Annotated in this window: 68 protein-coding genes, 1 pseudogene and 2 other annotated features (2 of these 71 cut by a window edge); of the genes and pseudogenes, 52 read left to right on the forward strand and 17 right to left on the reverse strand. The window is 35.7% G+C overall.

All coding sequences use genetic code 11. From position 1 onward, the window contains the following. From msrB to AC4BBX_RS11140, 6 genes are all read left to right on the forward strand, one after another. Positions 1-278, forward strand: the 3' portion of a protein-coding gene (gene msrB, locus AC4BBX_RS11115; protein ID WP_490453884.1) for a peptide-methionine (R)-S-oxide reductase MsrB. The gene continues 160 nt to the left of window position 1, outside the view; 278 of the gene's 438 nt are visible here — the last part of the coding sequence; its start codon lies off the left edge, out of view; the stop codon is at positions 276-278. A gap of 101 nt (positions 279-379) precedes the next feature. Beyond that, positions 380-985 carry a Holliday junction branch migration protein RuvA gene (gene ruvA, locus AC4BBX_RS11120; RefSeq protein ID WP_490453885.1) on the forward strand — a complete coding sequence of 202 codons (606 nt, stop codon included), beginning with the start codon at positions 380-382 and terminating at the stop codon, positions 983-985. 10 nt (positions 986-995) lie between these two features. After that, positions 996-1,997: a Holliday junction branch migration DNA helicase RuvB gene (gene ruvB / locus AC4BBX_RS11125; protein WP_490453886.1), complete on the forward strand. Its 1,002-nt coding sequence runs from the start codon at positions 996-998 to the stop codon at positions 1,995-1,997. A 15-nt stretch (positions 1,998-2,012) separates the two neighbouring features. Further along, entirely contained in the window at positions 2,013-2,591 is a 579-nt protein-coding gene (locus tag AC4BBX_RS11130; RefSeq protein WP_490453887.1) for a TetR/AcrR family transcriptional regulator, read from the forward strand. After that, on the forward strand, positions 2,588-3,040 hold the full coding sequence (locus tag AC4BBX_RS11135) for a low molecular weight protein-tyrosine-phosphatase (protein ID WP_490453888.1): 453 nt from the start codon (positions 2,588-2,590) through the stop codon (positions 3,038-3,040). The genes AC4BBX_RS11130 and AC4BBX_RS11135 overlap by 4 nt, the downstream gene beginning before the upstream one ends. Before the next feature lie 29 nt (positions 3,041-3,069). Further along, entirely contained in the window at positions 3,070-3,423 is a 354-nt protein-coding gene (locus AC4BBX_RS11140; protein WP_490453889.1) for a hypothetical protein, read from the forward strand. Between the two features lie 41 nt (positions 3,424-3,464). Here the strand turns inward: AC4BBX_RS11140 and AC4BBX_RS11145 are convergent, their stop codons facing one another. After that, positions 3,465-4,778: a metallophosphoesterase gene (locus tag AC4BBX_RS11145; protein WP_490453890.1), complete on the reverse strand. Its 1,314-nt coding sequence runs from the start codon at positions 4,776-4,778 to the stop codon at positions 3,465-3,467. 492 nt (positions 4,779-5,270) lie between these two features. Here AC4BBX_RS11145 and nox point away from each other — a divergent pair, with 492 nt between their 5' ends. Beyond that, complete coding sequence (nox, locus tag AC4BBX_RS11150; RefSeq protein ID WP_490453891.1) at positions 5,271-6,605, forward strand: H2O-forming NADH oxidase; 1,335 nt, start codon at positions 5,271-5,273, stop codon at positions 6,603-6,605. 59 nt (positions 6,606-6,664) lie between these two features. On the opposite strand, the gene AC4BBX_RS11155 is transcribed toward nox, so the two are convergent. Continuing rightward, positions 6,665-7,063, reverse strand: a complete 399-nt coding sequence (locus AC4BBX_RS11155; protein WP_490453892.1) for a DUF1801 domain-containing protein — start codon at positions 7,061-7,063, stop codon at positions 6,665-6,667. Positions 7,064-7,707: 644 nt separating this feature from the next. Between AC4BBX_RS11155 and AC4BBX_RS11160 the strand changes: the two genes are divergently transcribed. The 11 genes from AC4BBX_RS11160 (at position 7,708) to AC4BBX_RS11210 (ending at position 15,379) form a co-directional block, all read left to right on the forward strand. After that, on the forward strand, positions 7,708-8,529 hold the full coding sequence (locus AC4BBX_RS11160) for a MetQ/NlpA family ABC transporter substrate-binding protein (protein WP_490453893.1): 822 nt from the start codon (positions 7,708-7,710) through the stop codon (positions 8,527-8,529). Positions 8,530-8,543: 14 nt separating this feature from the next. Then, the gene (locus tag AC4BBX_RS11165; RefSeq protein WP_490453894.1) at positions 8,544-9,530 is read left to right on the forward strand and encodes a thiamine pyrophosphate-dependent dehydrogenase E1 component subunit alpha; all 987 of its coding nucleotides are present in this window, start codon (positions 8,544-8,546) and stop codon (positions 9,528-9,530) included. Then, positions 9,523-10,524: an alpha-ketoacid dehydrogenase subunit beta gene (locus tag AC4BBX_RS11170; protein WP_490453895.1), complete on the forward strand. Its 1,002-nt coding sequence runs from the start codon at positions 9,523-9,525 to the stop codon at positions 10,522-10,524. Before AC4BBX_RS11165 ends, AC4BBX_RS11170 begins: the two co-directional genes overlap by 8 nt. After that, positions 10,521-11,309 carry a carbon-nitrogen family hydrolase gene (locus AC4BBX_RS11175; protein WP_490453896.1) on the forward strand — a complete coding sequence of 263 codons (789 nt, stop codon included), beginning with the start codon at positions 10,521-10,523 and terminating at the stop codon, positions 11,307-11,309. The genes AC4BBX_RS11170 and AC4BBX_RS11175 overlap by 4 nt, the downstream gene beginning before the upstream one ends. An 11-nt stretch (positions 11,310-11,320) precedes the next feature. Further along, positions 11,321-12,490, forward strand: coding sequence for a pyridoxal phosphate-dependent aminotransferase (locus tag AC4BBX_RS11180; protein WP_490453897.1), 1,170 nt, complete (start codon positions 11,321-11,323; stop codon positions 12,488-12,490). Positions 12,491-12,582: 92 nt separating this feature from the next. Then, positions 12,583-12,711, forward strand: a sequence feature (ribosomal protein L20 leader region). Positions 12,712-12,751: 40 nt separating this feature from the next. Then, positions 12,752-13,273, forward strand: a complete 522-nt coding sequence (gene infC, locus AC4BBX_RS11185; RefSeq protein ID WP_490453898.1) for a translation initiation factor IF-3 — start codon at positions 12,752-12,754, stop codon at positions 13,271-13,273. Positions 13,274-13,339: 66 nt separating this feature from the next. Further along, a complete protein-coding gene (gene rpmI, locus AC4BBX_RS11190) occupies positions 13,340-13,540 on the forward strand; it encodes a 50S ribosomal protein L35 (protein WP_490453899.1) in 201 nt (66 codons plus the stop codon). 67 nt (positions 13,541-13,607) lie between these two features. Beyond that, entirely contained in the window at positions 13,608-13,967 is a 360-nt protein-coding gene (gene rplT / locus AC4BBX_RS11195) for a 50S ribosomal protein L20 (protein ID WP_490453900.1), read from the forward strand. Positions 13,968-14,059: 92 nt separating this feature from the next. Next, a complete protein-coding gene (locus tag AC4BBX_RS11200; protein WP_490453901.1) occupies positions 14,060-14,443 on the forward strand; it encodes a DJ-1/PfpI family protein in 384 nt (127 codons plus the stop codon). Between the two features lie 7 nt (positions 14,444-14,450). Then, a complete protein-coding gene (locus tag AC4BBX_RS11205) occupies positions 14,451-14,642 on the forward strand; it encodes a hypothetical protein (protein WP_490453902.1) in 192 nt (63 codons plus the stop codon). 95 nt (positions 14,643-14,737) lie between these two features. Beyond that, positions 14,738-15,379, forward strand: coding sequence for an SGNH/GDSL hydrolase family protein (locus AC4BBX_RS11210; protein ID WP_490453903.1), 642 nt, complete (start codon positions 14,738-14,740; stop codon positions 15,377-15,379). Positions 15,380-15,628: 249 nt separating this feature from the next. Here AC4BBX_RS11210 and AC4BBX_RS11215 read toward each other — a convergent pair whose 3' ends face one another. Genes AC4BBX_RS11215 through AC4BBX_RS11230 form a run of 4 tightly spaced genes read right to left on the reverse strand, consistent with a single transcriptional unit; the run spans position 15,629 to position 17,604 of the window. Then, the gene (locus AC4BBX_RS11215; protein WP_490453904.1) at positions 15,629-15,928 is read right to left on the reverse strand and encodes a DUF2316 family protein; all 300 of its coding nucleotides are present in this window, start codon (positions 15,926-15,928) and stop codon (positions 15,629-15,631) included. 7 nt (positions 15,929-15,935) lie between these two features. Beyond that, positions 15,936-16,373, reverse strand: a complete 438-nt coding sequence (gene aac(6'), locus AC4BBX_RS11220) for an aminoglycoside 6'-N-acetyltransferase (RefSeq protein WP_490453905.1) — start codon at positions 16,371-16,373, stop codon at positions 15,936-15,938. After that, complete coding sequence (locus tag AC4BBX_RS11225) at positions 16,370-16,834, reverse strand: threonine/serine exporter family protein (RefSeq protein WP_490453906.1); 465 nt, start codon at positions 16,832-16,834, stop codon at positions 16,370-16,372. The genes aac(6') and AC4BBX_RS11225 overlap by 4 nt, the downstream gene beginning before the upstream one ends. After that, positions 16,831-17,604 (reverse strand): threonine/serine exporter family protein, encoded by a 774-nt coding sequence (locus tag AC4BBX_RS11230; protein WP_490453907.1) that lies wholly within the window; start codon positions 17,602-17,604, stop codon positions 16,831-16,833. Before AC4BBX_RS11230 ends, AC4BBX_RS11225 begins: the two co-directional genes overlap by 4 nt. 112 nt (positions 17,605-17,716) lie before the next feature. Here AC4BBX_RS11230 and AC4BBX_RS11235 point away from each other — a divergent pair, with 112 nt between their 5' ends. Further along, entirely contained in the window at positions 17,717-18,580 is an 864-nt protein-coding gene (locus AC4BBX_RS11235) for a VOC family protein (RefSeq protein WP_490453908.1), read from the forward strand. Between the two features lie 44 nt (positions 18,581-18,624). Here AC4BBX_RS11235 and AC4BBX_RS11240 read toward each other — a convergent pair whose 3' ends face one another. Both AC4BBX_RS11240 and AC4BBX_RS11245 read right to left on the reverse strand, forming a co-directional pair. Further along, positions 18,625-18,789 (reverse strand): hypothetical protein, encoded by a 165-nt coding sequence (locus AC4BBX_RS11240; RefSeq protein ID WP_490453909.1) that lies wholly within the window; start codon positions 18,787-18,789, stop codon positions 18,625-18,627. A gap of 129 nt (positions 18,790-18,918) precedes the next feature. Continuing rightward, complete coding sequence (locus AC4BBX_RS11245; protein ID WP_490453910.1) at positions 18,919-19,347, reverse strand: acyl-CoA thioesterase; 429 nt, start codon at positions 19,345-19,347, stop codon at positions 18,919-18,921. Between the two features lie 908 nt (positions 19,348-20,255). Next, positions 20,256-20,471, forward strand: a binding site (T-box leader). A gap of 75 nt (positions 20,472-20,546) precedes the next feature. Between AC4BBX_RS11245 and hisS the strand changes: the two genes are divergently transcribed. From hisS to AC4BBX_RS11305, 12 genes are all read left to right on the forward strand, one after another. Beyond that, positions 20,547-21,839: a histidine--tRNA ligase gene (hisS, locus tag AC4BBX_RS11250; RefSeq protein ID WP_490453911.1), complete on the forward strand. Its 1,293-nt coding sequence runs from the start codon at positions 20,547-20,549 to the stop codon at positions 21,837-21,839. Between the two features lie 4 nt (positions 21,840-21,843). Then, on the forward strand, positions 21,844-23,616 hold the full coding sequence (gene aspS, locus AC4BBX_RS11255) for an aspartate--tRNA ligase (protein WP_490453912.1): 1,773 nt from the start codon (positions 21,844-21,846) through the stop codon (positions 23,614-23,616). A gap of 129 nt (positions 23,617-23,745) precedes the next feature. Then, the gene (locus AC4BBX_RS11260; protein WP_490453913.1) at positions 23,746-24,621 is read left to right on the forward strand and encodes a YitT family protein; all 876 of its coding nucleotides are present in this window, start codon (positions 23,746-23,748) and stop codon (positions 24,619-24,621) included. 79 nt (positions 24,622-24,700) lie between these two features. Further along, the gene (gene comGA, locus AC4BBX_RS11265; protein WP_490453914.1) at positions 24,701-25,603 is read left to right on the forward strand and encodes a competence type IV pilus ATPase ComGA; all 903 of its coding nucleotides are present in this window, start codon (positions 24,701-24,703) and stop codon (positions 25,601-25,603) included. A 10-nt stretch (positions 25,604-25,613) separates the two neighbouring features. Continuing rightward, the gene (gene comGB, locus AC4BBX_RS11270; RefSeq protein ID WP_490453915.1) at positions 25,614-26,612 is read left to right on the forward strand and encodes a competence type IV pilus assembly protein ComGB; all 999 of its coding nucleotides are present in this window, start codon (positions 25,614-25,616) and stop codon (positions 26,610-26,612) included. Then, positions 26,612-26,878 carry a competence type IV pilus major pilin ComGC gene (gene comGC, locus AC4BBX_RS11275; RefSeq protein WP_490453916.1) on the forward strand — a complete coding sequence of 89 codons (267 nt, stop codon included), beginning with the start codon at positions 26,612-26,614 and terminating at the stop codon, positions 26,876-26,878. The genes comGB and comGC overlap by 1 nt, the downstream gene beginning before the upstream one ends. Next, positions 26,868-27,335: a competence type IV pilus minor pilin ComGD gene (gene comGD, locus AC4BBX_RS11280; RefSeq protein WP_490453917.1), complete on the forward strand. Its 468-nt coding sequence runs from the start codon at positions 26,868-26,870 to the stop codon at positions 27,333-27,335. The genes comGC and comGD overlap by 11 nt, the downstream gene beginning before the upstream one ends. Then, on the forward strand, positions 27,292-27,630 hold the full coding sequence (locus AC4BBX_RS11285) for a hypothetical protein (protein ID WP_490453918.1): 339 nt from the start codon (positions 27,292-27,294) through the stop codon (positions 27,628-27,630). Before comGD ends, AC4BBX_RS11285 begins: the two co-directional genes overlap by 44 nt. Then, the gene (comGF, locus tag AC4BBX_RS11290) at positions 27,620-28,057 is read left to right on the forward strand and encodes a competence type IV pilus minor pilin ComGF (RefSeq protein WP_490453919.1); all 438 of its coding nucleotides are present in this window, start codon (positions 27,620-27,622) and stop codon (positions 28,055-28,057) included. Before AC4BBX_RS11285 ends, comGF begins: the two co-directional genes overlap by 11 nt. Then, a complete protein-coding gene (gene comGG, locus AC4BBX_RS11295; RefSeq protein ID WP_490453920.1) occupies positions 28,029-28,430 on the forward strand; it encodes a competence type IV pilus minor pilin ComGG in 402 nt (133 codons plus the stop codon). The genes comGF and comGG overlap by 29 nt, the downstream gene beginning before the upstream one ends. 204 nt (positions 28,431-28,634) lie before the next feature. Further along, the gene (locus tag AC4BBX_RS11300; RefSeq protein WP_490453921.1) at positions 28,635-29,648 is read left to right on the forward strand and encodes a class I SAM-dependent methyltransferase; all 1,014 of its coding nucleotides are present in this window, start codon (positions 28,635-28,637) and stop codon (positions 29,646-29,648) included. A gap of 53 nt (positions 29,649-29,701) precedes the next feature. Continuing rightward, the gene (locus tag AC4BBX_RS11305) at positions 29,702-30,886 is read left to right on the forward strand and encodes an acetate/propionate family kinase (RefSeq protein WP_490453922.1); all 1,185 of its coding nucleotides are present in this window, start codon (positions 29,702-29,704) and stop codon (positions 30,884-30,886) included. A 74-nt stretch (positions 30,887-30,960) separates the two neighbouring features. On the opposite strand, the gene AC4BBX_RS11310 is transcribed toward AC4BBX_RS11305, so the two are convergent. Next, the gene (locus tag AC4BBX_RS11310; RefSeq protein ID WP_490453923.1) at positions 30,961-31,872 is read right to left on the reverse strand and encodes an ArsR/SmtB family transcription factor; all 912 of its coding nucleotides are present in this window, start codon (positions 31,870-31,872) and stop codon (positions 30,961-30,963) included. Positions 31,873-32,101: 229 nt separating this feature from the next. Here AC4BBX_RS11310 and AC4BBX_RS11315 point away from each other — a divergent pair, with 229 nt between their 5' ends. Both AC4BBX_RS11315 and AC4BBX_RS11320 read left to right on the forward strand, forming a co-directional pair. Beyond that, positions 32,102-32,257 carry a hypothetical protein gene (locus AC4BBX_RS11315; protein WP_490453924.1) on the forward strand — a complete coding sequence of 52 codons (156 nt, stop codon included), beginning with the start codon at positions 32,102-32,104 and terminating at the stop codon, positions 32,255-32,257. A 230-nt stretch (positions 32,258-32,487) separates the two neighbouring features. After that, positions 32,488-34,281, forward strand: coding sequence for a glycoside hydrolase family 2 protein (locus AC4BBX_RS11320; RefSeq protein ID WP_490453925.1), 1,794 nt, complete (start codon positions 32,488-32,490; stop codon positions 34,279-34,281). A gap of 281 nt (positions 34,282-34,562) precedes the next feature. Here the strand turns inward: AC4BBX_RS11320 and AC4BBX_RS11325 are convergent, their stop codons facing one another. Then, a complete protein-coding gene (locus AC4BBX_RS11325) occupies positions 34,563-34,796 on the reverse strand; it encodes a hypothetical protein (protein ID WP_490453926.1) in 234 nt (77 codons plus the stop codon). 22 nt (positions 34,797-34,818) lie between these two features. Next, entirely contained in the window at positions 34,819-35,652 is an 834-nt protein-coding gene (locus AC4BBX_RS11330) for an NAD(P)H-hydrate dehydratase (protein WP_490453927.1), read from the reverse strand. 238 nt (positions 35,653-35,890) lie between these two features. On the opposite strand from AC4BBX_RS11330, the gene pepV reads away from it, so the two are divergent. Then, entirely contained in the window at positions 35,891-37,303 is a 1,413-nt protein-coding gene (gene pepV, locus AC4BBX_RS11335; protein ID WP_490453928.1) for a dipeptidase PepV, read from the forward strand. Between the two features lie 41 nt (positions 37,304-37,344). Here the strand turns inward: pepV and AC4BBX_RS11340 are convergent, their stop codons facing one another. Together AC4BBX_RS11340 and AC4BBX_RS11345 are read right to left on the reverse strand one after the other, a co-directional pair. Next, a complete protein-coding gene (locus tag AC4BBX_RS11340) occupies positions 37,345-37,722 on the reverse strand; it encodes a PH domain-containing protein (protein WP_490453929.1) in 378 nt (125 codons plus the stop codon). A 17-nt stretch (positions 37,723-37,739) separates the two neighbouring features. Beyond that, positions 37,740-38,078, reverse strand: coding sequence for a hypothetical protein (locus AC4BBX_RS11345; RefSeq protein WP_490453930.1), 339 nt, complete (start codon positions 38,076-38,078; stop codon positions 37,740-37,742). Positions 38,079-38,232: 154 nt separating this feature from the next. Between AC4BBX_RS11345 and pepA the strand changes: the two genes are divergently transcribed. The 13 genes and pseudogenes from pepA (at position 38,233) to ytpR (ending at position 48,420) form a co-directional block, all read left to right on the forward strand. Further along, complete coding sequence (gene pepA, locus AC4BBX_RS11350) at positions 38,233-39,309, forward strand: glutamyl aminopeptidase (protein WP_490453931.1); 1,077 nt, start codon at positions 38,233-38,235, stop codon at positions 39,307-39,309. Between the two features lie 15 nt (positions 39,310-39,324). After that, positions 39,325-39,636: a thioredoxin family protein gene (locus AC4BBX_RS11355; RefSeq protein ID WP_490453932.1), complete on the forward strand. Its 312-nt coding sequence runs from the start codon at positions 39,325-39,327 to the stop codon at positions 39,634-39,636. Positions 39,637-39,660: 24 nt separating this feature from the next. After that, entirely contained in the window at positions 39,661-40,116 is a 456-nt protein-coding gene (locus tag AC4BBX_RS11360; RefSeq protein WP_490453933.1) for a universal stress protein, read from the forward strand. Positions 40,117-40,270: 154 nt separating this feature from the next. Beyond that, complete coding sequence (locus tag AC4BBX_RS11365; RefSeq protein WP_490453934.1) at positions 40,271-40,504, forward strand: AbrB/MazE/SpoVT family DNA-binding domain-containing protein; 234 nt, start codon at positions 40,271-40,273, stop codon at positions 40,502-40,504. A gap of 1 nt (position 40,505) precedes the next feature. Then, on the forward strand, positions 40,506-40,835 hold the full coding sequence (locus AC4BBX_RS11370; RefSeq protein WP_490453935.1) for a type II toxin-antitoxin system PemK/MazF family toxin: 330 nt from the start codon (positions 40,506-40,508) through the stop codon (positions 40,833-40,835). A gap of 212 nt (positions 40,836-41,047) precedes the next feature. Further along, positions 41,048-41,482 (forward strand): cysteine peptidase family C39 domain-containing protein, encoded by a 435-nt coding sequence (locus AC4BBX_RS11375; RefSeq protein WP_490453936.1) that lies wholly within the window; start codon positions 41,048-41,050, stop codon positions 41,480-41,482. Positions 41,483-41,506: 24 nt separating this feature from the next. Further along, positions 41,507-41,734: pseudogene (locus AC4BBX_RS11380) on the forward strand (C39 family peptidase); the annotation flags it as partial. A 103-nt stretch (positions 41,735-41,837) separates the two neighbouring features. Further along, on the forward strand, positions 41,838-42,899 hold the full coding sequence (vanE, locus tag AC4BBX_RS11385; protein WP_490453937.1) for a D-alanine--D-serine ligase VanE: 1,062 nt from the start codon (positions 41,838-41,840) through the stop codon (positions 42,897-42,899). Continuing rightward, complete coding sequence (vanXY, locus tag AC4BBX_RS11390; protein WP_490453938.1) at positions 42,868-43,449, forward strand: D,D-carboxypeptidase/D,D-dipeptidase VanXY; 582 nt, start codon at positions 42,868-42,870, stop codon at positions 43,447-43,449. Before vanE ends, vanXY begins: the two co-directional genes overlap by 32 nt. Further along, positions 43,439-45,544, forward strand: a complete 2,106-nt coding sequence (vanT, locus tag AC4BBX_RS11395) for a membrane-bound serine racemase VanT (RefSeq protein WP_490453939.1) — start codon at positions 43,439-43,441, stop codon at positions 45,542-45,544. The genes vanXY and vanT overlap by 11 nt, the downstream gene beginning before the upstream one ends. A gap of 391 nt (positions 45,545-45,935) precedes the next feature. Then, positions 45,936-46,625: a VanR-ABDEGLN family response regulator transcription factor gene (vanR, locus tag AC4BBX_RS11400; protein ID WP_490453940.1), complete on the forward strand. Its 690-nt coding sequence runs from the start codon at positions 45,936-45,938 to the stop codon at positions 46,623-46,625. Then, positions 46,615-47,691: a vancomycin resistance histidine kinase VanS gene (vanS, locus tag AC4BBX_RS11405; protein ID WP_490453941.1), complete on the forward strand. Its 1,077-nt coding sequence runs from the start codon at positions 46,615-46,617 to the stop codon at positions 47,689-47,691. Before vanR ends, vanS begins: the two co-directional genes overlap by 11 nt. Positions 47,692-47,808: 117 nt before the next feature. Next, entirely contained in the window at positions 47,809-48,420 is a 612-nt protein-coding gene (ytpR, locus tag AC4BBX_RS11410; RefSeq protein WP_490453942.1) for a YtpR family tRNA-binding protein, read from the forward strand. A 49-nt stretch (positions 48,421-48,469) separates the two neighbouring features. Here the strand turns inward: ytpR and AC4BBX_RS11415 are convergent, their stop codons facing one another. Beyond that, on the reverse strand, positions 48,470-49,720 hold the full coding sequence (locus AC4BBX_RS11415; RefSeq protein WP_490453943.1) for a S1C family serine protease: 1,251 nt from the start codon (positions 49,718-49,720) through the stop codon (positions 48,470-48,472). 338 nt (positions 49,721-50,058) lie between these two features. Next, positions 50,059-51,087, reverse strand: a complete 1,029-nt coding sequence (locus tag AC4BBX_RS11420) for a DUF6933 domain-containing protein (RefSeq protein ID WP_490453944.1) — start codon at positions 51,085-51,087, stop codon at positions 50,059-50,061. 93 nt (positions 51,088-51,180) lie between these two features. Between AC4BBX_RS11420 and rlmH the strand changes: the two genes are divergently transcribed. Continuing rightward, complete coding sequence (rlmH, locus tag AC4BBX_RS11425; RefSeq protein WP_490453945.1) at positions 51,181-51,660, forward strand: 23S rRNA (pseudouridine(1915)-N(3))-methyltransferase RlmH; 480 nt, start codon at positions 51,181-51,183, stop codon at positions 51,658-51,660. 138 nt (positions 51,661-51,798) lie between these two features. On the opposite strand, the gene AC4BBX_RS11430 is transcribed toward rlmH, so the two are convergent. Beyond that, a complete protein-coding gene (locus tag AC4BBX_RS11430; RefSeq protein WP_490453946.1) occupies positions 51,799-52,545 on the reverse strand; it encodes a CPBP family intramembrane glutamic endopeptidase in 747 nt (248 codons plus the stop codon). A 284-nt stretch (positions 52,546-52,829) separates the two neighbouring features. On the opposite strand from AC4BBX_RS11430, the gene AC4BBX_RS11435 reads away from it, so the two are divergent. Next, positions 52,830-53,381, forward strand: a complete 552-nt coding sequence (locus tag AC4BBX_RS11435; RefSeq protein ID WP_490453947.1) for a hypothetical protein — start codon at positions 52,830-52,832, stop codon at positions 53,379-53,381. 55 nt (positions 53,382-53,436) lie between these two features. Here AC4BBX_RS11435 and AC4BBX_RS11440 read toward each other — a convergent pair whose 3' ends face one another. After that, positions 53,437-53,928, reverse strand: a complete 492-nt coding sequence (locus AC4BBX_RS11440) for a cupin domain-containing protein (RefSeq protein ID WP_490453948.1) — start codon at positions 53,926-53,928, stop codon at positions 53,437-53,439. A 182-nt stretch (positions 53,929-54,110) separates the two neighbouring features. Between AC4BBX_RS11440 and truA the strand changes: the two genes are divergently transcribed. The 3 genes from truA to AC4BBX_RS11455 form a co-directional block, all read left to right on the forward strand. Next, positions 54,111-54,851: a tRNA pseudouridine(38-40) synthase TruA gene (gene truA, locus AC4BBX_RS11445; protein ID WP_490453949.1), complete on the forward strand. Its 741-nt coding sequence runs from the start codon at positions 54,111-54,113 to the stop codon at positions 54,849-54,851. A gap of 22 nt (positions 54,852-54,873) precedes the next feature. Next, complete coding sequence (msrA, locus tag AC4BBX_RS11450; RefSeq protein WP_490453950.1) at positions 54,874-55,689, forward strand: peptide-methionine (S)-S-oxide reductase MsrA; 816 nt, start codon at positions 54,874-54,876, stop codon at positions 55,687-55,689. Positions 55,690-55,780: 91 nt separating this feature from the next. Further along, positions 55,781-56,015: the 5' end (the start) of a phosphotransferase gene (locus AC4BBX_RS11455; protein WP_490453951.1), read on the forward strand. 443 nt of this gene lie beyond the right edge of the window; 235 of the gene's 678 nt are visible here — the first part of the coding sequence; the start codon lies at positions 55,781-55,783; its stop codon lies off the right edge, out of view.

Raw genomic sequence — 56,015 nt, forward strand, 5'->3', positions numbered from 1 at the left:
CTTCTACCGATAAATATGATGCAGGATGCGGCTGGCCAGCATTTTCTCGTCCTTTACCTTCAACTGAAATTCAAGAGAATGTTGATAATACTTTAGGTATGACAAGAGTTGAAGTCCGAAGCAAAGAGGCAGATTCTCATTTAGGACATGTTTTTGAGGATGGGCCAATTGATCAAGGTGGTTTAAGATATTGTATTAATTCTGCATCTTTAAAATTTATTCCTTTAGAGGAAATGGATGAAAAAGGCTACAGTGAATACAAAAAATACGTCCAATAATGTTTGAAGATCAAGTGGCAAACAAGCTACTTGATTTTTTTTTCATATCCTTATCAATTTATGGTACAATAAAGGGAACATATGTGCAGAAAGGAAAGACTATGTACGAATATATTATTGGCGAAGTAACGGGAATTCATCCGGCTTATATCGTGATTGAGACGAATGGGATAGGCTATCAAATTGCTTCAGGAAATCCTTATCGATATAGCGGAAAAATGAATCAGGAAATAAAATTATTTATTCATCAAGTGATACGTGAAGATGCTCATACCTTGTATGGTTTTAATAGTTTAGAGGCAAAGCAATTATTTTTAAGATTAATTAGTGTGTCAGGTATTGGACCAAAGAGTGGCTTAGCTATCATGGCAAATGAAGATCACGAAGGCTTAATCGCGGCCATTGAAACTGGGGACATTACGTATTTAACGAAATTTCCTGGAGTGGGTAAAAAGACAGCTCAGCAACTTGTCTTAGATCTAAAAGGAAAACTAGGAGAGTTAGCTGGAGAATTGACTGGCGAGATGCCTATCGAACTATTCACAACGTCTGACAATCAAGCCTTGGAAGAAGCAATGGCAGCATTACAAGCATTAGGTTATAGTGAAAGAGAAATTAAGCGTGTGAACAAACTATTACTTCAAGAACCCGTCCAGTCAACCGATGATTATTTAAGAGCGGCATTGAAGTTAATGATGAAAAAGTAAGGAGTAAGAGATGACAGATCGAATGATTTCACCCGATGCAAATCAAGAGGAAGAATTTTTTGAAAAATCATTACGTCCACAATATTTTGCACAATATATTGGTCAAGATAAAGTAAAACAAGAATTGAGTATCTATATTCAAGCGGCAAAAAATCGTGAAGAATCTTTGGATCATGTCTTATTGTATGGTCCTCCCGGTTTAGGTAAGACGACAATGGCAATGGTTATTGCAAATGAGATGGCGGTTAATATCCGTACAACAAGCGGGCCAGCGATTGAAAAGCCAGGGGATTTAGTGGCTACCTTAAATGAATTAGAACCAGGAGATGTCTTATTTGTCGATGAAATTCATCGTTTACCAAGAGTCGCCGAAGAAATGCTCTATTCTGCAATGGAAGACTTTTATGTGGATATTATGGTTGGACAAGGAACAACCGCTCATCCTGTTCACTTTCCCTTACCTCCCTTCACCTTAATTGGGGCAACAACTCGAGCTGGCATGTTATCAGCACCATTACGAGATCGTTTTGGGATTATTTCTCATATGGAATATTACGAGGAAAATGATTTAAAAGAGATTGTTCAACGATCGGCTTCTATTTTTGACACAGAAATAGTTGAAGAGGGAGCGATTGAGATTGCTAGACGTTCAAGAGGGACTCCCAGAATTGCCAATCGTTTATTGAAACGTGTTCGAGATTTTGCACAAGTGCAAGCAGATGGGATTATTAATCAGCAAATTGCTGATAAAGCATTATCTTTGTTGCAAGTAGATAGTGCCGGACTTGATTTGATTGATCAAAAGCTGATTAAAACCATGATTGAATTGTATCGTGGAGGTCCAGTTGGCTTAAGCACACTTTCAATCAATATTGGTGAAGAGCGAGAAACAGTGGAAGATATGTATGAACCTTATCTTATCCAAAAAGGTTTTATCAAACGTACCCAAAGAGGTCGTGTCGCAACGCCTCTTTCTTATGAACATTTTGGTTATCCTTATCAAGAGAATTAAAAGTGAGGACTTTATATGGCAGAAAGTGTAAAAACCAAAACGATGATTGCTTCCGCATTGATTGAATTATGTGAAAAAAAAGACTACGCTAAAATCAGTATTCAAGAAATCACGACTCGTTGTGATATTAATCGTCAGACTTTTTATTATCATTTTTCTGATAAAAAAGCACTTTTACGCTGGGTGTATCACAACGATTCATTAAAATATTTGACTTCAAAGGATGTATCCTTGGATAATTGGGAAGAACAAGTCTTAAAAATGCTCAAACAAATGCAGCAAATTTCTTCTTTTTACGCCACTACACTACAAGGAGATCGTAGTATTTTGATGGATGAGTTTTTCCAAATAGTTCAGAACATGTTTCATCAACTTTTACTACAAGTAGATGAAGAGCAAGTTCTTTCTGAAAAAGATTTGCAGTTTTATACACGTTTTTTCTCTTTTGGATGCAGTGGCATCTTAGAGACTTGGATTAAAGAGGGTTTTCAAGAATCACCAATGGAAATAGCAATGGAATTATTTAGATTAGCACAAGATATCGAAGCATTTTCTTATCGTCTTTATCAAAAAAACGGAGAGGTGACAAAATGACAAAAGTTTTATTCGTTTGTTTAGGAAATATCTGTCGGTCACCAATGGCAGAAGGTTTGATGAAAAAGTATAGCGAGACTCATCAACTAGCATTAGAAATTGATTCAGCCGGTACTAGTAGTTGGGAAGCGGGGAATCCAGTTTATCCTGGAACACAAGCGATTCTACGAAGAGAAGGAATTGACTTTTCAACGATGTATTCTCGACAAATTAAAACCAATGATTTTTTCGAATTTGATTGGATTATCGGCCTTGATCATCAAAATGTGGCAGATTTATTAAGAATGGCGCCAATAGGGACCGCAGAAAAGGTTCATTTGTATATGGAAGTAGTTCCTGAAAAAGAATCCGATGAAGTTCCAGATCCTTGGTATACAGGAAATTTTGAACAAACCTATCAAATGTTATCAGAGGCGCTACCTTTTTGGCATGAACGATTTTTGAAGTGAAAATTCCTAAAGAAAAGGGGATGATTGGTATGAAAAAAAATTTAACACTTAGGCGAGTGGGACAATTTATTGTCATGACTTCAACTAAATTATTGGACAGTTTTTTTAGTGATGATGCCGATCAACGAATGGAGCAAGAGAACCTAAGAGAAATAGCGGCTACTTTGCAACAGGCAGCACAGGAAAAAAGTTTGGTGGTATTGAAGCTTGAGTCAGAAAAAGAAGTGATTTCTGGTTGGGTTGTTGGTAAAAAAGTAGGTAAAGATCAAGTAATCATCAAAGTTCAAAATAAACAAAATCAAGTACGTATTATCCAATTAGTGGATATTGAGCGTATCAGTATTCTTTCACCAGATGGAACAAATAAACGTATTACACGTTAAAAGACCTAAGTTGGCAAATAACTTAGGTCTTTTTAATATATTTATTGGTTGATAATTTTCCATACTCTTTCTTTTTCTAAGAGTAGTTCTGTGTCAGGAAGATTGGTATCTTGGATAATAGATTCAAGATAATCCAGTAAAAAAGGAACTTTTTGTTGGACTAACAATTGATAGCCTTCTGTTTCTTTCCACTTCGCCACTTCCTCGGTGGTTAAATAGTCCTCACCTGCAAAGAATTGGTAATTGATTTGTCCAACTAGTTTCGCAATGGGGATACGAATTTCTTCATAAACTTCATGCTGCAATAGGGTTTGATCGGCAAGTTGTTCACCATCGTGAATAAACAAATTTTTCATATATTCATCTAATTGCAATTCAGTGTTAGAGGAAGTATCTAAGGTTAGACGTTGATAAGCTATTTTATCAGAGTTCAAACGAAGCTCACCGATAACTTGGGGAGCAATCGCAAAGGAACCAGTGGTGATTTCAATAATAGAACTTTCTATCCCTTGTAGAATATCTTGAGCATGAATGTGCCCAGAAAATACCATAGGAACTTGATAGCTAGATAATAAAGATTCCAATTCACTTGCGTTATCCAAAACAAATCCTTTATAGACTAGCTCATTGTGTTTAAATAAATTATGATGCATGAATACTAAAGTAGTCTTTTTGTTATTTTGCGCTTTTTTAAGTTGTTTTTTAATCCATGAGAGACTATTTTTAGAGAGTTCCCCCCTAGTTTCAGGTGGCTGGTTAGATGTTTGGCTAGCATAGACATTCGTATCCAAAAAAAGAAATTGAAACTGTGGAGTAGCCTCGACAACATAACTTAGGGAGGAAGGGTCTTTTGCTTTTGCATCCTCATAACTAGGATAAAAAATATTTTGAAACTCTTTTGGACTAATTTGTGGTGTTTTTAATTGTTGTTCATCTTGGTATTCTCTGGCCCAACCATCATAGATATCGTGGTTCCCCGGAATAACAAAAGTCTTTATATCATACTCCTCTAATTCGGCAAAATAAGATGCTAGTTTTTCGGCACTTTTTTTCTCACCATTGAAGGTCAAATCTCCAGTAATAATCAAGGCATCAGGTTGGTCTTTTTTCGCTTGTTTTAGTAGAAGTTCCCAGCTTTCCTCTTGATAAAAAATATCCTTACCAGCAGATATCTTTTGCATATCTTGAATAGCTTGTCCCTGATCATGTAGTTCAGTAGTCAAAAAATGAGGATCTGAAAGAATCCAAAATGTGGGTTGTTCAGAAAATATTTCTCCATCTTTTTCTTGGATATTACCTAAAATAAATGGACTTAAAAATAAAAATATAAGAATGAAAAGATTTTTTTTCTTCATAGAAAGCTCCTTGTTTTTTTTGTTTGAATTTTGAGAATATTCTAAATTTTAATGATTAAATAGACGATATTGTGAGATTCTTATTATTTAGCTTACGCGTAAATGATTTTAAAGTAAATGTTATTTAATAGTAACTCTACGAAATAAAAACAGAATCATCATACTTTTTTCATATTTGTTGAGTATATTATATACATACCAACAAACACCCTAAGAACACTTTTTCATTTTTACTCCTTAGCCTGTCGATCCCCATCGGCAGGCTACTTTTTTTGTTATTCCACTTTTCTTCACAAGTGATTTTTTTCGCTTTTTTTGAAAACGATGAAATCCCGTTATTTCAACGTTTTTTATGGAAACTCTCATATTTTTGGCTTGTGCATAAAAAAGTGATAGTTTCTTAATTCACAATGTAGATATACTAATGAATGTATAAAGGATTTGTTCGTTTAGCGAGCTTTATTCTTATGTATTTACTAGGAGGAAATTTACATGACAAAAACAGTTATTATCGGATCTAACCATGCAGGAATCGCTGCAGGAAATGTACTGTTAGACAACTTTAAAGATCAAGAAGTAGTAATGATTGAGCGTAACAGTAATTTTAGTTACCTAAGCTGTGGAACAGCATTATGGGTAGGTCGCCAAATTGATGAAGTAGATGGTTTATTCTATACAAACCGCGAAGACTTCGAAGCAAAAGGTGCAAAAGTTTATCTAGAAACAGCTGTTGATCACATTGATTTTGAGAAAAAAGAAGTTCATTCAGTAACATCTGCTGGCGAAGAAATTGTGGAATCTTATGACAAACTTGTTTTAGCAACTGGTTCAATTCCAATTTCTCCAAATGTACCTGGACGTGACTTGAAAAACATTACTTTTATGAAAAAATTCCAAGAAGCACAATTTATTGATGGCTTATTAGCACAAGACGAATTCCAAAATGTGGCGATTATCGGTGCTGGATACATTGGTGTTGAAATGGCAGAAGCGGCAAAACGTCGTGGCAAAAATGTATTATTATTTGATGCTGCTGACCGTTCTTTACCTAACTACTATGACCGTCCATTTACTGATAACATGGATAAAAACTTAGCTGACAATGGAATCGAATTACACTTAGGTGAATTAGTTCAAGAATACAAAGGAACTGATAAAGTAGATACAGTGGTAACAGCTAAAGGTGAATACGCTGTTGATTTAGTTATCAACGCAATTGGTTTTTCACCAAACAATGAATTAGGTAAAGAAGATTTAGATTTATTTGTTAATGGTGCTTACCTAGTTGACCGTCATCAACAAACTAGTAACCCAGATGTATATGCAGTAGGTGACTGTGCAACAGTTTACTCAAATGCTTTACAAAACACAGCTTACATTGCTTTAGCAACAAACGCTGTACGTACTGGTATGGTTGCTGGTGAAAACATCGGAGGAAACAGCATTGAATCTCCAGGAGTTCAAGGATCAAATGGTATTTCAATCTTTGGTTACAACATGGTTTCAACTGGTTACTCTGTTGAAGCAGCAGCTCGTTTTGGCTTAGATGTTAAATACACTGATTTTGAAGATACTCAAAAACCTGTATTCATGAAAAACAACGACAAAGTTAAAATTCGTATCGTTTACGATGCAAATACTCGTCGTATTGTTGGTGCACAAATGGCTTCAACAACTTCAGAAATTTCAATGGCTATCCATATGTTCTCATTAGCAATTGAACGTGGAGTGACTGTAGATGAATTAGCCTTGTTAGACTTATTCTTCTTGCCACACTTTAACCAACCATATAACTACATTAATAAAGCTGCTTTAGCTGCTGAATAATAGTATTAAGAAAGCATCCGTCAGATTGGCGGATGCTTTTTTTGTGTGGTTTATAAATTTTAGTCTTCTTCGTTCCAAGCAATCGAGTCACGGACGATTGCTTCTAAAATGTCGAATTCTAGTTTTTTTACATTTTTTAGTCGGAGACAGATTTTGCCAATATTTGATTTGGCAAAATGTTCTTCGTAGCTTTTTAAAATTGGTTGGCCATTTTTTTCGCCACCAATATAAAATGAAATGTTGTTCTTTTGTGGCGCCAAACTGAGTAGACAAGTATAGATATCATCAGCCGGATTTTTTAAATCTCCGTAGCCAATAAAAGTAATCGTCCCACTAGCAATTAAACGTCTAGATAAATCAGGGAAAGTATCTTGCATCCATTGGTCTAATGTTTGGAAAAGTTCGCGATGGTTGCTTGAATCAATCAGTTCTTCAATTGTGTTTGCTTGGATATTCATTTTTTGTCCTCCAATTTGTATGTGTTAAAGGTAAGCATAGTATAGCATGGGAGGATGGAAATTGTTAATATCCAACCTACTTATTTTAGAAAAACGAAATGACATTTAGTTATTTGAAAGCTAAGCGAAAATAATAAAAAAACAGTATCAAAACGCAAACTAAAATTTCAAGTGATTCATTTTATCTATCGGTTACAAATTTTTGTGCTTGTTCTATTTCTTAGCTAGGAAGCTTATAATTTGTTTGATTAAATTGCTTCTGTAATCGAAAAAAACTATGAGGCGTCTCATTGACTTCTTGATTTTTGAAGGCTATGATGACTCCAATAAAAAATTTATGCAATAAAAAGAAGAGTACAATTAGTTTTTTCTTTTAAAGAGAGCCTCGGTTGGTGAAAAGGGGTAAGGGAAGATAGTTGGAAGATGGTCTTTTTCGCATTCAACTGTGAGTTCGAAGAATAAGCAGTTGACGGGAGTGCCCGTTATAGTGACGCGGTCTGATCTTGAGTTAAAGATTGTACTGGCAGAGTTTCTATGTTGTGAGACATAGAATAAATGAAGGTGGTTACACGAGTTCATTCGTCCTTCCAGATTAATTTCTGGGAGGTTTTTTTATACTTAAATTTAAAAAGGAGGAAGTATGAATGAAGAAAATTAAAAGGTTAAGTTCAATAGTAATTTTGGCTGCAGCCGTGGTTGGTTTAGCAGCCTGTGGCAATGACTCAGCGGAAGAAACGAAGTCAACACTTGTCAAACTAGGAGTTGTTGGTGACAGTAATGAAGTCTGGGAGCCAGTGATTGAGCATCTTAAAGAGGAGAACATTGAAATAGAGTTAGTAAAATTTACTGACTATACTCAACCAAATGAAGCTTTAGAAAATGGCGATATTCAGCTTAATGCTTTTCAAGGATATATTTTGATGGATGATTTCAATGCGTCGAATGATGGTCATCTAGTGGCTATCGGTGAAACAGTACTAAATCCGATTGGTTTATATTCGGATAAGTATGGTTCTGTGGAAGAGATTGCAGATGGAGTAGAAGTGGCAATTGCTAATGACCCTGTGAACGCTGCACGCGGACTGTTGCTCTTACAATCGGCAGGGTTAATCAAACTTGAATACGAAGAAGGAACAAATCCATCATCAGAGGATATCGTTGAAAACCCTAAGAATCTAAAAATCTTAGAAATGGAGGCAGCTCAGACAGCTCGTTCATTGCCAGATGTAGGTGCTAGTGTAATTAACGTATTTATGGCATTGGATGCAGGTTTTATTCCTAAAGATGATGCGATTTTTATTGAACCAGTCAATGAAGAGTCAAAGCCATATTATAATATCATTGTTGCAAGAGAAGATAATAAAGACAACGAAGTCTATAAAAAAATCGTAGATGCCTATCGCACTGATGAATCCAAAAAACTGATTGATGAATTATATAAAGGTTCTGTATTGCCTTTATGGTAAAACGAGGTGGGAAGATGTCGACAAATCTAACTAAAGAAGAAGCATTGAACTTATATTATGAGATGCGACGAATTCGTCGTTTTGAAGAAACAGTAAAAGAAAAAAGCGGAACAGACATTGTTGGCCCAACACATTTATATATTGGAGAAGAGGCAATTGCTGTTGGAGTATGTAGCAATCTGACAAAGGATGACTATGTGACTAGCACCCACCGTGGTCACGGTCATACTTTGGCTAAAGGTGCCAAACTGGATCGATCATTAGCTGAACTTTATGGGAAAAAAACAGGATACTGTAAAGGGAAAGGCGGATCGATGCATCTGGCAGATTTTAGTGTTGGGATGTTGGGAGCAAATGGCGTAGTCGGTGGTGGATTCAATATTGCCACTGGCGCCGCTTTGGCAATACAGCAAAGAGGAGGAAAAGAAGTCGCTGTTTGCTTTTTTGGAGATGGTTCTAGTAATCGAGGGACATTTCATGAGGCGGTAAATCTGGCAGCAAGTTGGAAATTACCAGTAGTCTTTGTTTGTGAGAATAATGGTTGGGCATCGACAACCAGATTTAGCGAAACGGGATCAATCCCGCAATTGTCTGAACGAGCGAAAGGTTATGGTATTCCAGGAATTACAATTGATGGCAACGATGTTGAAAAAGTCAAAAATGTTTCAGCTGAATTGATTCATCGTGCTCGCAATGGTGAAGGGCCAAGCATTTTGGAGTGTCTTTCGTATCGTATCGAAGGTCATTTTCTAGCTGATCCACAGTTGTATAGAACCAAAAAAGAGGTACAAGAGCAATATGAAAATAACAATCCCATCACCCGTTTCACAGAAAAAATTATTCGCCAACAGCTTGTTTCTGAAGCTGACTTGAGGGAAATAGATGACAAACTTGAGGCTGAATTGCAAGATGCAATCACCTTTGCAGAAAACAGTGTATTTCCAGAAGCAGAAGAAGCTTTGGAAGATTTATTTGTTGGGGAGGTAACATTGTATGAGTAATCGTATTATTACATTTTCAGAGGCAACTAGAGAAGCGATGATAGAAGAAATGAGAGCAGACAAGCGTGTTTTTGTTTTTGGAGAAGATATTGCCAAACAAGGAGGTATCTTCGGTCAGTTTACTGGACTAAAAGATGAGTTTGGTGAGCGTGTAAAAGATACCCCGATTTCTGAAACTGCTCTAGTTGGAGCAGGCGTCGGTGCAGCAATCGCCGGTTCTAAACCAATTATTGATCTTCATTTTGCGGATTTTATTGGTATTACGATGGATGAAATTTTGAATCAAATGGCAAAAGCACGTTATATGTTCGGTGGTCAGGCTTCTCTACCACTAGTATTGCGAGCGCCTGATGGTTCAATGAAGCATGGTGCTGCACAACATTCGCAATCGTTGGAATCTTGGTTTATGGGAATCCCGGGAATTCGTGTTGTGATTCCTTCCACTCCGGAAAACGGAAAAGGTTTGTTAAAAGCGGCCATTCAAGACCCCAATCCAGTGATTTACTTTGAAAATAAGGGGCTATTTCCTATCACAGGCCACGTTCCTAAAGGAGAAGTAATTACTCCTTTGGATAAGGCAGAAGTAGTTAGAGAAGGGACAGACGTTACTTTAGTATCGTATTCGTTAATGTTGTCCAAAGCGTTAAATGCAGCGGAGCATATTCAGAGAACTTATGGAATTAATGTAGAAGTGATTGATTTAAGAAGTATTGTACCAATCGATACAGAAACAATTTATCAGTCAGTGAAAAAGACCGGACGTTTGGTGATTGTCCATGAGGCTATTAAAATTGGCGGTGTTGGTGGTGAGATTGCAGCGCGGGTGGCAGAAAATGTTTGGGAGTATTTACAAGCACCAATTCTGCGTGTGGGGGCTAAATTTGTTCCAGTTCCATTCAGTCCGCCATTGGAAAACTACGTCTTTGCCGATGAACAGGAAATCATTGCAACGATTTTGAAAAGTGTAGAAAAACGAGAAAAGGTGATGAAATGACAAAACTATCAATCGTATTATTGCAGATAGATGTTTCATTCGGCAATCCAAAGAAGAACAGAGAGAATATTCGCCGGTGGTTTGAACGAGCTGAACTAAAGCCAAATGAACTCGTACTTTTACCAGAACTTTGGGATACGGGGTATGATTTGACTCGTCTCTCAGAAATTGCTGATAGGGACGGAGAAACGGCGCAATTATTTCTCTCGCAGCTGGCCAAAGAATATCAGGTATATATTTCAGGAGGATCAATTGCCAGACAAAGCGATGACAAATTTTTCAATACCACGTATATAGTTACACCATCCGGAGTAATTCTAGCTAGTTATGATAAAGTGCATTTGTTCCGTTTAATGCAGGAAGAAAAATTCTTGCACGCAGGTGATCAACTTGTGCAGACAACGATTTTGGGAGTTCCGTTGGCACCATTCATTTGTTATGATTTACGGTTTCCAGAATTTTTGCGAAAAAGTGCTAGCCAGAAAACAGAACTTTTCCTATTTTCAGCCCAATGGCCTACCGTTCGTATTGATCACTGGAAAAAACTCCTTCAAGCGAGAGCCATCGAAAATCAGTGTTTTGTAGCAGCGGTAAATCGTGTGGGTGAAGACCCTGACAACAAGTTTGGGGGCCATTCTATGATTGTTAATCCTCTAGGGAATATTCTTTTGGAACTAGAGGATTCAGAAGATTTTGGACGGATTGAGATTAATATGCAAGAAGTAAGTAATGTTAGAAAAGGGTTCCCAGTATTTGAAGATCGTCGAACAAACTTATATTTGTGAGGAGGAAAGGTATGATATCAAATGCTAAAATCTTGAAGCAGTTACCAACCCAGTTTTTTGCACAACTTGTTAAACAGGTCAATCAAAAAATCTTAGAAGGAAATGATGTGATTAATCTAGGGCAAGGGAATCCTGATCAAGCGACACCAGCAGGAATAGTTACGGCGATGCAACAAGCCGTAGCAAATCCTGAAAATCATAAATACTCTCAATTTAGAGGGAACCGATCGTTCAAACAAGCTGCTGCTGATTTTTACTGGAAACGGTATGGCGTAAAACTAGATCCCGAGAAAGAAGTTGCTGTGATGGGTGGGGCGAAAATCGGATTGGTCGAGCTGCCATTGGCTTTACTTGATCCAGGAGACACTATATTGTTACCTGATCCAGGCTATCCAGATTATCTATCTGGTGTGACCTTAGCTAAAGTACAGCAAGAATTAGTTCCTTTACTACCTGAAAATGGTTATTTACCTGATTACAATTCTTTAGAGGAAGAAATAGTAGAAAAGGCTAAGCTTCTGTTTTTGAATTATCCTAATAATCCAACCGGAGCACAAGCTACTAACGCATTTTTTGATGAAACAGTTACGTTTGCAAAAGAAAATGGAATTGCTGTAGTACATGATTTTGCTTATGGAGCGTTGGGGAATGAGACAGAAGCTCCAGTCAGCTTTTTACAAAGTCAAGGAGCAAAGGACGTGGGCATTGAACTGTATACCTTGTCTAAAACATTTAACATGGCAGGATGGCGGATTGCTTTTGCAGTAGGAAATCAAGCAATGATTGAAGCCATTAATCTGATACAAGACCACTTGTTTGTCGGGCTGTTTCCTGCTATACAAGAAGCAAGTGTTTATGCTTTGGAGAGTTATGAACAAGTAGATGAGTTAGTTGCCTTATACAATCAAAGACGACATGTTTTTGTTCATGCTGCTGCTAAGATTGGTTGGATTGCCTACCCTACAGAGGGGGCATTTTACGCTTGGATGCCAGTTGCAAAAGGATATGATAGCCTATCATTTGCGGAACTTTTATTGGAGAAAGCCTCAGTTGCAGTAGCACCGGGAAATGGCTTTGGAAAAGGCGGGGAGGGTTTCGTACGAATTGGTCTTCTGGTTGATGAGGAACGTTTAATTGAAGCTGTGAGAAGAATCGGAGAGTTAGGACTAATTTTTATGTAGATTGTAGATAAGAAATTAGGTAATATCGATAATCTTTTTAACCCTAAACTATTGACAACGACCTTCACAGATGATATGATATAAAAGTTGAGAAATGAAAGCAGAAGCACCCGCTTCTCGCCTAAGTGAGAAAATTACTGGGCAGAATAGGATTCCGACTAAACGATTTAGTGTGGAGTACGTGCGGGTTCTTGTAGAAGAACTCGTTTTTTTATTGTCATTTCGACAATTCTTTCTTTCTCTCAAATAACTTGGAGGTGAATGACCATAGCAAAGGATATGATGGTAAACGACGGCATTCGTGCACGTGAGTTGCGTTTGATTGATCAAAACGGTGAACAACTTGGAGTGAAGACAAAAGCAGAAGCGTTAAGTATTGCAGAGAGAGCAAACCTAGATGTAGTTTTAGTAGCTCCTAATGCAAAACCACCAGTTGCGCGAATCATGGATTACGGAAAGTATCGTTTCGAACAACAGAAAAAAGAACGTGAAGCTCGTAAAAAACAAAAAGTAATCAACGTTAAAGAGGTTCGCTTAAGTCCAACGATTGATGTGAATGATTTCAATACTAAACTACGTAATGCACGTAAATTCCTTGAAAAAGGCGATAAAGTGAAAGCTTCTATCCGTTTCAAAGGCCGTGCCATTACCCATAAAGAAATTGGTCAGAGAGTCCTAGATCGCTTGGCGGATGAAACTACTGATATTGCAACAGTAGAACAAAAAGCGAAAATGGATGGTCGCAGCATGTTCTTAGTGCTTGCACCTAAAAACGACAAGTAGATAAGAGACTAACTGCTCAGTCAGTCAACAGTCAGATAACGAAAGATTTTGAGGAGGAAATTAGTTATGCCAAAACAAAAAACACACCGCGGATTAGCAAAACGCGTAAAACGTACTGGTTCAGGCGGATTGAAAAGATTCCGTGCGTTCACAAGTCACCGTTTCCACGGTAAAACAAAGAAACAACGCCGTCAATTGCGTAAAGCAAGTATGGTATCAAGTGGCGATTACAAACGTATCCGTCAACAATTAGCAAGAATGAAATAATCCATACGCGATTAGACTTTACAAAATTAAAAAAATTCAAGAGAAGATTCATTAGGAGGAATTAAACATGGCACGTGTTAAAGGTGGAACTGTAGCTCGTAAGCGTCGCAAAAAAATGCTTAAACTAGCAAAAGGATATTACGGTTCAAAACATACTTTATTTAAAACAGCTCAAGAGCAAGTAATGAAATCATATAGCTACGCATATCGCGATCGTCGTCAAAAGAAACGCGATTTTCGTAAATTATGGATTGCACGTATCAACGCTGCAGCTCGTATGAATGGCTTAAGCTACTCAAAATTAATGCACGGTTTGAAAGTTGCTGAAATCGACATCAACCGTAAAATGTTGGCTGAATTAGCTGTACATGATGCTTCTGCATTTACTGCATTAGCTGACCAAGCTAAATCTGCTTTGTCAAAATAATCAATGACTGATTGCTCCCTACTCATTTGAGTGGGGAGTTTTTTGTATGCTATAATAAATCAATTTATAGCATATGTTTAGGAGGGAATCACATGCAAGCAATCAATTTTGTTGTGTTTGATGGTTTTGAGGATTTAGATTTATTTGGCGTTGTTGGAACGTTAGGTAAATTAAAAGATGTGTACGAATTAAACTACTATTCTTTAAATGGAGGAGAAATTACGAGCAATCAACAAGCGATTATTGTAACTCAACCATTTACTGAGATTGATTCTACCGGTATCCTTGTAATTCCTGGTGGACAAGCGACCAGACAATTAGTTAATCGTTCTGAATGGATAGCTTCTTTAAAAAAATATTGTGAAAAAGCCTCTTTTGTTTTGACTGTCTGTACGGGTTCGGCATTATTGGCAAAAACAGGGTTGATTGATGGGAAACCAGCAACGAGCCTTCGATTGGGTCGTGTCTACGAATGAAAAGGTTTTGTGGCAGCGTAAAGCTCGTTGGGTGGTTGCTGATAAATATTATACCTCTTCAGGTGTGGCAGCAGGAATGGATATGGCGTTGGGTTTTGTAGCTAATCAACATGGGAAAGAGATTGCTAAAAAAATTGCTGACAGTATTGAATATGTTTGGAATGATAAAAGTGATGAAGATTTATTTGTCGGAGAATAAATTGAAGTAAAACATAGTTTTTTTGATGAAATTCTAACTAATCTATAAGATCAGCGTTATAATAATAAAAAAGCCAATTTGTTAGGAGACATATCATGAAACTATACAAAAACGATCGAATTCTATTTTTAGGAGATAGTATTACTGACAATAATCGTGAATATGGCAATGATTCTAGTTTGGGTTTAGGCTATCCGTTATTAACTTCAGCTTTTCTCTATAGTCAATATCCCAAAGGAAACTTTACCTTTTTTAATCGAGGAATTAATGGGCATCGAATTGATGATATTTTAAATCGTTTAGAGAAGGACTGTTTAGACTTAAAGCCAGATGTACTAGTCTTTTTAATCGGAATCAACGACACGTGGCACAATCTAGAGAATGAGTCATTTGGAACGGTAGAAGAGGCTGAGCGCTTCAAAAAAGCGTATCGTCGATTTCTAGAAAGAGTGACTCAGGCAGGTGTTCAACGTATTATGATTCTAGAGCCTTTTGTTTTACCATGCCCACAAGAGCGTATGCATTGGCGGAAAGATTTAGACCAAAAGATTGCGGGAATTCGTTATTTAGCAAGTGAATTTGGTTGTGAATATATTCCATTGGATGGGATTTTTGCGGAGCGAATCATCGCAACGACTCCTAGTTATTACGCCGAGGATGGTGTACATCCAACAATTGCCGGAGACGGTGTGATTGCACAAGAGATTTTAAAGCGTTGCGAATATATAAGTGAATAAAATGAACGATAGCCTGCTCGATATCGAGCAGGCTATCTAACTAATAAATATTTATCTTTTAAAGTTGTGAGGGTACTATTACTAACTATTCCTTATTTCTCATTCAAACAATGTATTCCCTAACCTCTAATACATCCTTGTAACCCTTTAGTTACGCCAGTGAGATTAAATTTCATAAAAACAAATGAAAGCTTTGCTAAAAAATATCTTTCGTATCTGTTTATTATACCATACTTAGGAATTTTGTTGTTATTTGGTGATTCCTCGTTTAATTTTATCTATATCTAAAAACCAGTAATCTTCGGCTGCACCTTTTAGAGCAGTGAAGGGAATAGCAATTTTGTTTTCTTGTGCTAATTTTTCTAATAAGTAATTGCGTAATATCCAAGGTTCTTCGAGAACGCCAGTTTCAAGGTGTAAAATTTTATTGAGATAAGCAGGTGTTGAATCTAATTCTAAAGCAATTTTTTCTAAGGAATAACCAAGTAATTCAATATTTTGCTGGAACTCTTGGATGGTGGCTTTCTTTTGCGATGCAGATAAAGACATAAAATCCCTACTTTATTAATTCTTTTTTAAAACAAATAATACGATTCACTTCGATAAATCCATAGTGTAAGTGGAAGTGATAGCTGAGAAAATTATCCAGTTCACAGTCACTGGCAAACTCCGTGCAACCTTGGTGTTTGGCCCATTTTTGACAAGCGGATAATAACTCACCAGCAATGCCCTGTCGGCGATGTGAGCCTTCAACATAGATTCCTTCTAAATAACCTACAGGTGAACTGTTAGTCCCCTCAACATAGTCCTGTCGTAGCTGACATTGGGCGAATCCATAAGCATGCCCTTCTTCTATAAAAAGAAAGATAGCTGAATTAGACTGAGTGAGTAAATTTTGATACTCTTCAAAGTAGTTTTCTTCAGTACGTCCCCAAAGCTTAACGATGATATGCAAGAGGGCTGCTAAATCATTGATAGTTGCTTGAATAATCATTTGTTTACTCCTTGTTGTTTCAAACGACGACGATACATATAAAAAAACTTCGGTGGAAATTCATAACCAACTGTAATACCGATGGCAATAGCAATGGCAATTTGAACCACTCTGACTAAAGATTGAGCAGCAATTGATGAATCACCAACGAAAAATTCATAGGCAAAATTATAAATGCCTAAACCAGGTACTAAGCAAAAAATCCCACAAATTAAGAAAATGGTTACTGGTGCTCTTAAACCAAAAGAAGCTTCTCTTGAAAGAATAATCAAAGCAACCGAAGAAACAAAGGTCGCAAAAGTTAGTTGATTACTCAAATAAAAGACAAGTAAATAAACACCCCAGCCTAAGCTACCGATTAGTCCACAATAAAAGTAATATTTTCTTGGTGTGTCAAAAACAATAGCAAAGGAAATAGTTCCAATAAAACTAGCAAGTAATTGTAAAAAAATATTCATCATAATTGTACCGTCCATATATAGTTAGAAAATAAGATTCCCATCCCGACACCAATTGAAATAGACATGGCAGTAATTACCGCAAACAGAATTTGTGTCCATCCCGACTGATAATCTTCATCAAATAAAGCCCGTATCCCATTTGAAATGGCAACTCCCGGAAGCAAGGGGATAATGCCACCTGTAATCAACATATTCAAATTAAGTGTTGGAAACAATAAAACCAAAATAGAAGCTAAAATACTAACTAAAAAACTACTCGTTACGTAAATGATAATCGGTGACAATTTCATTTTTGGGATGAGATAAATTGTGTACAGTGCTAAGAATCCCCCTAATAATAAGGCACCCGCTGCATCAACCAACGTTCCTCCAAAGACATAACAAAAACTAGCACTCCCAAAGATAAAAGCCAAAATTTTTAATCTAGTAGAACTGTAAGACTCTGTTTTGATTGCTTCTAAGCGTGTCTTGGCTTCTTCTGGACCGATTTTACCTTCTGTAATATGTCTGGACAAAGTATTAATCGCATCAATTCGTCCTAAGGAAATTGGAGAAATAGGCGTATCTCTCACCCTTGCTCTGACAGTAGAATCTTGGTGTTGATAGGTAAGGAAAACTCCGTGGATGGACACATAGCTATCAAAGTTATCTAGCTGAAAGGCTTTAGCTACATGAGAAATGGTCAATTCTACACGTTTGATTTCTGCACCATTTTTTAATAAGGTTTCGCCAATATCGTAGACGAGGTCAAAGCGTTCTTGTTCCTTCAATTCAACTTCCTCCTGAGAAATATTTCTAACTGCAGTGATTTTATCACTTTAGTAGTAAATTTAGCAAAAATTCTTTATGATAAAGTTAAAATTTAGGAAGGCTGTGAAGAAAATGAAAAAGATTTATCCATGTTTGTGGTTTGATGATCAGGCGGTAGAAGCAGCAGAATTTTATACTTCGTTATTTCAAGACAGTTCAATAGATAAAGTGATGTATTATATGGATGATGAGCACAAGCCTAAAGGTTCGGTACTGACGGTTGATTTTACCTTGGCGGGGGGACGATTTATGGCATTAAATGGCGGCCCAGAATTTATCTTTTCACCAGCAACTTCTCTTTTTGTCGATTGTGAGACCATCGAAGAACTAGAGAAAATTTGGCAAGCTTTGTCAGTGGAGGGAACAGCTTTAATGCCTCTACAGTCTTATCCATTTAGTGAGTATTATGGCTGGATACAAGATAAATATGGTCTTTCTTGGCAACTAAATCTAGCTAAAATTCCACAAAGAATCAGTCCAGCATTCATGTTTGCCAATGAGCAGTTTGGCAAAGCCAAAGAAGCTATGGAATTTTGGATGTCTATGTTACCAAAGAGCTATATAGTTGAAGAAGTTGTATCAAAAGGGAATATTCAACAAGCATTATTTACTCTGTCAGAAAAATCCTTTAGAGTGATGGATAGTGAACTTGCACATGATTTTGATTTTACGATGGCTTTTTCCATTTGTATTGATTGTGAAGATCAGGCAGAGATCGATTTCTTGTGGGAGAAACTAACAAAGGATGGCAAAGAAGGTCCTTGCGGTTGGGCGGAAGATGTTTACGGTCTTTCTTGGCAAATTACTCCTGCTAAATGGAATGAACTAGCAGACGATCAGAATCTTGAAAGAGCCGCAGCTGTTATGCAGGCATTGTATGGAATGAAAAAAATTGAGATTGATAGATTAGAGGAAGTATATCATCAATTTGATTAAGAAAAAAAGCCAAGTAACTTTCCAAACTGGGGAGATACTTAGACTTAGTATTTGGCTTCTTCTAATCTTTTTACATGACCACCGATTTTATCAGCAAATGCTTGAGATTGTTTCTTATCTTGGAAAAGCAACAATTTATCTGGGGATTTGTCACGTGTCCGTTGACCATTTTTAGTGATATAGCCATGAAATACTTTTACAACGTACATGGTATTATTCTCCTTTCAATTTTAATCTAATCTAAATTATACGTAGTAGACAGAAAAAATCAAAAAAAACGTATTCATTTTAATGAATAACTAATAATTGTACAAAAAATCACATTTTTTTTAAAGAAATTAATGCGTTGCCTGTGCATAAGTTGCGAATGTTTGATGAAACTCTGGTGCAACCTTCTTTAAGTGAACCAAACGTTGAGCATCTCGACTCATGAAACAGTGTTTGCTAGAGCCATTTGTCATCAGTTGTTCTTCTTTATTACGAATTTCATAAGTGAAATCTAAGCGTGTTCCAGTATATTTTTCAACAAAAACATCAATTCGAACTGTATCTCCATAATGAATCATATTTTTATACTGAGCCGTCACTTCTAATACAGGGACGATTAAGCCAGCTTCTTCAATTAGCTGATAAGGTAATCCTAGAAAGGCTAAAAAATCTACACGAGCTTCTTCAAACCAACGAATATAGTTCGAATGATGAATAATGCTCATTTGATCGGTTTCATAATAATGTGGACTACGAGAATAGCCAGAGTATTTGGTCAAAATTATCACTCACTTTCAATATCTTATTACTAGTGTATCGGTGGAAGTCTTTAGATGCAAGTGATTGTTGGTACAAACATCTTTAAAAATGTTACTGGTTTTAAAACTTCCAGTTCAACTGTCCAAAAAAGACACTCATTGCAGAAGACCGCTCTGAGCCTCTAATGAGTCTCAAAGCTTTCGGCGTTCAAACGCGGTGTAAGAAGCAGAAGTTCACTACTTCCAACACTGCGTAATTCATCCTCATCTATAGTCTGTGATGAGTGTTTTTTCTCCCAATTAAACTTCCAGTTTTTGACAGATTGTTTATTAAATATTTAAAGAACCAATATTTTGCAGAAACTGTAAAAACAAATTGGGAAAATTCCTAGTTGTGTGTTAAAGAGCTGAATGAATTACTCTGACTTAGTGCGTGATTTTTACATTTAGTCAGAGTTTGTACAGAGACTCATAAGAGGTTCCTATGGTCTCATACAACAAGGAATCTTTAAGTTACAAGTAGTTCACATTGACTCCTTTTCACGGTGACAGCTAGATAGATTTCAAAATTTCTGTAGGTTAAATAGATGATTACGTACATGAAAAATAATTACAGAAATGAGTTCAATAGTTACTACTGTCAATCAATCTTCAGCGTAAACGTTGAGAGAGGCTTGCGTTGTCGCCACTTCAAGAATTCAATGTGAACAACGCACAGTTGCCAATTGATTGGCTTACTGTGCGTGTGAAGCTTGAAAGCTCCGAGACTACAGGCTTGGAGCGGTTCCGGGCTGACCTAAGCAAGCCTCTCTCGCAGTGAAGCGTCAAGTTTCGTGCGAATAGTAACAAAAAATGGAAATTTTCTGAAATAATTGGTTTAAGAACTTGACTTTTCGCCTTTGATACTGTAATTTATAACTAATATCGTTAAAAAGCCAGTGAAAGAAAAAGTACGTTACCAGTGACCTTTTAAGAGAAAACTACCTAGGCTGAAAGTAGTTTAAGTCCTGTTTCAGAAAAGACACTCTGGAGGCGAGTGCGTGCAAAGCCACTCCGCGAGCGAGCGTTATTCGCATGAGGAAAGCTAAAGAAATAATAAGCTTTCAAATTTAGGTGGTACCGCGTGTAATTGACTCGCCCTTGTGAAGACAAGGGCGATTTTTTTTGTTTTTAAGGCCAAAATTGAATCGGCAACATGGAATAAATAAGGAGGAAGCAAGATGAACTATCAACGCCCAAAAGGCACCAATGATATTTTACCAGGGGAATCAGAAAAATGGCAGTTTGTAGAAGAAACCGCTCGATTATTATTTAAAGATTACCAATATAATGAAATTCGTACGCCAATGTTTGAGCACTATGAAGTAATTGCTCGTAGCGTTGGGGATACAACAGATATCGTTTCAAAAGAAATGTATGATTTTTACGATAAAGGGGAACGTCACGTTACTTTACGACCAGAGGGAACAGCACCGATTGTTCGTTCTTATGTAGAAAATAAATTATTTGGACCAGAACATGCGAAACCATATAAAGTATTTTATACCGGTCCGATGTTCCGTTATGAACGCCCACAAAAAGGACGTTTGCGTCAATTCCACCAAATTGGAGTAGAAGCCTTTGGTTCAGAAAATCCAGCAACGGATGTTGAAACAATGATTATGGCGATGGAATTTTTCAAACAACTAGGAATTGAAGAAATCCGCTTGGTACTTAACTCTTTAGGAGATAAAGAAACTCGTCAAAATTATCGTCAAGCGCTGATTGATTATTTGGAGCCTCATCAAGCAGAACTAAGTGAAGATTCACAAAGACGTTTGCATGAAAATCCACTAAGAGTGTTAGACAGCAAGGACAAACGAGACAAACAGTTTGTAGCGGCTGCCCCATCTATTTTAGATTATTTGTCACCAACTTCTAAAAAGCATTTTGATGAAGTGATTCAAATGCTAAATACTTTAGAAATCCCTTATGAAATTGATACCAATATGGTTCGTGGATTAGATTATTATACAGATACGATTTTTGAAATCATGAGTGATGCAAAAAGAATGGGTGCACAATCCACGATTTGTGCAGGAGGACGTTACAATCAATTAGTCGAAGAACTTGGTGGACCAGAAACCCCAGGCTTTGGTTTTGCGATGGGAATAGAACGTATTTTACTTGTGTTAGATGCAGAAGGTGTAGAGCTTCCCGCATTTAATCAGGTAGATGCCTATGTGGTTAATCTTGGAGAAACAACCAATACCGAAGCTTTAAAAGTGGTTCAAGGGATTCGTAATGCTGGTTTTTCAGCAGATCGTGATGTTATGAACCGTAAAGCAAAAGCTCAATTTAAAACAGCGGACAAATTAGGTGCAACCTTAGTCTTAACCTTAGGGGAAGACGAATTAGCTGCTGGCATGATTAATGTAAGAGTAATGGCAACTCGTGAAGAAAAACAAGTACCATTAACTGATATTTATGAAAATTTCGCAACAATCTATGATGAAATGACAAAAGGAGAGTAAATAAATGGCTAAACGCACAGTTTATTGTGGCCGAGTTTCTGAAGAACAATTAGGTCAAAAAATTACATTAAAAGGATGGGTGCAAAAGCGCCGTGATTTAGGGGGCGTAATTTTTATTGATTTACGTGACCGTGAAGGGATTGTGCAGGTTGTATTCAATCCAGAATTATCAAAAGAAGCATGGGAAACTGCGGATACTTGTCGCAGTGAATATGTTATTGAAGTAACAGGTGAAGTGATTAATCGTACGCCAGAAGCAATTAACCCTAAAATGGTTACAGGTGCTTATGAAGTTATGATTGATCAAATTACTATTTTAAGTAAAGCAAAAACACCACCATTCCCAATTGAAGAAGATGCCAATGTTGGTGATGAAGTTCGTATGAAATATCGTTACTTAGATTTACGTCGTCCAAACATGACAAAAAATCTTATGACACGCACAAAAATTACCCAATCTGTTCGTCGTTTCTTAGATGACAATGATTTCTTAGATATTGAAACACCATATTTGGCGAAATCAACACCAGAAGGCGCGCGTGACTATTTAGTTCCATCTCGTGTCCATCCAGGGCATTTTTATGCATTGCCACAATCACCACAAATCTTTAAGCAATTATTGATGAACGCTGGCTTTGATCGTTACTATCAAATCGTTCGTTGTTTCCGTGATGAAGATTTACGTGGCGACCGTCAACCTGAATTTACACAAATTGATATTGAGACATCTTTCTTAACAACAGAAGAAATTCAAGAATACACAGAACAAATGATTGCGAAAGTAATGAAAGAAGTAAAAGGAATCGATGTGACTGCACCATTCCCTCGTATCAGTTGGGATGAAGCGATGAATCGTTATGGTAGTGATAAACCAGACACTCGTTTTGCAATGGAATTGATTGACTTGTCAGATACAGTCAAAGATATTGATTTTAAAGTATTCCAAATGGCTTTAGAAAATGGCGGAGTGGTTAAAGCATTAAATGCTAAGGGCGCTGCTGACAAGTATTCTCGTAAAGATATGGATAACTTAGGTCAATATGCTGGTCAATTTGGGGCTAAAGGTTTGGCTTGGTTGAAAGTTGAAGAAGACGGTCTAAAAGGTCCAATCGCTAAATTCTTAACGGAAGCAACGGATGCGATTGTTGCAGCAACAAATGCTGAAGTAGGCGATTTACTAATGTTTGGTGCTGATAGCTTTGAAGTTGTTGCCGCAACCCTTGGAGCAATCCGTACTCGCTTAGGAAAGGAATTAAAATTAATTGACGAAACAGCCTTCAACTTCTTATGGGTCGTTGATTGGCCGCAATTTGAATATGATGCAGAAGCAGGACGTTATGTATCGGCTCACCATCCATTCACGATGCCAAAGGCGAGTGATGTGGAATTATTAGCTACTGATCCAGCTAAAGTCTATGCTGAAGCTTACGATATCGTATTAAACGGCTATGAATTAGGTGGTGGTTCTCTACGTATCCATGATCGTGCAGTTCAGGAGCAAATGTTTGAAACATTAGGTTTTTCTCGCCGTGAAATGCAAGAACAATTTGGTTTCTTATTAGATGCGCTAGATTATGGCTTCCCTCCACATGGTGGAATTGCTTTAGGCTTAGACCGTTTAGCTATGCTTTTAGCAGGTGAAGACAATATTCGTGAAGTGATTGCCTTCCCTAAAAATGGTAAAGCAGTAGATCCAATGTCTGCAGCACCAAGTTCAGTATCACCTTTACAATTATTTGAACTAAATATTGATGTGACAACTGTCGAAGAAGACTAAACTTAGACGGAAGACGGGCCAAAAGTAATAGTTTTACTAAGAAACTACATTTGAAAGTCTTCCGTTTTATTTTGATTTTTATCTGATTTATACTTATTCTATAAGGAAAAATTTAGAGAGAGGGAAATTATGAATCGTCTATTTAAACTATTGCCCCATCCTGATTATGCGATGAAATTTTCATTTTCAGTGGTGTATGCAATCTTAGCTTCTGTCGCAGTCAACTTTTTTTATCAACCAGGAAGAATTTATTCGAGTGGCTTAACAGGGATTGCTCAAATAGTCTCTACCTTGTCACAAAGTTGGTTTGGTATGAATATACCAGTATCTTTAGCATTGCTATTATTAAATATTCCATTATTTTTAGTTGGCTGGTTTAGAATTGGTCACAAATTTACTATATTTACAGGCATTACGGTTGTCTTGACCTCGGTGTTTATGCAAATTATGCCCAACGAAGTTTTGACGACAGATCCAATTATCTGTGCAATCTTCGGTGGAGCCGTGATGGGTGCTGGGATTGGTTATGCACTAAAAAATGGCTTGTCTTCCGGTGGATTAGATTTTATTAGTATTGCTATTCGTAAAAAAACGGGAAAAACAATTGGTTCTATTTCAATCATTTTTAACTTTTTTATTTTGTTAGCTGCGGGCATGTTATTTGGCTGGCAATCTGCATTGTACAGTTCCTTAGCTATTTTTGTTTGTGGAAAAGTCACCGATGCCGTTTATACAAAACAAAAGAAAATGCAAGTTATTGTTATTACTCGTCATCCAGATAAGGTCATTCAGGCTATTCAGAAAAAAATGCGACGAGGAATTACTATTATCAATGAAGTCGAAGGAGCCTTTCATCACGACAAACAAACGGTTTTATTAACAGTCGTTACTCGTTTTGAAATGCCGTTATTACGCCAAGCAATGAAAGAATCCGATGAAAAAGCCTTTGTTAGCATCGCTGACAATGTTCAAATTCTAGGTCGTTTTTATGAAGAAGAACTTTAAGTGAAAAAAATAAAAAATCTCTTGAACAAAAAAATGTTCAGGAGATTTTTTGCGTATATATAGGGGAGGAGGTGAAGGATTGGATATTCAGACATTATCCGATGAACTAATTCGTTATGGAAAAGAGCAGCAGATGCAAGATCTGTATATTTACGCATCCACAGAAAAAACAAGCTTATTATTTCGTCGGCATGCAGTGAAGGAAGAGTATCGACAAGTTCCATTGGCGACTGCACAACAATTAATTTCTCGTTTTAAGTACTTAGGGCAAATGGATGTCGGAGAAAAACGCAAGGCACAACTTGGAGCGATTACGTATTCTCTTAAAGAGGAGGTGCAGAGATTAAGAATATCAACAGTCGGAGATTATCGTGGTCAAGAAAGTATGGTCATTCGTTTTTTACATGATTTAACAAGTGTGGAGCACTTTTTTCCTGAGGATGCCAAATTCATTCAAAATAAAATTCAGCAGAAGGTTGGTTTGTATTTATTTAGTGGTCCAACAGGTTCAGGAAAAACAACTTTTATGTACCACTTGGCTCGGCACTATCACGGGCAGGTCATTGCGATTGAAGATCCTGTTGAAATTGAGGAAGCCGCTTTTTTGCAATTACAAACCAATGAAAAGATTGGCCAAACGTATAATCAATTAATTAAACTTTCCCTCAGGCATCGTCCAGATTTATTAATTATAGGGGAAATTCGTGATGGACAAACGGCTCACGCAGCTATTCGAGCAGCTTTAACCGGACATACGGTCTTAGCTACGGTGCATGCAAGAGGTGTTGTAGAAACCTATACTAGATTCACTGAACTGGCAAATAGTGAGGTGGATTTAAAGCATTGCTTAAATGGGATTATTTATCAAGAGCTTTTAATGGATTCTTCACAAGCGATGAAAACTTTATTTGCTTACAAATTTTACACAGGTCAACAAGAAGAAGTAATTTGGCAAGAACGTTATCAAAAAATTCAACAGTAGGTGAATAAAAATGAAACAGAAACTTCGTAAACAGTTTTTAACCCTGTTAATTGCTTTGCTCCAAAATGGTTTCTCCATTCAAGAAAGTTTACAAGTGATTCAACGGACGGGACAATTTCCTGCTGGACCTTTAGAAACTTTTACGTCTCATTTACAGAATGGATTACCAATGGGTGCCTGTTTTGAAACCATCGGATTTAATCAAGAACAGGTTTTGCAAATAAATTTAGCAGATTCCCATGGAGACTTGCCATATACATTGGCAACGATTTTACAACACATGGAATTATTTGAAAAGCAAAAAAAAGAAATCCAAAAAGTAGCAAGTTATCCTATGTTGTTATTGATTTTTGTTTTTACTTTGTTGTTTAGTATGCGTTTCTTTTTACTTCCTTCTTTACTAGATTCTGGAGCGATTAACCAACAGCATTGGGGTGTGCGCTTTATCAATTATGGTCCTTTTGTCTTATTGGGAGTGTTCTTATTTATACTCATGGTAGCATTGTTGATTCATCTATATTTTCGTAAAAAATCAGTGATCGAAAGAGGCAATTTTATAATGAAAATTCCGCTTGTTCGTTCATTATTTGCGGTATACCAAACCAGTTATTTTGCCTTGGAGTGGGGAAAGTTATTTAAACAAGGGTTAGAAGCCCAACAAATTGTCGAACAAATGAATCACATAAAAGGACATTTGTTGTTAATTGCGGTTGCTAATGAAGTCCATGAGGGGATGAATAGGGGAGGAATGTTGTCCGAACAATTAACCAAGTATTCTTTTTTGATGAAAGAATTTCCTTTAATTATTTATCAAGGAGAAATTAAAGGGAGATTAGGAGAAGAACTACTCCTTTACAGTCAGCTATTACTTACGAATTTAGTCGCAAAAATAGAAAAAGGGATTCAATGGATTCAACCAGTGATTTTTTTATTTGTGGCGGTATTAATTCTAGCTATTTATATGGCGATGTTGTTGCCGATGTACGAAAATATAGGAGGATCAATTTAATGAAAAGAAAATTACACGAGGGATTTACTTTAGTAGAAATGACAATTGTTTTAATAATCGTCAGCTTATTAATTTTAGTTTTTATTCCCAATTTATCGAATCAACGAGAAAAGGCCGCAGATACAGGTCATGCAGCAATTGTTAAGTCAGTAGAGACACAGTTAGAGTTGTTTAAAATTGAAAATGGCCGTCCAATGTCTGAGGCAGAAATGGAAAGTAATATCAAAACCAAGCAATTAGAAATTTACCGTGAATATGGAAACTAAAAGTCGAAGTAGACTTAAATACAACGGTTTTACCTTGATAGAGTCAGCTTTGGTTCTATTGGTGATTAGCTTGTTTGTGCTAGTTCCTACCGTTATGACTAGTCGATTATCGAGTACATTAGAAGTACAAGGATTTTTAGACCGTTTAGAAAAAAATCTAGCAACTTGTCAACAAACAGCGATTATTTCAAATCGAAGAACTAGTATGCTTCAAGATTCAAGAGATAATCGAAATCTAGCTTTTCAATTAGCTCCAGGCAAATGGTTGGAGACACTGCAAGTCCCCGAAGAGCTAACAGTTAGCAAGGTACCTGAAATTGTTTTTGCAGGAGGTACAGGCAATGCGCAAAGTTATTTGCAATTTCATTTTATTTGGGAAAAAAAGAATCAAAAGATTACCTATCGGACTCTTTTTGGAAAAGGAAACATCGAAAAAATCGTGCTTCCCATCACATAAAGGCTACATTTTATTAGAAGCGATTGTTTCGATTGGGATTATCAGTACAGGGTTGTTTGTACACCAAACAATTCAGTTGGATTTACTAAAAGCTAGTCAAGAGCAAAAACAGGAAATTACCATGCTACGAATTCTTTATGAAGAAGTTCGAGAGAATCGGTTGTATCCTGAAAAAATTGGTGGGAGATTGATTCAAAGAAATGGTAGCTATCAATTAAACTTTCCGGTAGCTCCTTATCATCAAGGGAAAATTATCGCAGACCAAATGAGTTGGGAGATTTATCGTGAAAACTAAAGGATTTACATTATTAGAAAGTGTGGTCGCTTTATTTCTGTTGAGTCTATTTGTAGGGATAGTCCCATTAGTCATTGGAAATAATCAAGAAATAAGTCGTCTTGTCACGGGAAAAAATAATCAAATTTGGCATGTATTCCTAATTCAAATGGAAAATAAGTTTTCTGAAGGAGAGTATGATGCTGTTATAAGAAATAAAATCTATTTCCGAAAGCCTCATCCTTCCACTAACTATCCTTTGGAGGTTCGGGTAGAATTTAATCAAGCTAGGCAAGAGATTATACTACGAGAAAATAATGGATTTGAACCTATTTTGACAAATGTTAGTCAAATGTCTGTAAAAGAAGCAACGGACAATCTATACATTAGTGTGACTTTTCAGAATGGAGAGATACGTAATGCTAAATGGACAATCCCAAAAACATAAAGGTGGTATCTTACTGACAGCTGTGTACACATTAGCGTTAACTGGAGTCATACTCTTGTACTTGATTGGTGACTTTCAAACAGCCACTGAATTTTCTTTACGTACAAAAAATTTTTATCAAATGAAAATTATGACAGAACTTTTCTTAAGTGATTACCAACAAGGGCTAATTTCTGAGACCTCATCAGGAAAAATTTTTTATAATACAGGCTATCTAAATTACCAATTCCAAGAGACTCAATTAATCATTACTGCTTATGCAGGAAAAGATAAGCGAACGCATATCGAAAAAATACATCAGTTAGAGACAGTGGACAGTGAAAGTGATACAGAAATAGAAAGTAGTTCAGAAGAGATTTTAAAAGAAGAGTAACAGTTTTTTGAATAAAATAGTACAGATGAAGCATGTATCTTATAAAGATTACATGCTTCTATTTTCTTGTTCAAGAGCAAACAAATTCAGTTATGCAAGCAAGTGAAGGAATTAAAGCGGAACTGGTTGATTATTTAGTCTAAATCAGATAAAATTAAACAGGTAAAAGTGTTGTTATAGTTAGAATTTGAAATGAGGTGTACCATGTTCCCGGAAAAAATTGAAGAAAGCTTTCATCTCTATCTTGAAGCGATTCAATTATTACAAAACGCGTTAGAGTCCTCTTATTTGGATGCTTATGTAGAAAATGTGGAAAATATAGTTGATCAATTTCAAGTTCGTGTTGTAGAAGGTGTTCCAAACAAAGAAACCACGGAACAAGTGAATGAACTCTATCGAAAGATTCAAGAAATTTCGTTAGAACAAGAGGACATTCGCAAGCTCTCTCAATTATTATTACTCAAAGGAGCTCAGACAGAACCCTTACAACCAAATCATCAGTTGACACCAGATAGTATTGGTTTCTTATTCGTATTCTTAATTGAGCAATTGTACAATAAAACTGAGAAGCTCAATGTGTTAGACTTAACAGTAGGAATGGGTAATCTATTATTAACAATTTTAAGCAATTTGAAGCTTGCTAATTATCAGATTTCTGGTATTGGCGTGGATAATGATGAAACGTTGTTGTCTGTTGCTGCAGCAAATGGCCAATGGATGAATGCAGATATGCAGTTATTCCATCAAGATGGTTTACAAGGTTTATTGATTGAACCTGTAGATATAGCGGTAGGAGATGTGCCAGTAGGTTACTATCCAATCGATGAAAAGGCTAAAGAATATTTAACAGCGGCTTCAGAAGGACATACCTATGCCCATCATTTATTGATGGAACAAAGTATGGCTTATGTAAAAGAAAGTGGCTTTGGTTTGTTTTTACTTCCGTCCAACTTTTTAGAAACTGATCAGAGTGATCAATTAAAAAAATGGTTATCTGAAAAAGTTTACTTGCAGGGTATTATTCAGCTACCTGATGAATTATTTAAAAATGAAGCATCACGTAAAAGTATCTTACTTGTTCAAAATCATGGATCACAAGCTCAACAAGTGTCAGAGGTTTTATTAGCTAAACTAACCTCTTTAAAAGATCCAAAATATGTGACTGCCTTTTTCCAAGAGTTTATTACTTGGAAAGCATCTAGTGAATTAAGTAAATGATCCTTGGAATTTCTTTCGAGGTTTTTAAAAATAAAAAATGAGGAGAAAATAAAATGTCTAAAACAATTTCAATCAATGCAGGAAGTTCAAGTTTAAAATGGCAATTATACCAAATGCCAGAAGAAGCAGTTATCGCTAAAGGAATTGTAGAAAGAATTGGCTTGAACGATTCAATTTTTACAATCAAATATGGAGAAGACCAAAAATTTGAACAAGTTGTTGACATTCCAGATCATGATGTTGCAGTTAAAATGTTATTAGATCAACTAATCGAATTGAACATTTTGGGTTCTCATGATGAAATCACAGGTGTGGGTCACCGTGTTGTTCAAGGTGGTAGCTACTTTGATAAATCAGTGATTATTGATGAAGATGTTATGAATAAAATTGAAGAATTAGCAGAATATGCGCCATTACACAATCCAGCAAACTTAATGGGAATCAAAGCTTTCAAACATTTATTACCAGAGATTATCAGTGTGGCAGTTTTTGATACAGCTTTCCATTCAACAATGCCTAAAGTAAATTACCTATACAGCTTACCAAAAGAATTTTATGAAGAATTTGGCGCTCGTAAATATGGTGCACACGGAACAAGTCATCAATACGTTGCTCAACGTGCGGCTGATATGTTAGATAAACCAATTGAAGAATTAAAAATTATCACTTGTCATTTAGGAAATGGTGCTTCAATCACTGCAGTTGATGGTGGTGTTTCAGTAGATACATCAATGGGCTTCACTCCATTAGCAGGAGTTACAATGGGTACTCGTTCTGGAGATATCGACCCATCATTGATCCCATTCTTAATGGAAAAATTAAATGTTGATATTAATGAAATGCTAAATATCTTAAACAAAAAATCTGGTTTGCAAGGGTTAACAGGTATTTCAAGTGACATGCGTGACTTGGAAGCGAACATGGACAAAGAAGAAGTTCGTATTGCTTTAGATATTTTTGCAGATCGCATCCGTAAATACATTGGTTCATATGTAACAGTAATGAACGGTGTAGATGCAATTGTCTTTACTGCAGGTATCGGTGAAAATGATTCAAACGCTCGTGCTAACATCATTAATGGCATGACTTGGTTTGGTTGCGAATTAGATCCAGAACAAAATGCAAAACGTGGAGAAGAATTGGTTATCTCAACACCAGAATCAAAAGTAAAAGTATTATTGATCCCAACGGATGAAGAATTAGTCATTGCACGTGATGTAGAAGCTTTACGTGGATAATTAAATAAGTTGAATTGGAATAACGTAGAAATGAACGCAAGTTTATCATTTCTACGTTATTTTTTTTAATGTAATTATTTATCTAAATAATAAGTATTAATTAAAATGTTTTGATTGTGATTCCCAAATCCCTGTCCAAAAAGTGTCAATCCACCCTTGTTATTAGCATCATCAGCAACTTCAAATTTTAATTTGATAAATGGTGAGTCTTTAAGATGAAGATCATCAATGGATACTTCTGAGTAAGCTTCGCCATCGATTCCTGTATCGAGTTTGTTGATACGTAAATGTTTCAATAGTCCGTACTGACTAAACTTATCGTTCCACCAATTGGGAGTGTATCTGCCTCTAGTATCAGAGAAATTTCCAGGAACAGTGTAGATAGCAACTTTAATATCGTTTACATAAATGGAAATATCACTTGGCCAAACGTTATTAGAAAGTGGGAATTCTGAAGCAATTTCAAAACTAATTTCTAGAAGCTCGGGATTTTCATCTTCTAGAAGTAAATTAGGAAATTTGTACTCAACAAATCCTTTGTGAAACCATAACAAAGCAGCATCTACACGATGAGTATCTAAAAAATATTTTGGATCATCAGCTTTTCCAACTATTTCTTTTTCAGTTGCTAGTCCACAAGTGGGGAAAACTGAAAAATCAGTGAAATGCCCAATTTTTAAATCGGTAGAGTGAAGCTTAAACTCGGGATAAACTTTTTCTGGAAAAAGAATTCTAATATCATCTATTTTTAGATAGACCATTTTTTTATTTCTGTTTTTTCCAACTCCTCTTTCTGAGGTTAGTAATCCAGCATCTTCCATTTGTTGTACGTGACGAGTCGTAATGGCTTTGCTGATATTTAAATGATCAGCAATTTCGCTAATGCTTTTCTTCTGATTTCCTAAAAAATGAATTAAATTCAATCTAGTTTCGCTAGCTAAAGATTGAAACACAGCTAGAGACTCTTTTGATAGGTCGATTTCCATTCCAAGTCCTCCTTTTAACCATTTAGTTTAATTATTTAATATAAACATATTATACACTTAAATCGGATTAACCGTAAAGTTGTTTATATATATAATTTTTAAAACAACGTTGACAACGCTTTCCTTTCGTTGTAACTTATGTGTGTGAAGTAAAACAAATAATAAAAATACTGATAAGTTAACTATTATTGGGTTTGTTTTTAACTAATTGGTAAACGGAGTGTTTTAGATGAAAGCCAAAAAAATAGTGGGAATGTTATTCGTTGCAAGTGTCTCTTTAGGCGTTTTTGTAGGTTGTGGTAATTCGTCAGGAGGATCAGAAAAGCAAAAAAAGATGAAATTGTGTTTTGGAATCCATTTACTGGAGCTGATAATTCTAACTTAATTAAAATGATCGACGAATATAATAAAACAAACCCAGATTTTAAGGTAAAAAATGTATCGTTAATGGAAAAACACATTACAAAATAGGCTTTTTTTTAATTTTCCAAGCATTGATATCCTATTTTATGATGGATATTATTAGTGTGATTTTAGGAATGACAGCCGGAGTTATTTTGTTAGCAAAAAATAAAGGTATTCGATTGAGTGCTGGATAGAAACGAGGAGAAGTAAATGGTGAGAAATGAGTATCCCAGACCTCAATTAGTGAGGAAAAGCTGGATGAATTTAAATGGGGAGTGGTTGTTTAGCTTTGATGATGAGCAACAAGGAATAGCTGAAAAATGGTATAGTGATGACAAATATTTTCATCAAACAATCAATGTTCCTTTTGTTTATCAGAGTAAAGAAAGTGGTATCGAGGATCGAACCCCTCATGACGTTGTTTGGTATCGAAAAACATTGGATATTGAAATAGAAGCTAATGAAGCCATAATTTTACATTTTGGTGCTGTGGATTATGAATCAGATATCTATGTCAATAATCAACATGTCTTTCATCATATTGGTGGACACACAGCTTTTGAAATTGATATCACAGATTTTATTAATAAAAATGGGCAACAAAGCATTGCAATCAGAGCTTGTGATCCCCATTATGATGAAAGTATTCCTAGAGGGAAACAATTTTGGGAAGATGAATCAGCTGGAATTTGGTATACAAATTCAACAGGAATTTGGCAAACGGTGTGGTTAGAAAAAGTCAATAAACAATACATTAAAAATTTGAAAATGACACCAAATTTGGATAAAGGAAAAATTGAAATTGAAACAGTAATTAGTGAATTAGATTCTGATATAGAGTTAGAATATTTGATTTCATTTAAAGGACAAAAAATTGCTCGGGGTGTAGTAGATGTACTGACTAATCGATTAATTTTTGAAGTTGAGTTATATCATGACAAAATTTTTAGAACAAATTATCATGGTGAAGGATGGTCGTGGACTCCAGAAGTCCCCAATTTATTTGATTTAGAATTAAAATTGATAAAACAATCGAAACAAATTGACCAAATCGAATCTTATTTTGGTATGAGAAAAGTTCACACAGAAAATGGTATGATCTATTTGAACAATAAACCGTACTATCAAAAATTAGTTCTCGATCAAGGTTATTGGCCCACAGGATTACTTACAGCACCAACAGATGAAGATTTTATCAAAGATATAGAATTGTCAAAAGAAATGGGATTTAATGGCTGCAGAAAACATCAAAAAATGGAAGATCCTCGTTTCTTATATTGGGCAGATAAATTAGGATTTATTGTTTGGGGAGAATGTGCAGCCCCTCCAGTATACACAACAGATTCTGTGGAACGCTTAATGATTGAATGGACAGATATATTAAAACGCGACTATAATCATCCGTGTATCATTACTTGGGTTCCTATTAATGAAAGCTGGGGAGTCCCTAATATTTCTTTTGATCGTCAACAACAACATTTTTCACAAACGATGTATCATTATATTCATTCATTAGATACTACACGTTTAGTTATTTCAAATGATGGTTGGGCAGCTACGGATACCGATGTTTTAGCGCTGCATAACTACAATCATGGTCAAGAAAATGAATTGGCAAAAGCCGACTATTTTAAAGAGACTTTAAGCACTAGAGAGAAATTAGTAAAAAATATTTCTACTCCTTGGCCAACCTTAGCTAACGGATTTGACTATAAGAATCAACCAATTCTTTTAACAGAGTTCGGGGGAATAGGTTTCGATGTTTCAGGTCAACCAGGTTGGGGTTATACGTCAGTGGATAATGCAGATCAATTCGTGAAAGATTATAAACGAATTATGGACGCAGTCTATGCTTCAAAAGGCTTATGGGGGTATTGTTATACACAAATAGTTGATGTTGAACAGGAAATTAATGGACTATTAACATATGATAGACAGCCTAAATGTGAGTTAAGTAAAATTCGTGAGATTAATGATCAGTTTCATATATTTAGTGTTGAATAGATTGTAAATTATTTTCTGAAGACTAAATTAAAAATCTATATAAAAGCCTTGAGAATCAGGTATGTTTTATCAGCTGATCTCTCAAGACTTTTTTATTTCTTCACTATCGAGCAAATTTTTTTTATTCATCAAAAGTATTGTAGACCTCACTCAGAGAATCGAGTTCATCTAATAGTTGAAGATATCGTTTGTAAGAAGTGGAGTTGATTTCATCAAAGTCAACCACTAGTTTTTCAATTGAAGAATTATCTAAGTTATTTTTTCGACGATATAATGGACCCTCAAATATACGGTTTCGTTATTTTTTCTTGAGGAATGTAATAGAACAATAAATACTGATTAGTTTTACTATCAAATATTTTTAGATCTTTATCTTCAGGTGGTAGCTCATATCCATTATTTTGAAGTGCCTCTATACAATAGTTATAGACGGCAAGATTATTTTCACGCTTACATGAAATCAAGGTTGTAGTAAAGAAAAGTAGCATAGATAAAAATATCCTTTTTTTTACCAAACTTAAGCCCTCCCCTAAATAGCTAATTACATCTATCAGCAAAATACTTCATCCAATAAGGCAACGCGGCACTAATTTCTGTTGGCAAAACAACATAACGTTCTTTAGATAAGAGATCTCCAATATAACTATGCAAGTACACAGCAGCATGAATCGTTTCTATTTCTCGAGGAAATTGAGCTAAAAATCCGGCAATAGTACCAGCAAGAGTATCACCTGTCCCACCTGTTGCCATTGCTGGATTACCTAAAGGATTTTGAAAAACACCTAATTGACTATAAATGACTGTCTGATGACTTTTTAAGACGAGGATATTATTTAATTTATTTTGAATCTCTAGGTTCTTTTCTGGGGTCTGATGTTTAATAGTCAGACCACTCAAACGTTGCCATTCCATTTGATGAGGAGTGAAAACAACTTGTTTTGGAAATGGAGTTTTCAAAGGATTTTCGGCTAATAGTGTGATGGCAGAACCATCGATAATGAACCATTGCTTTTCTTTTTGTGAAGCCAAAACATGTGTTAGTAGAGCCAAACTTTTTTCAGATAAACCTAAACCCGGTCCAATTAGGCAAATATCCGCTGTTGCTAAAACTGAATCCAGTGTCGTTTGATCTTCCCAATCAACGACCATTGCTTCTGGTAACCGCGTATGTAAGGCAGTGTGGTTGCGATGATCGGTAACAACAGTCACTAATCCCGCTCCGGCTTTTAAACAAGCTTCAGCAGCCATGATAATTGCGCCACCATATTGGTGATTACCGCCAATTAAAACCACCCGACCAAAAGTTCCTTTGTGTGAGATTTTTGGGCGAGGAGTGATGACAGAGAGACAATTTTCTGTTAATTTTTTCATTTTAATCAGTCCTTTGTTATGCTTATCTCTATTATACGCCTTTGTTTTGTTGCGAACATTTACATTCAAGCAAGAAATATAAAAACTTATTATTTAAAAGAATTTTGTTCCCTAAATATTTTACTTAGAATTAGCCACTTCTTGCTTTTTTCGTAATCAAAAAGCATGCAAAACTTTTTCACATTCCTTACTAGAAGTGGTATCATGGAAGGCGAGAACAAATATTGGAGGGAATCAAATGACAATTGATTGGCAAAAAGAAGTTGAAGCACGCAAAGATGATTTGTTGCAAGACTTAATTGATTTATTAAAAGTGAAAAGTGAACGGGAAGACGATAAAGTAACTCCTGATGCACCATTTGGACCTGGCCCTCGTGATGCCTTGTTGCATATGTTAACTTATGGTGAACGTGATGGTTTTGTAGTCAAAAATGTAGATAATTATGCTGGACACATTGAGTATGGTGAAGGCGATGAAACCTTAGGGATTTTTGGACACATGGATGTTGTTCCTGCAGGAGATGGTTGGGATACCAATCCTTATGAACCAGTTGTCAAAGATGGAAAAATCTTTGCCCGTGGTTCTTCAGATGACAAAGGACCAAGTATTGCCGCTTATTACGGTTTGAAAATTATTAAAGAATTAGGTTTACCACTATCGAAAAAAATTCGCTTTGTAGTGGGTTCTGATGAAGAAAGTGGTTGGGGTGATATGGATTATTACTTCGAACACGAAGAAAAACCTGACTTTGGTTTTTCACCAGATGCTGAATTTCCAATTATCAATGGTGAAAAAGGAAATGTTTCTGTAGCCGTTCAATTACCGATTAGTAATGAAGGAAGTTATACTTTAACAAGTTTTACTTCTGGTTTACGTGCTAATATGGTACCAGGAACTGCCAAAGCCAATGTTTCTGCTCCAAGCGAAAAAGAAGCAGAAGTGTTAAAAGCAGCTTTTGAAGCATATCTTGAAGGCCATCCAGTTACAGGAACTGCAGTCGTTAACGATGAAAAAGTGAGCTTTGACTTAGTTGGAAAAGGTGCTCATGGCGCAAGTCCACAAAGCGGAATCAATGCGGCAACTTTCTTGGCACTATTTTTAAATGAATTTGATTTTGCAGGTGGAGCAAAAGCTTTCTTACAAACAGCGGGAACTGTTTTACATGAAGATTTTTATGGTGAAAAATTAACTGTTGCCCACGAAGATGTGAAAATGGGTAAATTGACGATGAATGCAGGTTTATTTGATTTTGATTCTTCAAAAGAACAAGCTTCTATTAATTTAAATTTCCGTTATCCTCAAGGGACGGATCTAGATACTATTCTTACAGGATTGCAAGCTACATTAGGTGAATTCCAAGCGACTTTCCGTACAGAACCACATCATATGGAACCTCATTATGTTCCTCAAGATGATCCATTGGTGGCAACTTTATTATCTGTTTATGAAGACCATACAGGTGAAAAAGGGTTTGAACAAATTATTGGTGGCGGAACTTATGGACGTTTATTAAAACGTGGTGTCGCCTATGGTGCAATGTTCCCGGATTATACAGATACTATGCATCAAGCTAATGAATTCATGGAGTTGGATGATTTGTTTAGAGCTGCAGCTATTTATGCGGATGCCATTTACAGACTATCAAAATAAGAAAAAAGCGATGTGAACAAGATTCACATCGCTTTTTATTGCTATAAAATGGCCATCGCCAAGGCTTTTTGTATTTGAATAATATTTTTATCTTTGCCAAATTGTAAGACTTCGACAGGGTCTTCACGGCCAATAAGCCAAATTCTCAGTTCACCATCCAAATCAAAGTGACCAGAGGTTTCTACACTAAAGTGACAAATGCTTTTATAAGGATAGGTTTTGTATTCAGTTTTTTTACCAGTCATTCCTTGTTTATCTACAATAATCAAACGATAGTCAGTAAAAACGACTAGGTCACGAACTAAGCGAAAAGCTAAATCAACTTCTTCTTCAGGCATCAAGACAGCAGCTAAACTTTTTTCTACGCCAGCTGGTTTGGTTTCACTCACATTTCCAATTAAAGAACTGAATATTCCCATGAAAATCCCTCTTTTCTTTAGACGATAGATCGTTGAATATCTAACACTGTGCCAGTTTGTGTATCAGCTAAAAATTCATACATGACTAGAGTACCATCTTCAATACGGGTAATTCCTCCACTGTAGGCTTCTGAATGCACAGCAAATTTTCGAATGGGCTGTTTTTCAAAGTTAATCCAAGAACCTTCAATCGGTCCCTCTTTTTGAAAAGCAGCTTTTACTTTATCTAACACAGAGTCTGCAGTTAATATTTGTTTATTTTTCGCCCAGATTGTACTAGTTATACCAGCCACAAGTCCGATACCAGCCCCAATCAAGACTCCTCCTGTGAAATAATCGAATTGCTCTTTATCCATATACGTACTCCTCTCTAAATCGCTATCATTGTTATTTTACCACAGATAAACAAAAATCAAACAGCAAAACTTTCATCTTTTCTGATTTGCGTTATAATTAGTAACGTAAGGAAATAAAAAGGAGGGCAGGTTTGATTTTAATCAAACATAAATTATGGAAGAAAAAACTTTTCAACGCATTAAAACTTTAACAGAAATGCAAGGCACAAGTGGCTTTGAGCATGATATTCGCGCATATATGCGTAATGAATTGACTCCCTTAGTGGATGAGGTTCAGCAAGATGGTCTAGGTGGGATTTTCGGAATTCGTCATCATGATGACGCGGAGGCTCCTCGTGTCATGGTTGCTGCTCACATGGACGAAGTCGGTTTTATGATTACTCAAATCACCGATCGAGGTTTGTTTAAAGTAACGCCTTTAGGTGGCTGGAACCCTTATGTGGTCTCTGCCCAACGTTTTACTTTAAAAACAAGTAAAGGAGATTATCCGTGTATTTCTTCTTCCATTCCACCTCATTTATTACGTGGAACTTCTGGACAAAAAACACTAGAAGTTACCGACATTTTATTTGATGCTGGTTTTGATTCTCGTGAAGAAGCTACCGAATATGGTGTTCGACCAGGTGATACGATTGTGCCTCAAGTAGAAACCATTAAAACAGTAAATGGAAAAAATATTATTTCTAAAGCTTGGGATAATCGTTATGGTTGTACGGTTGTCTTAGAAGCGCTAGAAGCATTAAAAGAAGAAAAATTAGGTCATACCTTGATTGCTGGTGCCAATGTGCAAGAAGAAGTCGGTTTACGTGGAACTAAAGGTGCCGTGAACAAATTTAAACCAGATTTATTCTTTGCAGTAGATTGTTCGGCTGCGGATGATACAGTTACCAAAAATGGTACTTTTGGACACCTAGGTGAAGGAACCTTGATGCGTATTTATGATCCAGGTTTAATTATGTTGCCACGTCTGAAAGAATATTTGTTAGATACAGCAGAAACACACAATATTCCTTATCAATATTTTGTATCAAAAGGTGGAACGGATGCAGGTGCTGCTCATACATCTAACGAAGGAATTCCTAGCACGGTGATTGGTGTTGTTGGACGTTATATCCATACTCATCAAACCATGTTTAGTATCGCGGACTATGAAGCAGCAAAAGAAATGTTGATTCAAACGTTGCGTGGTTTAGATCAAAGCACGATTAATACGATTATTGAAGGTAAATAGAAAGTAGGTAAAAAGATGATTATTCCAAAAAGTTTAGAAGAATTAGCCGGTTATGTTGAAAAAGGCAACAATGTCTTTTTCTTTACGGCAGATTGGTGTGGAGATTGCCGCTTTATTAAGCCAGCAATGCCAGCAATCGAAGCCAATTTTCCTGAATATCAGTTTATTCAAGTTGATCGCGATGAGTTCATTGATGTAGCAGCAGAATGGAATATTTTAGGCATTCCTAGTTTTGTAGTCATTAATGACGGAAAAGAAGTTGGCCGTTTAGTCAATAAAGATCGTAAAACACAAGAAGAGATTGAAACATTTCTTCATAGCTTATAAAGATTCTTTGAAAGGGTGAGGGCAATGGAACACAGCTATCAAACAGTTTTAGTAGGAATTGATGGTTCTGAGCAAGCCCAAGAAGCATTTGTTAAAGCCATCGAAGTTGCACGCAGAAATAATGGGAAGGTAATTGTCGCAACCGTAATTGAGCCACAGGTTTCCTCAACGATGGGATTTTCACCACTGACGGAGACAATTATTGCTCAAGAAGAAATTTTTGCAAAAGAAAACATTCAAAAAGCCAAAGACTATGCAGCTTCAGTTGATTTTGTTGCTGTTGAAGGAGTCATCACTTTTGGTTCACCAAAAGTGATTATGGCCAAAGAACTTCCTGAAAAATATCAAGTTGATTTGATAATGGTCGGACAATCCGGATTAAATGCGGTAGAACGATTAATGACCGGAAGTGTCGCCAGTTATGTCATTCGAGAAGCAACGTGCGATGTGCTAGTGGTTTCTTCTTCAGAAAAAGAATAATAAGTCTAAAACAAGATTGCGGAATGTATCTGCAATCTTGTTTTTTTATACTATCAATTCAGATAAAATTTAAAGATATTCGGATTAGTTGACATTGAAGTAAAACTAAGTAAAATTAAGTTAAATTATATTTGATAGTATAGGAGTGACGGAAATGGAAATAGTTGCAAGAAAGATAGGAAATTCAGTAGGAGCTATTTTCCCAAAAAATATTTCACCAGAAGCAGGGGAAACTTTTACCATTTTAAAAATTGGAGATGCGTATGTTTTAAAACCAAAGAAAGAGAATATTTTTCAAGATGATAAAGATTGGGAAGGTTTTCGAAATGCGATCATTCAAGAAGACTTAGAGTGGGATACGATGAATATTGAAGGAGAAGAAAAATAAAATGAGTGGTTATCCTAAGCAAAAAGATATTATTTGGATAGACTTTGATCCTTCAAAGGGAAAAGAGATCAAGAAAAGAAGGCCTGCATTAGTGGTTAGTAATGATAATTTTAACAAATACACAGGTTTTTGCTTAGTTTGCCCAATTACATCAACTAATAGAAACTTTGCGACTTTCATTGATATCAAAGATCCTCAAAAAATTAGTGGACAAATAGTCACTCATCAATTACGATCGATGGATTATCTTAGTAGAAATGTAGAAAAAATAGAACAGTGTGATATTATGACGTGGTTTGAGGTAAAAGAAGTCATGGATATGTTTGTTTAATTTTATCATCGAATAAAGAGAAAAAATAACATTAAAGTACTCATTTCCACCAGCTATTCTGTAGCATGGTGAGAGATGAGTACTTTTTTTGAAACAAAATCGTCAGTAATTTGTAAGAATTTAATCAGAAAAAACAAATAAATCATCTAAAAAACTTTGCTATCTTTTAGGTATAGGAGACAGGAATATGTGTTTCAGTAAGGAGCAGAGAAATGAGGAGACGAAGAAAAAAACGATTATTTGTAGGGAAAATATGTTTGGTGATTGCTCTCATAATAAGTGTAATTTACATAATCGAAGAAAAACCCTATGCCAGTAGAGATGTTCTTGCAAATGAAGTGAGTGAAATAGAGCTTAGTCGTTTCTCAGAAAAAGCCAACCAATCATTAGCAGAAACTTTTTCTATGCCATTGTTGATACAAAAAGACAAACGATGGAAGGATTTAGGTTATGGTCATGTTGAAAAAGAAAGTGATTTAGCAACCAACGGCTGTGCCATTCTTTCTTTAGCAATGGTTTTGTCTTATTGGCGAGGGGAAACAATTGAACCTTCAGAAATTTTGTCTTGGTCAGGCGAGGACTACCATGTGGAAGGTCAAGGAACGTCTTGGCAAATTTTTGAAGATTTTGCTTACGCCTATGGATAAAATTATTACGGTTTAGGAACGGATTTTTCATTAGTGAAAGAACATTTATCTATGGGAAGACCGGTGATTGTATCGGTGACTCAAGGAACATTCACGACTGTTGGACATATTATGGTTTTAGCCATGAATCAATCAGGGGAAATTGTGGTGTTTGATCCAAATGATAATCCAGAAAAGAATCATTACCAAACCACTTTTGCAGATGAAATCTTTAGGCAAGAAGCAATTTCTTTTTGGACTTATAGCAATTAGTGATGAATTTTTTGTTCACCCATATTATATAAGAAATATTACTAGATAAGAATTTTAATACAACATGAATAACTAATTTTATAAAAATTTGGAGGTAGCATAAATGAAAACAGTTGCGATTATCTTTGGTGGAGTGTCTTCTGAATATGAAGTTTCACTGAAATCTGCTGTAGCGATTATTGAAAGTATGAAGTCGATTGATTATAACATCATGAAAATTGGTATCACTAAGGAAGGAAAGTGGCTTTTATTTGAAGGAACCATTGATCAAATAAAACAGGACAATTGGTATCTAGATAAAAATTGCAAAGAAATAGTCGTTGACTTCGCAAAAAAAAGTTTTGCATTGAAAAATGACAATGAATTTATTAAACCGGACATTTTATTTCCTATTTTACACGGAGGTTATGGGGAAAACGGTGTTATGCAGGGAGTATTTGAACTGCTAGATATACCTTATGTAGGTTGTGGTATTGCTTCTTCAGCAATCTCTATGAATAAAATAATGCTCCATCAGTTTGCTGAAGCCATTGGTGTGAAAAGTACACCTAGTATGATCATCGAAAAAGGGCAAGAGTTACAACAAACCAACGATTTTGTGAAAATATATGGATTTCCTTTATATGTTAAACCCAATGAAGCAGGATCATCCAAAGGAATTAGCAAGGTGGAGCGTAAAGAAGAATTATCTAAAGCAATAGCTGAAGCGTCAAAATATGATAGTCGAATTCTCGTTCAAAAAGAAGTAAAGGGGATCGAAATTGGTTGTGGCATTTTAGGGAATGAACAATTAATCGTCGGAGAATGTGACCAAATCAGTCTAGTAGATGGCTTTTTTGATTATGAAGAAAAATATAATTTAGTAACGGCAGAAATTGTATTACCAGCTAAACTATCTATCAATACTAAAGAAGACATTCAAATGAAAGCAAAACAACTATATAGACTATTAGGATGTACAGGATTAGCAAGAATCGACTTTTTCTTAACTGACGATGGAGAAGTTTTATTAAATGAAATTAACACGATGCCTGGGTTTACAGCCCATTCAAGATTTCCGATGATGATGAAAGAAATAGGAATAGGCTACGAAGAAATCATAGAAAAACTATTAATATTGGCGGTGGACAATCATGAAAAAAAATTATCTACGATTGGTGAATAAAGACAACAAAATAAATGATACTGAAAGACCCACACATCTTGTTCAAGCACCATTTGCGCAAACCGGTGTATTTATTGATCCTATTGTGGCTATCCATCTGGAAAAACTAGTCAAAGCAACCGGTCTTGACGGTCAAATTATTACTATTGATGGTTATCGTTCAAAGAGTACACAACAGAAACTGTGGGATGAAACGATTCAAGAAAAAGGACTGGATTTTGCGAACCAATATGTGGCCAAACCTGGATGCAGCGAGCATGAACTCGGATTGGCTGTAGATTTGGGCTTAGCTATGAAGGAAAATGATTTTATTCGACCAAGTTTCACGGATAGTCCAATTGTTGATACGTTTTTAGCACATATGACAGAGTTTGGTTTTATTTTGAGATATCAAAAAGGAAAAGAACACATTACTAACATCAGCTATGAACCGTGGCATTTCAGATATGTGGGGACACCTCATAGTTCGATTATTGCGCAACAAAATTGGGTTTTAGAAGAATATATTGAATTTATTGCTTCAATAAGAGGAATCGCTCATGAAGCATAGAGCTGAGGGTATCGATTTATTTCGAGTATTCGCTGCGATCATGGTTGTTGCGATTCACACATTTCCTTTTCAATCAATTACCCCTTTTTTAGACGAGATGATCACATTAACTGTCTTTCGAGTAGCAGTTCCTTTTTTCTTTATGATTACCGGTTATTTTTTATTAGGGAGACTGTCATTAAATTTTTCCTACAATAATAAACTGAGAGTAAAAAAGTATCTATCCAAAATAGGCATCATCTATTTACTGTCTATTTTATTGTATGTCCCGTTATCTTTATTAAATGGCACGCTTTCATTGAAAATGAACCTTTTATCTTTTTTGAAGGTACTCATTTTTGATGGCACTTTTTATCATCTGTGGTACTTCCCAGCTAGTATCATTGGAACGATTTTAGTTACGGTATTGTTACGTATCATGGGTTTTAGACGAACATTTTTAGTTTCTATCTTTCTCTATTTAGTTGGACTGGGAGGAGATAGTTGGTACGGCCTAGTCAGTCAAATTTCCTTGCTAAATAAACTGTATGTATTTATTTTTAGTTGGACGGACTATACACGCTCAGGACTTTTCTTTACACCGCTATTTCTTTGTTTAGGGATATTGGCTTATAGAAAGAAAAAGTTAACAGAATTTCATAGCTTAAACTTATTGTTTTATGTAGGTATTATAGGCATGCTTATCGAAAGCACTGTTTTGCGTCAGTTTATAAGTATCAAGCATGATAGTATGTACCTTTTATTACCTTTTGTGATATTCATTTTGTTTTTAAAATTGTTAAAATGGCAACCAAAACTGAACGTAAAAGATTCAGCCGATTTAACATTATTGGTTTATATCATCCATCCACTAGTTATTGCGGTCGTTCATGCGATAAGTAATTATATTCTGATCCTAAAAAACAGCTTGTTGTATTTCTTGTTGGTAGCGGTGGGGAGTTTTTTACTGGCTTATCTCTTGCTAAATGTAAATAAAAAACTAAAAATAGGTAAGCAAAAAAGAACATTTGAACGTGCAGGTAAAGAACTATCAGCTAGTGCCATCCAACATAATATGAATGAAATACGTAAAATAATTCCCAAGAACACTCGTATTATGGGTGTTGTGAAGGCAAATGCCTATGGTTGTGGCATGGTAGAGGTCGCACAGGAATTAGAAAAAAACGATATTTCATTTTTCTGTGTAGCTACTATTGAAGAGGCAATTACCTTAAGAAAAGCGGGCAATCAAGGAGAAATCTTAATTTTAGGATATACACATCCCACTCGTATTCATTATATAAAAAAATATGATTTGATTCAGTCAATTGTAAGTGAAGAGCATGGAAAAAGATTGAATCTTAAAAACGTGCCTATTCGTTGTCATTTACAAGTGGATACCGGCATGCATCGTCTAGGTGTCACACCCGACGCAACAGTTATTCAGCAGCTCTATCATCTAACTAATCTTAAAGTTGAAGGGATATATTCTCACTTAGGTTCTTCAGATTCATTAGAGCAAGAATCAGTTGTGCGAACTAATAATCAAATCTCTTTATTCAATCATATACTGGATGATTTGAAAAAGAGGGGCATCGCCTATGGATATACGCATATTCAAAGCAGCTATGGTATTTTAAATTATCCAGAATTAAATTTTGATTTTGTGAGAATTGGCATTCTTTGTTATGGTTTTTTAAGTGACAATCATACGCCAACTAAAATTACACTAGATTTACAACCTATCGTGAAAGTCAAAGCAGCTTTAATTGTCGAACGTGTGGTAGAGGCAGGCGAATATGTGGGTTATGGGCTAGGAGCTAAGGTGGGGAAAAGAACTAGAATAGGCGTTGTTAGTATTGGTTATGCAGACGGTATTCCTAGATCATTATCCAATGGGAAACTACTATTGGAATTTAAAGGCCAATCTATAAAACAAATTGGAAATATTTGTATGGATATGTTGCTTGTTGATTTGACCGAGGTGGAAGATATTTCCTTGAATGATGAATTAATCGTACTGCCTAATATTAGTAAAATAACTGCTGAAGAATCTACGATTACAAATGAGCTATTGAGTCGATTGGGTTCAAGGCTAAATGCGGAGTTAAGTTGATTGATGGTAGCTAATGTATATAGGATGTCGAATAGACGGCTGGTAATGTTGAAAAGCTTCCATTCGCATTCGGATGAAACCTACTGAATCTTTTTACCCAAAAGTGCATATTATAAATCACTAGTGCTACGTAAAATGAAGCTCTTCTGACAATGAGCTAGGACAAATGGTTTTGAGAAAACAGAAAATTTTTCTGAATATAGGGCAAACACTATTTGTTAAATTTAAAATTTATTTTATGCTTATCCATGTATGAATTCTTTGTATTGGTCTTGGATAAGTCATCCAAGTGCTAGTATAAAGGATTTTTTATTTTATCGAATAGTTAGTAACTTAATGAAACATTAGTGAGGTATAATAAACGAAACGTTTAAAATTTTGGGGTGGAAAAATGGTTAGTACAATTGTTGTGGTAGAAGATGAACAAGAAATTGCTCAATTAGTAGGCACTTTTTTAGAAAATGAAGGATTTCAAGTAAAGATTTTTAATCATGGAGCACCAGCATTAGAATATTTGAAAAAACATGAAGTCGCTTTGGCCATACTAGATGTGATGTTGCCGGATATAGATGGTTTTATGATTTTACAAGAAATTAGGAAAAATTCCTATTTTCCAGTAGTCATGCTAACTGCTAAAGGGGAGGCGATGGATACGATTACTGGACTGACCTTAGGCGCAGATGACTATATTACGAAACCATTTAATCCTTTAGAGGTAGTTGCTAGAGTAAAAACACAAATCCGCCGTTCCCAACGGTATAATAGTCAGCCAGAAAAAACAGAAGAATTTGAGAAAGAGGGCTTAGTCCTATCTGCTACTCAACACAAGTGTTTTTTGTATGAAGAAGAAATTAATCTGACACCAATTGAGTTCAAAATTTTATTGTATTTATTTGAACATCAAGGGGAAGTGATTGAATCTGAACAATTATTTGAAGCAGTCTGGCAAGAAAAATACTTAGACAATAACAATACTGTGATGGCACATATTGCAAGATTAAGAGAAAAATTACGAGAAATACCAAGAAAACCAAAATTTGTCAAAACAGTTTGGGGAGTAGGATATATCATTGAAAATTAAAAGTAAATTAGCAAAAAAAATGTTGATTCAATATGTAACAACCTTACTAGTGATGATTTTAGCGATGGTGGTTTTACCCATAGTTGCGCGGTATTTTGTGAGCTTTATAACCTGGTATGAATGGGATCCATTCTATCGGCTATTAAGGTTCTTTGAGCACGCTATGTTACCGCTATTTGGTTTGGTCGGTATTGCTGGTGGAATCGGCTTGCCATTATATTTCTTCTGGAGAATCCTTGGATATTTGGACGAAACCATTCAAGCAACAAATCAAATGGTGACAGATCCAGAAAAAAGTATTCTTCTTTCTGATGATTTAGCAGATGTCGAAAGAGAAATGAATGACATTCGCCATAAAAATTTATCCGATCAACGGGCAGCCAAAGAAGCCGAACAACGTAAGAATGATTTAATTGTTTATTTGGCGCATGACTTGCGTACACCATTGACTAGTGTGATTGGTTATTTAACCTTATTACGGGAAGAACCAGAGCTTTCAATCAAACTTCGCAGTAAGTACACCAATATAGCTTTGGAAAAAGCGGAGCGTTTAGAGCAATTGATTGGCGAATTTTTCGAAATTACCCGCTTCAATTTAACAACGATGACTGTGACCAAGGAATCTGTCGATATTAGTATGATGCTAGAACAGTTAAGTTATGAATTTTTACCAGTCTTGCAAGAAAAAAATTTGGAATGGCAACTTGCAATCGAACCGAATATTTTAGGAAGGATCGATCCAGAAAAAATGGAACGAGCATTTGATAATTTAATCCGCAATGCGATTCATTATAGTTTTTCAAATAGTCAAATCCATCTGTCTGTGCAACAACAAGATGAACAAATCAAGATAAACATCACGAATGAGGGGAAACATATTCCCCGAGAAAAAATTACACGAATTTTTGAACCTTTTTATCGAGCAGACTCTGCCCGCCAATCAACAACCGGAGGAACTGGTTTGGGATTACCGATTACTAAAGAAATTGTTGAGCTTCATGAAGGCACCATTTCAGCTGTTAGTGAAGAAAATCAAATCAGCTTTACGGTTTTATTACCGATTTAATAAAAATAGTGTCATGAATAGTGCCGAAAACCTGAAAATTTGTTAAGATAGGGAGCGGAATTAATTTTCAATTACTATAGTTGAAAATTGAATACTTATTAATTAGGAGGAAAAGTTGTGATTTTTGCTTATAATCCCAAATATGTTAGTGATACATTATTAGTGATTACAGAAGACGATCGTGGTTTAGAACAAAGTGTGGAACGAAAAGGGAACGTGGCTCGTCTTGAAACGGAAGATGAACGAGTTATTGGCTGGAATTTTTTTGCTATTTCAGAGGAATTGACCATTGAAGGTTCAGGACAAGTGACGTTAACCGATGATCAAGTGAAAAAATTAAACGATTTGATGAAAGCAGCAGGATTTACGGAAGAATTAGTTCCGGATCATGAGCCAAAATTTGTTGTAGGCTTGGTAAAATCTTGTGAACCTCATGAAGATAGCGATCATTTATCAATCACTGAAATTGAAGTGGATAATGGAAATACCTTACAAATCGTTTGTGGAGCACCAAATATCCGCAAGGGTTTAAAAGTAGTTGTGGCTAAACCTGGTGCGATGATGCCAGACGGTATGTTAATTTGGCCAGGAGAACTACGTGGCGTGAAAAGCTACGGAATGGTCTGTTCAGCCAAAGAATTACAATTACCAAATGCACCAATGAAGCGTGGAATTTTAGAATTACCAATGGATGCACAAGTTGGAGAAGCTTTTGAAGTAGGTAAATAAAAAAATCAGCGGAGATTTTCTATTATAGAAAACCCGCTGATTTTTTGAATTATTGACCTAAAGCAGATTGGTCGATAGACAATTCTACGGTCACCGTTTGTTCTTCTGTTCCACGGTAGAAAGTAATTTCCATCGTGTCACCAACGGTTTTTTGATAAAGCATTGCTCGTAATTCTGTAGCGTTAGTAACAGCTTGACCATCAACCTGTGTGATAACATCATATTGTTGCAAACCAGCTTTTTCAGCAGGTGTAGCAGTTTCTACATAACGAACAACCACGCCATTTACGATTTCATCAGGAAGTTGTAAAATATTTTGTTGTTGTTGACTAGAAATTTCGCTTAGATTTAACATGCTAATACCTAAAGCTGGACGATTAACACGGCCATTTTCTTCCAATTGTTGAATAATATTAACTACATCATTACTTGGAATAGAAAAGCCCATTCCTTCAACACTGACGCCTGAACCACTTGAACTAGCAATCTTACTAGAGTTGATACCAATCACTTGACCGGCTACGTTAATTAAAGGACCACCAGAATTCCCAGGGTTGATTGCAGCATCCGTTTGGATAGCGTTAATACTAATTTCTTCACCAGATTCATTGACGTTTTGCACCAAACGATTTAATGAAGAAATAATTCCTTGAGTCACGGAGTTAGCATATGCTGAACCAAGAGGAGAACCGATTGCAATGGCTGGCTCACCAACTTTTAAGAGGTCAGAATCACCAAATGTTGCTACAGTGTCAACTTTATCAGAAGCAATTTTCAAAACAGCTAAATCACTGTAAGCATCAGTACCGACTAATTCAGCTTCGACCTTTGTACCATCTTGTAAAAGAACTTCTAAACCTTCTTGTCCTTCGACCACATGGTTATTCGTTACAATGTAAGCGTCATTGCCATCTTTTTTATAAATCACACCACTACCTTCACCAACTGGTTCTAAGTCGGTAGAATTATTCGTTTGTGTTTCAAAAGGGCTACCCCACATACTTTGTGTAGGTGTTTGTAAATTAATAATGGAAACTACCGCATTTTGCACTGTCTCAACGGCAGAAGTCACATCACTATTGACATCAAATTTCACATTTTGAACACTTGTGTCAGAATCAGGTAATTGTGACACTGACTCAGTCGTAAGAGCTTCATTGTTTCCTGTATTAAAACCATCTGTCGCGTAATACACACCACCGATACTTAAAAATCCGCCTAAAATACCTCCTAATAAACCAACACCAAATCGTTTGAAACCATTGTTTGACCGACGAGGAGTTACATCTTTTCTATTCATAATTATTTACCTCCATATTCACTTGTATCTTCAATTATTTGTATCTTTTATTTTTTACAAGTTCAGTCTACTGCCAGATTTTGAAAAAATTATGAAGAACTTTCGCAAAAAAACTGGCAAATCATTGAATAAAATATTTTTCCACAGTATTTGGGGAAAAATAAGGGGAAATCTTGTGTAAAAATAGCTCACTTTTTATCCACAGTGTTGTGGATAAAGTGGATAACTAGGGATAAGAATGCTTGTTCTCATGAAAAAAGTTGTCAAAATAGTCTTTTTATAAGTTGAGCTTGTGGATAAACCTGTGCATACTGTGGACAACTATGTTGAAAAATAAATTAATAAAAATCTAACATGTCTTGACCACTCTCTACACCAATTTCAATAAATTCCGTAACTTTACTCAGTTCTTGAGCTGAAATATCACCCGCTTTTGCTAAAAATTGATAGAATTTTTTCATAGCAGCTCCGACTTGTTTGATTTGAGTAGCACTTGCATCAGGCACTTTAGCTCCATAAAATCCATCAATAAAGTCCATGGCATTTGACAAATCACTAAGAGGACTCTCCATCCGGTACATTAAAAATTCGTTTAGATAAAATTTCATATGTCCCACATGACGTTTAATTACCTTGTCACTTAAACGTAGGTTTTCTTTTAGATATAGTTGAAAAGCATTCAAAACAAGTTGATTATTCTCTTCAATTTCATTAAAAAATTTATCTGTTTCTTCTAAAGAAATATCCTCTATTTGTAACGACGACCATTTATTTAAATCCATCCAATTTTTCTCTATTTTCTTGAGTTCTCGTTTAGCAGTTCGTTCTTTTTCTGAGGGTTCGTTCACTTTTAATGGCTGTGTAAAAGCAGACTGTAGAGCACTGACACTTGTGTACTCTTTTAGAGCAGAAACGATATCATCAGCGAGAAATACCATGCTTTCTTTTTGTAAAATAGTTGAAAAATCTGGATAAAAATGATGATTATAGTAGCCAATAAATTGATTCATTATAGATATCCGAGAGCGATTATGGGCACTATTTATTTCAATAGAACCTGCAAGTGCTAGATATTGATTGATTTGTTCTTCGGAAATGTCACTATAAGCAAAGATAAAACGAATACCTTCTTCAATATATTCAGGTAAATACTGACGATTTTTTGCATTGATATCAGCCAGTACAATGGGTGTACATGTCAAATCATTAATCAAAAGCAGAATTTTTTTACGTTTAACATTAAAATAATGTGCATGCCAAGAAAATAATGGATTGGCTTGGGAAAAAGCGATACTGTCCTCTTTGTCCGCTACTTCTTTCATGTTGGTAAATAATGAGCTACTTTTTTTCGTTGGATTAATAATCATCAGGAACTCTCCTTTCATTACTTGTTACTTCTATTTTACTAGATTTTGAGCTTTCATGTATAATAATGAGGTAGAAATCAAAGGAGAGAACAAATGAATATAAAAATCATCACAGTTGGAAAACTAAAAGAAAAATATTTAGTCCAAGGAATTAATGAATACGTCAAACGTTTAGGAGTATATGCCAAGATGCAATTAGTGGAAGTCCCCGATGAAAAAGCCCCAGAAAATTTGAGCGAGGCAGAAATGCTTCAAGTAAAAGATAAGGAAGGCCAGCGAATCTTAGCGAAAATTAAAGATCAAGAGTACGTTTTTGCCTTAGCTATCGAAGGTAAAAATCCTTCAAGTGAAGCTTTTGCCAAACAAATTGATCAATTAGGTGTGCAAGGAAAAAGTCAATTAGTCTTTGTCATCGGTGGTTCATTAGGTTTAAGCGATGAAGTTATCAAACGGAGTAACACACAAATCTCTTTTGGCAAAATGACCTATCCCCATCAATTAATGAAACTGATTTTAGTAGAACAAATTTATCGAGCTTTTCGGATTAATAAGGGCGAACCTTATCATAAGTAATGATATTTATTTTGCTTTGTTAAATCCTGATAATCAAAAGCAACGGAAGTTTTATCATTTGAAAACAAGGTTATGACCACCGTCAGTCATAACCTTGTTTTTTTCACCTAAAATATAAACTTAATAAAATTCAATTTTTTAGAAAAAGATTCCAGAAGATAAAAGAAAAATACTTAATCCATGAGCCAATGTTGCTGAGATTATTCCGTATTTTTCATATAAGACTGCACAGACAAGTCCTTCCCAAAAAGTAAAAATCAGAATAATCACTCCTAGATTTGTCACTGTAAAAGCTAAAAAGATATGTCCTATTGAAAAGAACAAGGCAGACAACAAGACTCTCTTTAATACATCAATCCTTTGTTTTTTCAAATAATTTTGAAAATAACCTCTAAATAATATTTCTTCTAGAAAGTTTCCTAAAAGAGCAAATATCATAAGCGGCAATAACATTTTTAAGGGTACGAGGTCTTCTTGCTGAGATGCTGAGGTCCAAAAATAAGAAATTCTAAATGGAAGCACAACAACAAGAGAGGAAAGTATACCAACAATAATATTTTGGAATTTTGAATGGTTGGAGAACCATTTTAAATTCCTTTTTAAATTTTCATCCACACGATATAAAACTAAGCAGACAACAAGAGAAGTGAAACCAAGCACGAGGAGAACTAGCGGATCATTTATAAAGCGTAGTTTGAGAGTATTATTAGCAAATCCGAACTCCCAAAATCCCAGTGGTGTCATAGTGTCTCGCATTAAAATAAAACCGAATAAAAGTAGGAACATCTTAATAATCCTCTCTTTTTTTGGTAAAAGAAAATAACTTATACTTAAGATGAATAGCCCAGGGAAAATCCGAATTCCATATTCAAGTAATTGTTCCATTATTCAATTCTCCTTTTTTGTAGTTTTTTTATTATATCATAGGGAAAGAATGCTTATCGTAATGATAAACCGTTGTCTTTAGTTAATCTGATATTTGAGAAGTATTAAAGAAAGAAGAGCCATCCTACAAAAAAAAGTGTGATAGGTCATCCAAGCTCTCTTAAATTTCTCTAAAATCGATTAAGAAAATCTATAAAAGTGAGAAAGAATGACTGTTTCTTATCAACAAGTGCTACTCTCTGATTATAGATATTTAAATATAGCATTGTATAGAGGGAGTGTTTTTGATGATTGGCGTTTCTTTTGTAATTACCGTATTGATTATTTTGTTTTTATTATGGATTATTTTAAAAAAGCAGTATATTTGGTTAGCATTACCTTTAGCAGTGGTTTTAGTTGTTAGTGGAGGGATTTTTGTCTATCAAAAAAATGCCCCTAATACGGATTTAAGTAGAGAAAGTTTAGCTGGTGTAAAAATTGGAGAAAACATTGATCCTGAGCGTATTCGTCCACTTGAGAATAATAATATTTATGATACGTTAGTGGATCAAGCAGATTTAAATATTGTTGTCGAAGATGGAAAAGTCAAAGAACTTGCGACAACTTTTGATACTGTAGATAGCTCTATCCAAACTTCTCGGAATGTAGGGTTAGGAACCAATTATGTAGAGGTAGTGAATGCTTATGGTGAAGACTATCGAAAATTATTTTTTGTAGAAGAATTTGACTCAAGGATTATTTATTCAGATAAAGAAAACAATAGAGCTTTATCCTTTTACTTTAACAATGACGAAAAAGGTAGTTGGTTGAGTTACATAAATTTAATTCAGAAATAAAAGGGACTGCAAGATAAGTGTTTCTGTGTTTACTTATCTTGCAGTCCAGTTCATTTTATTCCGGAATTTTTTCATAGGCTAGCTGATGAATAATTTCCTCGTGTTTAGGATAGTCAGCTAACAATTCAGCTTGGGTAAATAGTTCAAAATCGTGATAATCAAAACCAGGAGCTACCACACAACTGACAAGAGCGTAGTCCTGATTGACACTAGAACCAAAGATAGTTCCTTTGGGTACAGTGTAAGAAAGGACCTCGCCATTCTCAATATTCATTCCCAGAGAAATAGCTTGATAGTTACCATCAGGAAAAATACAATGCACCGTTAACGCTTCCCCAGCATGAAAAAACCAAGTTTCATCGGAAGCGAGGCGATGAAAATGAGAGGGACTTTCAGTAGTTAATAAAAACAAAATAGAGGTGTAGAGCGCTCGGTCACCATTGCTTGTCTTAATGGTTTCGGAGCTTTTATCCGTTTCTTTAAAGAACCCACCTTCTGGATGAGCTTCTAGATGTAGTTGTTGAATCCAGTCATTTGCAGTTTTCATATAATCACGTCCTTTGGGTTATTATAGCAGAGAATAATTCTTTTGATTGCTGTTATTCTTTGAGTATTTATTTTTTTAAGATAAAAAAATAAAATAGCTAGGTATCACACGATTTTCATTAAAAGATGGCTTTTTTCAGTTATAATATCAGTAGTCAATAGTATAAAACAAAGGAGAGAACTATGCGAAATATAAAATTAACCATTACTTATGACGGCAAGCGTTACTTAGGCTGGCAACGTCTAGGAGATTCAGATAAAACGATTCAAGGAAAAATTGAAAGTATTTTAAAACAAATGACCGGAGAAGAAATTGAGATTATCGGCTCAGGGAGAACGGATTCGGGAACTCATGCACGAGGTCAGGTAGCAAATTTTAAGACGGAAACATCTATGACTAGAGCGGAAATGCTAGATTTTCTTAATCGTTATTTACCTAGAGATATCGTTGTGACGAAAGTGGAAGAGGTTCAAGACAGATTCCATGCTCGTTATAATTGTACGGGCAAGCAATATAGTTACTATGTTTGGAATAACGTAATTCCCACAGTTTTTGAGCGTAACCACAGTTTTCACTATCCTCAAAAATTAGATTTAGATAAAATGAATCAAGCTTGTGAGAAATTAATCGGTACCCATGATTTTATTGGTTTTTCAGCATTGAAGAAAAGTAAAAAATCAACAGTACGTACAATTGAAAAACTTTCTATTGAACAAGAAGGTAGTATGCTTCACTTTACTTTTGTTGGCGATGGTTTCTTATACAAAATGGTTCGGATAATTGTTGGGACCTTATTAGAAATTGGCTCAGGATCAATGGAGGTCACTGAAATTGAGAATATTTTTGAAAAGAAAGTACGTCAACAAGCGGGAGAGACAGTACCAGCACAAGGTTTGTTTTTAGATGAAGTCTATTATCGTTAAATTTAGTTAGACGAGGGATGAAATGATGACTAGAGAAGCTATCTTAGCTACCATTTATAATTTAATTCTCAATACGGGGACCCGTAAATGGGAACGAGAGCAGTTGGTTCTAGCAAAAAATGCCATTGAAAATCAGACAAATATCGAGGAAGAACTGCAAAGTTTGATTGCCATTTTTCGTCCCCTGGCTTTAAGAAATAATTTGACTCCGGATGTGGCTGATTTTTATGGAAAAATCACTAATGATAACAATTCCCAAGGGCACTTTGATTATTCTAAGCATCAAATGCAAGCATCTTTTGAGAAAGCAGTATTTGCAGGCGGTTGTTTTTGGTGTATGGTGGAACCTTTTGAAACTCAAAAGGGCATTGTTTCGGTAATGTCAGGTTATACAGGTGGAGATATTGAAAAGCCAACCTACGATCAGGTAAGTAGTGGAGCTAGTTGTCATGTTGAAGCAGTAGAAATTATTTTTGATACACAAGTGATTTCTTATCAAGCATTAGTGGAACTTTATTGGAAAATTTCTGATCCAACCGATGCACAGGGACAGTTTCAAGACCGTGGAAGTCAGTATCGCCCGATCATTTTTTTCCAAAATGAAAGGCAACGTCAGATTGCTGAAAAATCCAAGCAAAAATTGATCGATTCTAAAAAATATCAACAGCCGATTGTCACAGAAATTCGACAAGTAGAGACTTTTTGGCCGGCAGAAAATTACCACCAAAAGTTTTATTTAAAGCAAGCTAAACGCTACAAAGTAATCAAACGGGAACGTCAGCAACGACAAAAATTTATCGAACTAAAAAATAAAATAAGTGGGTATAAAAAGGGATAGACAAGAGAAATTGAGACTTGTTAGAAGATATAATCCTTTCCTAGAAAGTGGGAAGTACCTCTTTGATGCTTCTTTCCGAGTATTTGTCAAAGTGGACCAACTTGACCAGCCCATGTTGAAGGACTGGCACTTTGACCAAGAGAAAATCTTAGAAATTCCTGGAAGCGAATCAGAGTTTAAGGGAAGTATTCTTTGGTTTTGTATGAGTGGAGATATCAAAATATTTTCCGATAATCATGTGCTGACTCTGTGTCAAAATCAAGAAAATTACGACATGAAACTAACCAATTACAAGTATTTATCAACGTATTTTCCCTTGCCTAAAA

This window comes from Enterococcus sp. AMC1157 (genome assembly GCF_058216555.1).

Excerpts from the sequence above, each read along its gene's own strand:
- AC4BBX_RS11430 (WP_490453946.1), bottom strand. The coding sequence starts at position 52,545 with ATGGAACAATTACTTGAATATGGAATTCGGATTTTCCCTGGGCTATTC.
- AC4BBX_RS11145 (WP_490453890.1), bottom strand. The coding sequence starts at position 4,778 with ATGAAGAAAAAAAATCTTTTCATTCTTATATTTTTATTTTTAAGTCCA.
- AC4BBX_RS11235 (WP_490453908.1), top strand. The coding sequence starts at position 17,717 with ATGAAAAAGATTTATCCATGTTTGTGGTTTGATGATCAGGCGGTAGAA.
- AC4BBX_RS11210 (WP_490453903.1), top strand. The coding sequence starts at position 14,738 with ATGAAACTATACAAAAACGATCGAATTCTATTTTTAGGAGATAGTATT.
- AC4BBX_RS11135 (WP_490453888.1), top strand. The coding sequence starts at position 2,588 with ATGACAAAAGTTTTATTCGTTTGTTTAGGAAATATCTGTCGGTCACCA.
- infC (WP_490453898.1), top strand. The coding sequence starts at position 12,752 with ATGACCATAGCAAAGGATATGATGGTAAACGACGGCATTCGTGCACGT.
- AC4BBX_RS11160 (WP_490453893.1), top strand. The coding sequence starts at position 7,708 with ATGAAGAAAATTAAAAGGTTAAGTTCAATAGTAATTTTGGCTGCAGCC.
- comGG (WP_490453920.1), top strand. The coding sequence starts at position 28,029 with ATGCTAAATGGACAATCCCAAAAACATAAAGGTGGTATCTTACTGACA.
- AC4BBX_RS11170 (WP_490453895.1), top strand. The coding sequence starts at position 9,523 with ATGAGTAATCGTATTATTACATTTTCAGAGGCAACTAGAGAAGCGATG.
- vanE (WP_490453937.1), top strand. The coding sequence starts at position 41,838 with ATGAAAACAGTTGCGATTATCTTTGGTGGAGTGTCTTCTGAATATGAA.
- AC4BBX_RS11215 (WP_490453904.1), bottom strand. The coding sequence starts at position 15,928 with ATGTCTTTATCTGCATCGCAAAAGAAAGCCACCATCCAAGAGTTCCAG.
- vanXY (WP_490453938.1), top strand. The coding sequence starts at position 42,868 with ATGAAAAAAAATTATCTACGATTGGTGAATAAAGACAACAAAATAAAT.
- AC4BBX_RS11365 (WP_490453934.1), top strand. The coding sequence starts at position 40,271 with ATGGAAATAGTTGCAAGAAAGATAGGAAATTCAGTAGGAGCTATTTTC.
- AC4BBX_RS11240 (WP_490453909.1), bottom strand. The coding sequence starts at position 18,789 with ATGTACGTTGTAAAAGTATTTCATGGCTATATCACTAAAAATGGTCAA.
- AC4BBX_RS11260 (WP_490453913.1), top strand. The coding sequence starts at position 23,746 with ATGAATCGTCTATTTAAACTATTGCCCCATCCTGATTATGCGATGAAA.
- ruvB (WP_490453886.1), top strand. The coding sequence starts at position 996 with ATGACAGATCGAATGATTTCACCCGATGCAAATCAAGAGGAAGAATTT.
- aspS (WP_490453912.1), top strand. The coding sequence starts at position 21,844 with ATGGCTAAACGCACAGTTTATTGTGGCCGAGTTTCTGAAGAACAATTA.
- AC4BBX_RS11305 (WP_490453922.1), top strand. The coding sequence starts at position 29,702 with ATGTCTAAAACAATTTCAATCAATGCAGGAAGTTCAAGTTTAAAATGG.
- AC4BBX_RS11225 (WP_490453906.1), bottom strand. The coding sequence starts at position 16,834 with ATGATGAATATTTTTTTACAATTACTTGCTAGTTTTATTGGAACTATT.
- AC4BBX_RS11130 (WP_490453887.1), top strand. The coding sequence starts at position 2,013 with ATGGCAGAAAGTGTAAAAACCAAAACGATGATTGCTTCCGCATTGATT.
- comGB (WP_490453915.1), top strand. The coding sequence starts at position 25,614 with ATGAAACAGAAACTTCGTAAACAGTTTTTAACCCTGTTAATTGCTTTG.
- AC4BBX_RS11420 (WP_490453944.1), bottom strand. The coding sequence starts at position 51,087 with ATGATTATTAATCCAACGAAAAAAAGTAGCTCATTATTTACCAACATG.
- AC4BBX_RS11310 (WP_490453923.1), bottom strand. The coding sequence starts at position 31,872 with ATGGAAATCGACCTATCAAAAGAGTCTCTAGCTGTGTTTCAATCTTTA.
- AC4BBX_RS11165 (WP_490453894.1), top strand. The coding sequence starts at position 8,544 with ATGTCGACAAATCTAACTAAAGAAGAAGCATTGAACTTATATTATGAG.
- pepA (WP_490453931.1), top strand. The coding sequence starts at position 38,233 with ATGGAAGAAAAAACTTTTCAACGCATTAAAACTTTAACAGAAATGCAA.
- nox (WP_490453891.1), top strand. The coding sequence starts at position 5,271 with ATGACAAAAACAGTTATTATCGGATCTAACCATGCAGGAATCGCTGCA.
- AC4BBX_RS11175 (WP_490453896.1), top strand. The coding sequence starts at position 10,521 with ATGACAAAACTATCAATCGTATTATTGCAGATAGATGTTTCATTCGGC.
- AC4BBX_RS11415 (WP_490453943.1), bottom strand. The coding sequence starts at position 49,720 with ATGAATAGAAAAGATGTAACTCCTCGTCGGTCAAACAATGGTTTCAAA.
- AC4BBX_RS11345 (WP_490453930.1), bottom strand. The coding sequence starts at position 38,078 with ATGGATAAAGAGCAATTCGATTATTTCACAGGAGGAGTCTTGATTGGG.
- comGD (WP_490453917.1), top strand. The coding sequence starts at position 26,868 with ATGGAAACTAAAAGTCGAAGTAGACTTAAATACAACGGTTTTACCTTG.
- AC4BBX_RS11440 (WP_490453948.1), bottom strand. The coding sequence starts at position 53,928 with ATGAAAACTGCAAATGACTGGATTCAACAACTACATCTAGAAGCTCAT.
- AC4BBX_RS11340 (WP_490453929.1), bottom strand. The coding sequence starts at position 37,722 with ATGGGAATATTCAGTTCTTTAATTGGAAATGTGAGTGAAACCAAACCA.
- vanR (WP_490453940.1), top strand. The coding sequence starts at position 45,936 with ATGGTTAGTACAATTGTTGTGGTAGAAGATGAACAAGAAATTGCTCAA.
- ruvA (WP_490453885.1), top strand. The coding sequence starts at position 380 with ATGTACGAATATATTATTGGCGAAGTAACGGGAATTCATCCGGCTTAT.
- AC4BBX_RS11200 (WP_490453901.1), top strand. The coding sequence starts at position 14,060 with ATGCAAGCAATCAATTTTGTTGTGTTTGATGGTTTTGAGGATTTAGAT.
- truA (WP_490453949.1), top strand. The coding sequence starts at position 54,111 with ATGCGAAATATAAAATTAACCATTACTTATGACGGCAAGCGTTACTTA.
- AC4BBX_RS11370 (WP_490453935.1), top strand. The coding sequence starts at position 40,506 with ATGAGTGGTTATCCTAAGCAAAAAGATATTATTTGGATAGACTTTGAT.
- AC4BBX_RS11320 (WP_490453925.1), top strand. The coding sequence starts at position 32,488 with ATGGTGAGAAATGAGTATCCCAGACCTCAATTAGTGAGGAAAAGCTGG.
- pepV (WP_490453928.1), top strand. The coding sequence starts at position 35,891 with ATGACAATTGATTGGCAAAAAGAAGTTGAAGCACGCAAAGATGATTTG.
- AC4BBX_RS11180 (WP_490453897.1), top strand. The coding sequence starts at position 11,321 with ATGATATCAAATGCTAAAATCTTGAAGCAGTTACCAACCCAGTTTTTT.
- comGC (WP_490453916.1), top strand. The coding sequence starts at position 26,612 with ATGAAAAGAAAATTACACGAGGGATTTACTTTAGTAGAAATGACAATT.
- AC4BBX_RS11330 (WP_490453927.1), bottom strand. The coding sequence starts at position 35,652 with ATGAAAAAATTAACAGAAAATTGTCTCTCTGTCATCACTCCTCGCCCA.
- AC4BBX_RS11300 (WP_490453921.1), top strand. The coding sequence starts at position 28,635 with ATGTTCCCGGAAAAAATTGAAGAAAGCTTTCATCTCTATCTTGAAGCG.
- AC4BBX_RS11140 (WP_490453889.1), top strand. The coding sequence starts at position 3,070 with ATGAAAAAAAATTTAACACTTAGGCGAGTGGGACAATTTATTGTCATG.
- AC4BBX_RS11355 (WP_490453932.1), top strand. The coding sequence starts at position 39,325 with ATGATTATTCCAAAAAGTTTAGAAGAATTAGCCGGTTATGTTGAAAAA.
- msrA (WP_490453950.1), top strand. The coding sequence starts at position 54,874 with ATGATGACTAGAGAAGCTATCTTAGCTACCATTTATAATTTAATTCTC.
- rpmI (WP_490453899.1), top strand. The coding sequence starts at position 13,340 with ATGCCAAAACAAAAAACACACCGCGGATTAGCAAAACGCGTAAAACGT.
- AC4BBX_RS11155 (WP_490453892.1), bottom strand. The coding sequence starts at position 7,063 with ATGAATATCCAAGCAAACACAATTGAAGAACTGATTGATTCAAGCAAC.
- vanT (WP_490453939.1), top strand. The coding sequence starts at position 43,439 with ATGAAGCATAGAGCTGAGGGTATCGATTTATTTCGAGTATTCGCTGCG.
- rlmH (WP_490453945.1), top strand. The coding sequence starts at position 51,181 with ATGAATATAAAAATCATCACAGTTGGAAAACTAAAAGAAAAATATTTA.
- AC4BBX_RS11315 (WP_490453924.1), top strand. The coding sequence starts at position 32,102 with ATGAAAGCCAAAAAAATAGTGGGAATGTTATTCGTTGCAAGTGTCTCT.
- AC4BBX_RS11360 (WP_490453933.1), top strand. The coding sequence starts at position 39,661 with ATGGAACACAGCTATCAAACAGTTTTAGTAGGAATTGATGGTTCTGAG.
- AC4BBX_RS11375 (WP_490453936.1), top strand. The coding sequence starts at position 41,048 with ATGAGGAGACGAAGAAAAAAACGATTATTTGTAGGGAAAATATGTTTG.
- rplT (WP_490453900.1), top strand. The coding sequence starts at position 13,608 with ATGGCACGTGTTAAAGGTGGAACTGTAGCTCGTAAGCGTCGCAAAAAA.
- hisS (WP_490453911.1), top strand. The coding sequence starts at position 20,547 with ATGAACTATCAACGCCCAAAAGGCACCAATGATATTTTACCAGGGGAA.